Source organism: Winogradskya consettensis (assembly GCF_018332715.1).
Lineage (GTDB): Bacteria > Actinomycetota > Actinomycetes > Mycobacteriales > Micromonosporaceae > Actinoplanes > Actinoplanes consettensis.
In genome coordinates, this window is sequence record NZ_BOQP01000024.1 from 1 (window position 1) to 55,104 (window position 55,104).

55 protein-coding genes and 1 pseudogene (1 of these 56 only partly in view) are annotated in these 55,104 nt (G+C 69.9%); 29 read left to right on the forward strand and 27 right to left on the reverse strand.

From position 1 onward, the window contains the following. Positions 1 to 320: 320 nt before the first annotated feature. Positions 321 to 1,592 carry an HNH endonuclease signature motif containing protein gene (locus Aco04nite_RS22490; protein ID WP_212999227.1) on the reverse strand — a complete coding sequence of 424 codons (1,272 nt, stop codon included), beginning with the start codon at positions 1,590 to 1,592 and terminating at the stop codon, positions 321 to 323. Between the two features lie 457 nt (positions 1,593 to 2,049). Here Aco04nite_RS22490 and Aco04nite_RS22495 point away from each other — a divergent pair, with 457 nt between their 5' ends. Then, positions 2,050 to 2,526, forward strand: a complete 477-nt coding sequence (locus Aco04nite_RS22495) for a hypothetical protein (protein ID WP_212999228.1) — start codon at positions 2,050 to 2,052, stop codon at positions 2,524 to 2,526. A 114-nt stretch (positions 2,527 to 2,640) separates the two neighbouring features. Continuing rightward, a complete protein-coding gene (locus tag Aco04nite_RS22500; RefSeq protein WP_212999229.1) occupies positions 2,641 to 3,510 on the forward strand; it encodes a bifunctional 5,10-methylenetetrahydrofolate dehydrogenase/5,10-methenyltetrahydrofolate cyclohydrolase in 870 nt (289 codons plus the stop codon). A gap of 147 nt (positions 3,511 to 3,657) precedes the next feature. Here the strand turns inward: Aco04nite_RS22500 and Aco04nite_RS22505 are convergent, their stop codons facing one another. From Aco04nite_RS22505 to Aco04nite_RS22515, 3 genes are read right to left on the reverse strand one after another with little or no spacing between them, the layout of a single operon-like run. Then, a complete protein-coding gene (locus Aco04nite_RS22505) occupies positions 3,658 to 5,280 on the reverse strand; it encodes a tetratricopeptide repeat-containing diguanylate cyclase (RefSeq protein ID WP_212999230.1) in 1,623 nt (540 codons plus the stop codon). A gap of 38 nt (positions 5,281 to 5,318) precedes the next feature. Next, a complete protein-coding gene (locus Aco04nite_RS22510) occupies positions 5,319 to 6,383 on the reverse strand; it encodes a glycoside hydrolase family 26 protein (RefSeq protein ID WP_212999231.1) in 1,065 nt (354 codons plus the stop codon). A 12-nt stretch (positions 6,384 to 6,395) separates the two neighbouring features. Beyond that, the gene (locus Aco04nite_RS22515) at positions 6,396 to 7,208 is read right to left on the reverse strand and encodes a polysaccharide deacetylase family protein (protein ID WP_212999232.1); all 813 of its coding nucleotides are present in this window, start codon (positions 7,206 to 7,208) and stop codon (positions 6,396 to 6,398) included. 294 nt (positions 7,209 to 7,502) lie between these two features. Here Aco04nite_RS22515 and Aco04nite_RS22520 point away from each other — a divergent pair, with 294 nt between their 5' ends. Then, positions 7,503 to 7,745: a hypothetical protein gene (locus Aco04nite_RS22520; protein ID WP_212999233.1), complete on the forward strand. Its 243-nt coding sequence runs from the start codon at positions 7,503 to 7,505 to the stop codon at positions 7,743 to 7,745. A gap of 66 nt (positions 7,746 to 7,811) precedes the next feature. Then, positions 7,812 to 8,462 (forward strand): hypothetical protein, encoded by a 651-nt coding sequence (locus tag Aco04nite_RS22525; protein WP_212999234.1) that lies wholly within the window; start codon positions 7,812 to 7,814, stop codon positions 8,460 to 8,462. Between the two features lie 43 nt (positions 8,463 to 8,505). Here Aco04nite_RS22525 and Aco04nite_RS22530 read toward each other — a convergent pair whose 3' ends face one another. Beyond that, positions 8,506 to 9,633 (reverse strand): ScyD/ScyE family protein, encoded by a 1,128-nt coding sequence (locus Aco04nite_RS22530; protein ID WP_244876202.1) that lies wholly within the window; start codon positions 9,631 to 9,633, stop codon positions 8,506 to 8,508. A gap of 93 nt (positions 9,634 to 9,726) precedes the next feature. Here Aco04nite_RS22530 and Aco04nite_RS22535 point away from each other — a divergent pair, with 93 nt between their 5' ends. Then, positions 9,727 to 10,386: a nucleoside/nucleotide kinase family protein gene (locus tag Aco04nite_RS22535; RefSeq protein ID WP_212999235.1), complete on the forward strand. Its 660-nt coding sequence runs from the start codon at positions 9,727 to 9,729 to the stop codon at positions 10,384 to 10,386. Here Aco04nite_RS22535 and Aco04nite_RS22540 read toward each other — a convergent pair. The 3 genes from Aco04nite_RS22540 to Aco04nite_RS22550 form a co-directional block, all read right to left on the reverse strand. Next, positions 10,376 to 11,503, reverse strand: a complete 1,128-nt coding sequence (locus tag Aco04nite_RS22540; RefSeq protein ID WP_212999236.1) for a hypothetical protein — start codon at positions 11,501 to 11,503, stop codon at positions 10,376 to 10,378. The two genes, Aco04nite_RS22535 and Aco04nite_RS22540, sit on opposite strands and share 11 nt — an antisense overlap. Beyond that, positions 11,500 to 11,994: a sigma-70 family RNA polymerase sigma factor gene (locus Aco04nite_RS22545; RefSeq protein WP_212999237.1), complete on the reverse strand. Its 495-nt coding sequence runs from the start codon at positions 11,992 to 11,994 to the stop codon at positions 11,500 to 11,502. The genes Aco04nite_RS22540 and Aco04nite_RS22545 overlap by 4 nt, the downstream gene beginning before the upstream one ends. A gap of 477 nt (positions 11,995 to 12,471) precedes the next feature. Further along, on the reverse strand, positions 12,472 to 12,681 hold the full coding sequence (locus Aco04nite_RS22550; protein WP_212999238.1) for a hypothetical protein: 210 nt from the start codon (positions 12,679 to 12,681) through the stop codon (positions 12,472 to 12,474). Positions 12,682 to 12,782: 101 nt separating this feature from the next. Here Aco04nite_RS22550 and Aco04nite_RS22555 point away from each other — a divergent pair, with 101 nt between their 5' ends. Then, entirely contained in the window at positions 12,783 to 13,964 is a 1,182-nt protein-coding gene (locus tag Aco04nite_RS22555) for a metallophosphoesterase (RefSeq protein ID WP_212999239.1), read from the forward strand. A 10-nt stretch (positions 13,965 to 13,974) separates the two neighbouring features. Here the strand turns inward: Aco04nite_RS22555 and Aco04nite_RS22560 are convergent, their stop codons facing one another. Next, positions 13,975 to 14,538: an acetoacetate decarboxylase family protein gene (locus Aco04nite_RS22560; protein ID WP_212999240.1), complete on the reverse strand. Its 564-nt coding sequence runs from the start codon at positions 14,536 to 14,538 to the stop codon at positions 13,975 to 13,977. A 59-nt stretch (positions 14,539 to 14,597) separates the two neighbouring features. On the opposite strand from Aco04nite_RS22560, the gene Aco04nite_RS50250 reads away from it, so the two are divergent. Continuing rightward, positions 14,598 to 16,619 (forward strand): M1 family metallopeptidase, encoded by a 2,022-nt coding sequence (locus Aco04nite_RS50250; protein ID WP_212999241.1) that lies wholly within the window; start codon positions 14,598 to 14,600, stop codon positions 16,617 to 16,619. An 82-nt stretch (positions 16,620 to 16,701) separates the two neighbouring features. Further along, positions 16,702 to 17,427: a PP2C family protein-serine/threonine phosphatase gene (locus Aco04nite_RS22570; protein ID WP_244876203.1), complete on the forward strand. Its 726-nt coding sequence runs from the start codon at positions 16,702 to 16,704 to the stop codon at positions 17,425 to 17,427. A 22-nt stretch (positions 17,428 to 17,449) separates the two neighbouring features. On the opposite strand, the gene Aco04nite_RS22575 is transcribed toward Aco04nite_RS22570, so the two are convergent. Further along, positions 17,450 to 17,737: a peptidoglycan-binding protein gene (locus tag Aco04nite_RS22575; RefSeq protein WP_212999242.1), complete on the reverse strand. Its 288-nt coding sequence runs from the start codon at positions 17,735 to 17,737 to the stop codon at positions 17,450 to 17,452. Between the two features lie 234 nt (positions 17,738 to 17,971). Here Aco04nite_RS22575 and Aco04nite_RS22580 point away from each other — a divergent pair, with 234 nt between their 5' ends. Beyond that, entirely contained in the window at positions 17,972 to 18,898 is a 927-nt protein-coding gene (locus Aco04nite_RS22580; protein ID WP_212999243.1) for a S1C family serine protease, read from the forward strand. Between the two features lie 11 nt (positions 18,899 to 18,909). Here the strand turns inward: Aco04nite_RS22580 and Aco04nite_RS22585 are convergent, their stop codons facing one another. Beyond that, the gene (locus Aco04nite_RS22585) at positions 18,910 to 22,371 is read right to left on the reverse strand and encodes an ATP-binding cassette domain-containing protein (protein WP_212999244.1); all 3,462 of its coding nucleotides are present in this window, start codon (positions 22,369 to 22,371) and stop codon (positions 18,910 to 18,912) included. 492 nt (positions 22,372 to 22,863) lie between these two features. Between Aco04nite_RS22585 and Aco04nite_RS22590 the strand changes: the two genes are divergently transcribed. The 5 genes from Aco04nite_RS22590 to Aco04nite_RS22610 all read left to right on the forward strand — a co-directional run bounded on the left by Aco04nite_RS22590 (position 22,864) and on the right by Aco04nite_RS22610 (position 28,866). Then, a complete protein-coding gene (locus Aco04nite_RS22590) occupies positions 22,864 to 23,886 on the forward strand; it encodes an ABC transporter permease (protein WP_244876204.1) in 1,023 nt (340 codons plus the stop codon). Between the two features lie 61 nt (positions 23,887 to 23,947). Then, positions 23,948 to 25,693 (forward strand): ABC transporter substrate-binding protein, encoded by a 1,746-nt coding sequence (locus Aco04nite_RS22595; protein ID WP_212999245.1) that lies wholly within the window; start codon positions 23,948 to 23,950, stop codon positions 25,691 to 25,693. A 62-nt stretch (positions 25,694 to 25,755) separates the two neighbouring features. Continuing rightward, on the forward strand, positions 25,756 to 26,733 hold the full coding sequence (locus tag Aco04nite_RS22600; RefSeq protein WP_239159395.1) for an ABC transporter permease: 978 nt from the start codon (positions 25,756 to 25,758) through the stop codon (positions 26,731 to 26,733). A 28-nt stretch (positions 26,734 to 26,761) separates the two neighbouring features. Continuing rightward, positions 26,762 to 27,847: an ABC transporter ATP-binding protein gene (locus tag Aco04nite_RS22605; RefSeq protein ID WP_212999246.1), complete on the forward strand. Its 1,086-nt coding sequence runs from the start codon at positions 26,762 to 26,764 to the stop codon at positions 27,845 to 27,847. Positions 27,848 to 27,858: 11 nt separating this feature from the next. After that, positions 27,859 to 28,866 (forward strand): ABC transporter ATP-binding protein, encoded by a 1,008-nt coding sequence (locus tag Aco04nite_RS22610; protein ID WP_212999247.1) that lies wholly within the window; start codon positions 27,859 to 27,861, stop codon positions 28,864 to 28,866. Here the strand turns inward: Aco04nite_RS22610 and Aco04nite_RS22615 are convergent. Next, on the reverse strand, positions 28,856 to 30,391 hold the full coding sequence (locus tag Aco04nite_RS22615) for a multicopper oxidase family protein (RefSeq protein ID WP_244876205.1): 1,536 nt from the start codon (positions 30,389 to 30,391) through the stop codon (positions 28,856 to 28,858). The genes Aco04nite_RS22610 and Aco04nite_RS22615 overlap by 11 nt on opposite strands. Positions 30,392 to 30,503: 112 nt before the next feature. Between Aco04nite_RS22615 and Aco04nite_RS22620 the strand changes: the two genes are divergently transcribed. From Aco04nite_RS22620 to Aco04nite_RS22635, 5 genes and pseudogenes are all read left to right on the forward strand, one after another. Next, positions 30,504 to 31,658, forward strand: a complete 1,155-nt coding sequence (locus tag Aco04nite_RS22620) for a sensor histidine kinase (RefSeq protein WP_212999248.1) — start codon at positions 30,504 to 30,506, stop codon at positions 31,656 to 31,658. Next, positions 31,655 to 32,347, forward strand: a complete 693-nt coding sequence (locus Aco04nite_RS22625; protein WP_212999249.1) for a response regulator — start codon at positions 31,655 to 31,657, stop codon at positions 32,345 to 32,347. Before Aco04nite_RS22620 ends, Aco04nite_RS22625 begins: the two co-directional genes overlap by 4 nt. Positions 32,348 to 32,398: 51 nt before the next feature. After that, positions 32,399 to 33,295, forward strand: a complete 897-nt coding sequence (locus Aco04nite_RS22630) for an aminoglycoside phosphotransferase family protein (protein WP_212999250.1) — start codon at positions 32,399 to 32,401, stop codon at positions 33,293 to 33,295. A 163-nt stretch (positions 33,296 to 33,458) separates the two neighbouring features. Next, positions 33,459 to 33,584, forward strand: a pseudogene (locus tag Aco04nite_RS50020) (DUF4236 domain-containing protein); the annotation flags it as partial. 111 nt (positions 33,585 to 33,695) lie between these two features. After that, a complete protein-coding gene (locus Aco04nite_RS22635) occupies positions 33,696 to 34,505 on the forward strand; it encodes a hypothetical protein (protein ID WP_244876206.1) in 810 nt (269 codons plus the stop codon). Between the two features lie 52 nt (positions 34,506 to 34,557). Here the strand turns inward: Aco04nite_RS22635 and mraY are convergent, their stop codons facing one another. Further along, complete coding sequence (gene mraY, locus Aco04nite_RS22640; RefSeq protein WP_203841140.1) at positions 34,558 to 35,661, reverse strand: phospho-N-acetylmuramoyl-pentapeptide-transferase; 1,104 nt, start codon at positions 35,659 to 35,661, stop codon at positions 34,558 to 34,560. An 88-nt stretch (positions 35,662 to 35,749) separates the two neighbouring features. After that, positions 35,750 to 36,226: an Lrp/AsnC family transcriptional regulator gene (locus Aco04nite_RS22645; protein WP_212999252.1), complete on the reverse strand. Its 477-nt coding sequence runs from the start codon at positions 36,224 to 36,226 to the stop codon at positions 35,750 to 35,752. 63 nt (positions 36,227 to 36,289) lie between these two features. On the opposite strand from Aco04nite_RS22645, the gene Aco04nite_RS22650 reads away from it, so the two are divergent. Then, positions 36,290 to 37,213 carry an EamA family transporter gene (locus Aco04nite_RS22650; protein WP_212999253.1) on the forward strand — a complete coding sequence of 308 codons (924 nt, stop codon included), beginning with the start codon at positions 36,290 to 36,292 and terminating at the stop codon, positions 37,211 to 37,213. On the opposite strand, the gene Aco04nite_RS22655 is transcribed toward Aco04nite_RS22650, so the two are convergent. The 3 genes from Aco04nite_RS22655 to Aco04nite_RS22665 form a co-directional block, all read right to left on the reverse strand. Then, on the reverse strand, positions 37,148 to 37,852 hold the full coding sequence (locus Aco04nite_RS22655; RefSeq protein WP_212999328.1) for an alpha/beta fold hydrolase: 705 nt from the start codon (positions 37,850 to 37,852) through the stop codon (positions 37,148 to 37,150). The genes Aco04nite_RS22650 and Aco04nite_RS22655 overlap by 66 nt on opposite strands. Before the next feature lie 175 nt (positions 37,853 to 38,027). Then, positions 38,028 to 38,435, reverse strand: a complete 408-nt coding sequence (locus tag Aco04nite_RS22660) for a hypothetical protein (protein ID WP_212999334.1) — start codon at positions 38,433 to 38,435, stop codon at positions 38,028 to 38,030. Next, positions 38,350 to 39,237, reverse strand: coding sequence for an MBL fold metallo-hydrolase (locus Aco04nite_RS22665; RefSeq protein ID WP_212999254.1), 888 nt, complete (start codon positions 39,235 to 39,237; stop codon positions 38,350 to 38,352). Before Aco04nite_RS22665 ends, Aco04nite_RS22660 begins: the two co-directional genes overlap by 86 nt. Before the next feature lie 306 nt (positions 39,238 to 39,543). On the opposite strand from Aco04nite_RS22665, the gene Aco04nite_RS22675 reads away from it, so the two are divergent. Further along, positions 39,544 to 40,452: a TIGR03619 family F420-dependent LLM class oxidoreductase gene (locus Aco04nite_RS22675; RefSeq protein WP_212999256.1), complete on the forward strand. Its 909-nt coding sequence runs from the start codon at positions 39,544 to 39,546 to the stop codon at positions 40,450 to 40,452. An 83-nt stretch (positions 40,453 to 40,535) separates the two neighbouring features. After that, positions 40,536 to 42,110 (forward strand): LPXTG cell wall anchor domain-containing protein, encoded by a 1,575-nt coding sequence (locus Aco04nite_RS22680; protein WP_212999257.1) that lies wholly within the window; start codon positions 40,536 to 40,538, stop codon positions 42,108 to 42,110. A gap of 68 nt (positions 42,111 to 42,178) precedes the next feature. On the opposite strand, the gene Aco04nite_RS22685 is transcribed toward Aco04nite_RS22680, so the two are convergent. Beyond that, positions 42,179 to 43,093: a lytic polysaccharide monooxygenase gene (locus tag Aco04nite_RS22685; protein ID WP_244876207.1), complete on the reverse strand. Its 915-nt coding sequence runs from the start codon at positions 43,091 to 43,093 to the stop codon at positions 42,179 to 42,181. A 117-nt stretch (positions 43,094 to 43,210) separates the two neighbouring features. On the opposite strand from Aco04nite_RS22685, the gene Aco04nite_RS22690 reads away from it, so the two are divergent. After that, on the forward strand, positions 43,211 to 43,579 hold the full coding sequence (locus Aco04nite_RS22690; protein WP_203841151.1) for an FKBP-type peptidyl-prolyl cis-trans isomerase: 369 nt from the start codon (positions 43,211 to 43,213) through the stop codon (positions 43,577 to 43,579). A 96-nt stretch (positions 43,580 to 43,675) separates the two neighbouring features. On the opposite strand, the gene Aco04nite_RS22695 is transcribed toward Aco04nite_RS22690, so the two are convergent. The 5 genes from Aco04nite_RS22695 to Aco04nite_RS22715 all read right to left on the reverse strand — a co-directional run bounded on the left by Aco04nite_RS22695 (position 43,676) and on the right by Aco04nite_RS22715 (position 48,166). Next, the gene (locus Aco04nite_RS22695; RefSeq protein ID WP_212999259.1) at positions 43,676 to 44,554 is read right to left on the reverse strand and encodes a hypothetical protein; all 879 of its coding nucleotides are present in this window, start codon (positions 44,552 to 44,554) and stop codon (positions 43,676 to 43,678) included. A gap of 146 nt (positions 44,555 to 44,700) precedes the next feature. Continuing rightward, a complete protein-coding gene (locus tag Aco04nite_RS22700; RefSeq protein ID WP_212999260.1) occupies positions 44,701 to 45,555 on the reverse strand; it encodes a carbohydrate ABC transporter permease in 855 nt (284 codons plus the stop codon). Then, positions 45,552 to 46,514, reverse strand: coding sequence for a carbohydrate ABC transporter permease (locus Aco04nite_RS22705; protein ID WP_212999261.1), 963 nt, complete (start codon positions 46,512 to 46,514; stop codon positions 45,552 to 45,554). Before Aco04nite_RS22705 ends, Aco04nite_RS22700 begins: the two co-directional genes overlap by 4 nt. A 4-nt stretch (positions 46,515 to 46,518) precedes the next feature. Next, entirely contained in the window at positions 46,519 to 47,871 is a 1,353-nt protein-coding gene (locus tag Aco04nite_RS22710; RefSeq protein WP_212999262.1) for an ABC transporter substrate-binding protein, read from the reverse strand. Between the two features lie 85 nt (positions 47,872 to 47,956). Then, positions 47,957 to 48,166 (reverse strand): RNA-binding S4 domain-containing protein, encoded by a 210-nt coding sequence (locus tag Aco04nite_RS22715; RefSeq protein ID WP_212999263.1) that lies wholly within the window; start codon positions 48,164 to 48,166, stop codon positions 47,957 to 47,959. Positions 48,167 to 48,246: 80 nt separating this feature from the next. Between Aco04nite_RS22715 and Aco04nite_RS22720 the strand changes: the two genes are divergently transcribed. Continuing rightward, positions 48,247 to 49,059: a DUF1775 domain-containing protein gene (locus tag Aco04nite_RS22720; RefSeq protein WP_212999264.1), complete on the forward strand. Its 813-nt coding sequence runs from the start codon at positions 48,247 to 48,249 to the stop codon at positions 49,057 to 49,059. A gap of 152 nt (positions 49,060 to 49,211) precedes the next feature. Here Aco04nite_RS22720 and Aco04nite_RS22725 read toward each other — a convergent pair whose 3' ends face one another. Then, positions 49,212 to 50,150 (reverse strand): DHH family phosphoesterase, encoded by a 939-nt coding sequence (locus Aco04nite_RS22725; RefSeq protein ID WP_212999265.1) that lies wholly within the window; start codon positions 50,148 to 50,150, stop codon positions 49,212 to 49,214. Between the two features lie 155 nt (positions 50,151 to 50,305). Here Aco04nite_RS22725 and zwf point away from each other — a divergent pair, with 155 nt between their 5' ends. Further along, on the forward strand, positions 50,306 to 51,793 hold the full coding sequence (gene zwf / locus Aco04nite_RS22730; RefSeq protein ID WP_212999266.1) for a glucose-6-phosphate dehydrogenase: 1,488 nt from the start codon (positions 50,306 to 50,308) through the stop codon (positions 51,791 to 51,793). 6 nt (positions 51,794 to 51,799) lie between these two features. Here zwf and Aco04nite_RS22735 read toward each other — a convergent pair whose 3' ends face one another. Continuing rightward, positions 51,800 to 52,273 (reverse strand): peroxiredoxin, encoded by a 474-nt coding sequence (locus Aco04nite_RS22735; RefSeq protein ID WP_244876208.1) that lies wholly within the window; start codon positions 52,271 to 52,273, stop codon positions 51,800 to 51,802. Positions 52,274 to 52,413: 140 nt separating this feature from the next. Between Aco04nite_RS22735 and Aco04nite_RS22740 the strand changes: the two genes are divergently transcribed. After that, the gene (locus Aco04nite_RS22740; protein WP_212999268.1) at positions 52,414 to 52,746 is read left to right on the forward strand and encodes an STAS domain-containing protein; all 333 of its coding nucleotides are present in this window, start codon (positions 52,414 to 52,416) and stop codon (positions 52,744 to 52,746) included. Beyond that, entirely contained in the window at positions 52,743 to 53,624 is an 882-nt protein-coding gene (locus Aco04nite_RS22745; protein ID WP_212999269.1) for a serine hydrolase domain-containing protein, read from the forward strand. The genes Aco04nite_RS22740 and Aco04nite_RS22745 overlap by 4 nt, the downstream gene beginning before the upstream one ends. Here Aco04nite_RS22745 and map read toward each other — a convergent pair. Beyond that, positions 53,621 to 54,394, reverse strand: a complete 774-nt coding sequence (gene map / locus Aco04nite_RS22750) for a type I methionyl aminopeptidase (RefSeq protein ID WP_212999270.1) — start codon at positions 54,392 to 54,394, stop codon at positions 53,621 to 53,623. The genes Aco04nite_RS22745 and map overlap by 4 nt on opposite strands. Positions 54,395 to 54,461: 67 nt before the next feature. Between map and Aco04nite_RS22755 the strand changes: the two genes are divergently transcribed. Next, positions 54,462 to 54,731, forward strand: a complete 270-nt coding sequence (locus Aco04nite_RS22755) for a helix-turn-helix domain-containing protein (RefSeq protein WP_203841163.1) — start codon at positions 54,462 to 54,464, stop codon at positions 54,729 to 54,731. On the opposite strand, the gene Aco04nite_RS22760 is transcribed toward Aco04nite_RS22755, so the two are convergent. After that, positions 54,705 to 55,010, reverse strand: coding sequence for a hypothetical protein (locus Aco04nite_RS22760; protein ID WP_212999271.1), 306 nt, complete (start codon positions 55,008 to 55,010; stop codon positions 54,705 to 54,707). The genes Aco04nite_RS22755 and Aco04nite_RS22760 overlap by 27 nt on opposite strands. A 25-nt stretch (positions 55,011 to 55,035) precedes the next feature. Here Aco04nite_RS22760 and Aco04nite_RS22765 point away from each other — a divergent pair, with 25 nt between their 5' ends. Beyond that, on the forward strand, positions 55,036 to 55,104 hold the beginning of the coding sequence (locus Aco04nite_RS22765; RefSeq protein ID WP_212999272.1) for a hypothetical protein. Its footprint extends 876 nt past the window's final position; the window shows 69 of its 945 coding nt (coding positions 1–69); its start codon is at positions 55,036 to 55,038; its stop codon lies off the right edge, out of view.

The following is a 55,104-nucleotide window of genomic DNA, read 5'->3' on the forward strand; positions in this document are numbered from 1 at the left end:
GGCTCGGGCCGCCGGCTCGGGTTGGGTTGGTTCAAGCAGCAGTGCTTGGGCTGCGCCGGATGGCTACTACGCCGGTGTGGCCGACGGCATGGACGAGAGCGGCACCGTCGCCGGTGGCTTGGGGCCGGCTGGGCCTACGCCTGCCACCCTGGACTTGCTGGACTTACGCCCGCCAGCTTGGGCCCGCTGAGTTGGACCGGCCGAGCTGGGCCGACTGAGCTGGGCCGACTGAGCTGGGCCGACTGAGCTGGGTTGTCTGAGCTGGGTTGTCTGAGCTGGGCCGACTGAGCTGGGTTGTCTGAGCTGGGTTGTCTTACGGCTTATTGGCGTTGGTGGTATTGGTTGCGGCAGGGTTTCTGGTAGGGGTCGACGTCGGGTGGCGGGATGAAGTCCGGACGCCGGTCAGGTCCGAACCGGATCCGCCAGCCCGCCCCCGGATCATGCAGAACCTTATGGTGCCGCACACACAACAGCACCATATTGTCCACATTCGAAGGACCACCATCCGCCCAGAACCAGACATGATGCGCCTCCGTCCACCGCGGCGGCCGATCACACCCCGGAAACCCACAACCACGATCACGCAAATACAGAACACGACGCAACGCCCCCGAAGCCAGACGCCGACGACGGCCCGCATTGAGGACCTGCCCCTGACCACCCAGAACCACAGGCAGAACCCGGGCATCACAGGCCAGGCGCCGCACCGTCTCAGGCGACACCCGCACCCCGGTATCGGTCGTCCCGACACCCAGCGTCTGAGCCAGCGGGTCATAGGCGACCGACACCGACACTTGTGGCGGCTCACCGCCATCGACGGGCAGCTCGGCAGTCCGCAACACCAACCGGCAAACCTCCGTCAGCGCATCCGCACGCTGCTGCGCCGGAGTCCGCTTGTCATCCGGACTCGGCACACACAACGGATGCAAAGCAGCCTGCACCACCGCGGCATCCTCCACACCGAGCGCACCGGACAACCGGACCATGCCATTGACCGGCAACGACATCGTGAACCCACGCCGGGGACGAACACGAGCCTCCTGCCGAGCCAGAGCAGCCGCCGCGGCCTGATCAGCAACCTCCGGCGCAACATGCTCGAGGATCCGCTCCCCCACACGACGCAACTGATAAGCAGGAAACTCCCCCGCCATATCCAGCAGAGCAGTCTCGGCCAGCTCCACAATCGCGTACGTATCCACCGCCCCATCAGTCTGAGCAAGATCATCCGGCAGAGCATCAAGAGTCTCCACGATCACCGCAGCCTGCCGCAGATCAACACGACCATCAAGAACAGCCTGCCCGATCACCGGACGCTGCAACACGTCGGCGTGAGCAACAAGCTCCCGAGCCGGCTGCGGATCAACCACCAACAGCGAACGCAACCAGCCCTTCGCCGAACGATGCCCCTGCACAGCAGGAATACCCCGACTGCAGGCCTGACGGACCAGCCGCGCCTGCAGCACCGTGGCGACCTGCGCAAGATGATGCGCGGCGTGCAGCATCCCCGTCACATCATGATCGGACAACGGCCACAAAGGAGCAGCGGCAAGCTCCGCCGCCCCCTTGCTCAACCGCTGCAACTCCGCCAACATGAGACCCACAATAGAACACACGTACGACAAAATTTCAGCCTCAGGGATCTCCTCCAGAGACCGGAATCTGACACTTTGAAACGAGATGCGACGGGCACTATGTAACGGTGGAGGTCGATTTTGTTCTTGTGCACAGCTTGCTGCTCGGGCCGCGAAGTTGGGCTCCAGTGGACGAAGATTAGGGGCCGTCGTGCCGTCGTTGGTGGGTGCCGTCAACGCGGGGCCGCCGTTCTGGCCGGGGATCGCTGCGACCGTCGCAGCCGCAGTACCGGCTGGCCGGCCCGCAGCGAGTGGGCGGCGCGAAACGGCTGGACGACCCGCAGCGAGTGGGCGGCGCGAAGCGGATGGACGGCGCGAAGCGGATAGGCAGCCGGCAGCAGGTAGGCAGCCGGCAGCGGGTAGGCGGCCAGCAGCGGGTGGGCGGCCAGCAGCGGGTGGGCGGCCGGTGGTGGTTGTGGTGCACAGCAATGCGGGGCGGTTCGTGCCGGTGATTGTTGACGCGATCGGGGAGCGCGTTGCTGGGTGTGTGTTCGTGGATGCGGCGTTGCCCGGGGATGGGGTGGGGCGGGAGCGGCTCGAGGGTTTGCGGGCGATGGCTGGTGCGGATGGGCGGGTGCCGCCGTGGACGTCGTGGTGGGGTGAGGATGCGGTGGCGGGGTTGTTCGGGGATGGGCGGATGCGGGCTGAGGTGTCGGGTGAGCAGCCGCGGGTGCCGGTGAGCTTTTTTGAGGAGGAGGTTCCTGTCGTCGCCGGGTGGGATGAGCGGGCGTGCGGTTACCTGTGGTTCAGCCAGGCTTATGAGGACAGGGCGCGGGAGGCGGAGCGGCGGGGGTGGGCCGTCGGGCATATTGCCGGTGGGCATCTGCATCAGGTGGTGGATCCTGGGGCTGTGGCGCGGGGCATCGTGGCGGTGACCAGTGCGGCGGGTGGGTGAGGGGCACGGCATACTTGGGGGTGTAGACGCGACTGGCGGCACCGAGGATGGGCAACCATCGGGGAGCTTGTTGTGGGGGCCGTCCGCCTGGGTGCCCACGTGTGGGAGGGCCTCATGTCAGCGGAGACTCAGGCGAAGCTGCTGCCCGGTAAGCCGGTGGCCGACGCGGTGCTCGCCGATGTGGCGCAGCGGGTCGCGAAGCTCAAGGAGGGTGGCGTTCAGCCGTCGCTGGCCACGATTCTGGTCGGGGACGACGATGCCAGCGCCGGGTACATCCGGATCAAGCAGCGGCAGGCCGGTGAGCTGGGGTTCGTGTCGCCGCACGAGCATCTGCCGAGTGATGCGACGCAGGACGACCTGCATCGGGTGATCGATCGGCTGAACGCCGACAAGTCCGTGCACGCGCTGCTGATCCAGTATCCGCCGCCCGCGCACATCGATTATGACGCCGCGCTGATGTCCGTCGACCCGGACAAGGATGTCGATGGCATGCATCCGCTGAACCTGGGGCGGCTGTCCGTGGGGCTGCCGGGGGCGCGGCCGTGCACGCCGGCGGGGATCGAGGCGCTGCTCGCGCACTACGAGATTCCGGTGGCCGGGCATGAGGTCGTCATTCTGGGGCGCGGTGCCACTATCGGGCGGCCGCTGGCAATGATGCTGTCGCAGAAGCGGCCGACTGCGAACGCCGCTGTGACCGTTGTGCACACCGGGGTGCCGGATTGGGAGCGGTACACGAAGCGCGCGGACATTTTGATCGCGGCTGTGGGCGTGCCGGGGATCATTCAGCCCGAGCATGTACGGCCGGGAGCTACCGTCATCGGGGCTGGTGTGCGGTATGAGGGGCGCCGGTTGCTGCCGGACGTGGCCGAAGAGGTCGCGGGTGTCGCGGGTGCGCTCACCCCGCGCGTCGGCGGCGTCGGCCCGACCACCGTCGCCATGCTGTTCCGCAACGCCGTCGAGGCCGCAGAAAAGGCCAGCCGCTGAGCAGAACGGCCCGCTGAGCAGAACGGCCCGCTGAGCAGAACGGCCCGCCAAGCAGGGCGGCCCGCCAAGCAGGGCGAGCCGCTGAGGAAGGCGAGCCGCTGGCGTGAAGCGGGCAGGCCGGCCAGAAATGGGTCTGTGGGGCGGGGCTCAGGCGACCACGCGGTTGCGGCCTGCGCGTTTGGCCTGGTAGAGGCGCTGGTCGGCGAGGGCCAGTGCCTCGGCGGCGGTGTTGGCGTCGGAGCCGGTGGCGATGCCGATGCCGATGCTGACGGTGACGGTGAGGCCGGTGGCTACGGCGTTCCAGTCGTATTGCTCGACGGCTAGGCGGACCCGTTCGGCGGTGGTGGGGACGCTTTCGTCTTCGGCTCGGTGGAGGAGGAGGGCGAATTCTTCGCCGCCGTAGCGGATGGCGACGTCGCCGGCTCGGCAGGAGGTGCGGAGGATCTGGCCCAGGTGGCGCAGGACGGCGTCGCCTACCGGGTGGGAGAACGTGTCGTTGACGTTCTTGAAGTGGTCGACGTCGATCATGGCGATGGCGCGGTCGCCGAGGCCGTGTTCGAGCAGGCGTTCCATGGCTCGGCGGTTGGCGAGGCCGGTGAGCGGGTCCTCGCGGCTCTGCTGGAGCAGGTCCTCGGTGCGGCGGCTGAGTTCGAGGTTGGTGCTGCTCAGGGCCTCGGCGCGGGCGCGTTCCTGTTCGGCGCGGGCGTGGGCCTGGGTGGTTTCCCAGCGTACGGCTGCCACGCGGGCGCCGCGCTGGGCGGACTCCGAGGCGACCTGGACGTACAGCGTGTGGAAGGCCTTGAACTGCATGAGGGCGCGGACGGGGTCGCCGTTGCGTTCGTGGGCCTCGGCGAGGTGCTCGTGGTAGACCATCGCCGATTTCTTGCCCTCGGCCAGCTCGAGTGCCGCCGCGAAGCATTCCACCGCCTGGTCGTAGCGGCCCAGGGCGAGGCAGATGGCGCCGCGGGTGTCGAGGTGGTGGGTGAGGGTGTACGCCGTGTCGAGCTCCGGGTCGGCCTGCCAGGACTCGAGCAGGCGCAGCGCCTTCTCCGGCTGGCCGAGCGCGGCCAGGCCCTCCGCGAGGTTGGCGAGCGCGCCGGCCTCGTAGCGGCGGTGGCCGTTGCGGCGGGCGACGAGCATCGCCTCGCGGGACAGTTTCACGGCCCGGCGGAACAGGGCGTTCGCCCCGGTGACGTCGCCGCTCTCCTGGGCGGCCACGGCCTGCTCGACGTACACGCAGCCCGCGGTGTCCATGAGCATGCCGCAGGCGATGTCGTCGCCGGTCATCCGGGCGATCTCCGAGGCCCGCTCGCAGTATTCCAGCGCGAGGTCGAACTGGCCGATCGCGAGGCAGACGTTGGTGAACGCGGTGAAGGCGATCATGCAGGAGGTCAGGTCGCCGCTCGACTCGGCGATGTCCAGCGCGGTGCGGCTCTCCAGGACGGCGTCGTCGGTCTCGCCGATGGTGAGCAGGATCCGGGCGACGACGGAGCGGGCGCGGGCCTCGGTCGCCAGGTCACCGGTCTGCTGGGCGAGCTCGATCGCGGCCTGTCCGGCGGCGACGCCCTCGGGGTAGCGGTCCTCCATGCGCTCGCAGAACGCCAGGATCGCCAGGGCCCGCGCGCGGACCTGGCGTGGATCGTCGCACGAATCGGCCCGGTCCATGGCACGGTTGGCCAGGTCACGGGCCGCGCGGGGGTTCCAGCGGTCGACGTGTTGCTGCGCCAGCACCAGCAGCGCCGGTGCTGCGGCTTCCACCCGCAGATCCACACCGCTGTGATCGGCCGGGGCGGCCATTACTTGAGCAACTACCCGCTGAAGCGGGCGCTCTTGGCCAGCGCGACGAACGCGGCGAGCGAGGTGCTGTCCGTGTCGAGGCGCCACTTCTCGTCGTACCCGGGATGGGTGTCGGTGTCGAACCAGACGACCGCGCCCACCGCGGGGTGGTTGCCGACCCACTGGGCGAGCAGGGCGATCCAGTCGGCCTTGGTACGCCCCCCGTTGTCGACGGCCCCCACCTCGGTGATCATCAGCGGCTTGTGGTTCGCGTACGAGCGGTAGATCGGCCCGAAGATCGTGTCCGGGGTCTCGTGGTGCAGGTTGTAGCCGGAGACGCCGACCCAGTCGACGTACTTGTCGCCGGGGTAGAGGGCCGCGAACGTGTTCCAGTCGGCGACCGGGGAGGAATTCCAGTTCGGGCTCCACACCCAGGAGACGTTGTCGGCGCCCTCGTCGGCGAAGATGCCGTGGAGCCGTTTCCAGGACTCGATGTAGCCGTCCGGGCTGTTGGCGTTGCGGGCCGGCGACCAGCCGTACCAGTCGCCGTTCATCTCCCAGCCCCAGCGCAGCAGGACCGGGCGTTTCTGGGCCTTGAGCCGGCGCGCGGCCCGTTTGATCAGGGCGTCGTGCGAGCCGTTGATGATGTCGGCGTAGCCCGTGCCGCGCCACGACACCATCGGGAACGCGTGGTCGGCGATGCCCGTGAGCTTGGTGGGCAGCTGGTCGTCCCAGTCGTAGAAGACGTGCAGGATCCGCTCTTCGCGGCCCATCTGCCGGCGGCGCAGGGCGAGGGCCTGGGCGGTGGTCTTGCCCGACAGATCCAGGTACGCGCCCAGCAGCGCCTTGCCGTTGCGGAAAGGCACCGTGCCGCCACCTTTGGCCACGCCGGCGGGCAGCGCGTCCGCGGACGGGTTCGCGGCGGGTGTCTCGGCGACCCTGCCGGGTGAGGTGGTCGCCTCGGCCGCCGTCTCGGGGCTGCGCAGCTGCTGAACCGTCGCGGCACCGGCCGGGACGGCGGCGAGCGCGGCGAGGCCCAGGAAGTACCGGCGGCTCAGCGTGCGACGGGGAGCGCGGTGAATGCCCTGCCTGCTCATATCAGGGCCGGCTCATGTGAGGTTGCGGCCGGCGACCCGGGCGGCCCGCCGGACCGTACGCCAGCCGGGCTGGGCGAGCTGTTTGAGTTTCGGGACCAGCGCGGAACCGCCCCCGGCGACCAGGGCGACGAGGTCGTCACCGGTCAGGTCGGGGGTGGGCTGGAGCCGGGGCACGGCGAAGCGCTTCTCCCCCGGGGTGTGCAGGCGCCGGCCGACCTCGGTGGCGTTGTCGTGCCCCGCGGCGAGCACGGCGGCGCGGACCTTGGTGCCGTTGTAACCATGGGGGTACGCGAACCCGCGCACCCGCCGTCCGAGCCGCTGCTCCAGCTCGTCCTTGCTACGGGTGACCTCCTCGCGCAACTGCGCGGCGGGCAGCACGTCGAGCGGGTGGTGCACGAGGCTGTGGTTCGCGATCTCCACCCCGGCGTCGGCGACCTCGGCGAGCTCGTCCCAGGTGAGCAGCTTGCCGAAGTCGGGCGCCCAGCGGCCGAGCCACTGCGCGGGCCGCCCGAGGTGCCCGACGGAGGTGTACAGGGTCGCGGAGGCCCCGGTCCTCGCGAGCACGGGCACGCCCGCGGTGAGGAAGTTGCGGTAGCCGTCGTCGAAGGTGACAGCGAGCAGTTTGTCGGTGCAGCCCTCGTCGAGCAGGTCGAGGGCCTCGGTGAGCCCGACGAGCCGGTATCCGGCCATGGTGAGGGCGCTCAGCTGCTCCTCGAGCCGGCCGGGTGGGACGGCGAGATCACGCAGGGGACCGGCCACCGCGGAGACCGAGTGATACATCAGCGCGGGCAGGCTCTGCCAGGCCGATGATGCTACGACGGTCACCGCTTACCTCCCCCACGCTCACGAACATGACCACTATCGGTCAGAATCCCGGCGAGCTTCGTGGTTCGGCGCACTGGTTCCTTTTCCGCTCGCTGCGGCGCGTTTCCGCCGCTCAGGCCACGTTACGACGCGGTACCGAACGTGTCCAGCGCGTGTCCGGCAGCGGTTGGGAACATATCGATGACGGTCAGCGTGCTCCCGGCGTACCCGTCGAGGGCCTCTGCCGAAAGTCATAGACCGCCTCGGGCTGCGGAGGGAAGCGCGACCACCCACGGCCTTGGCAGGGTCGTGACCATGAATGCAGACCGTGCGCGCCGCCTCGCCGAGGCCGCCGCCGAGGCCGGGATCCTGCTGGCCGTCTCCGCGCTGCCGACCGCGTGGTATGCCCTCGACGCCCAGCTCGGAGTCGTGCTCGCGGGCATGTTCGCCCTGCTGACCGCCGCAACGTATGCATTACACACAGTGACATTTGACTGTCTGCGGTTGACAGCTGACCGAGGAAAGGGCAGATTTTCTTATACCCAGCGTAAGGAATGAACCAAGCGGCGCCTCGACCCGTACCCCGGGATGCACCCGTTCTTCAACACCCCGGGAGTGACCAGGATGTTCCGTCTCATCCAGCTCCACGCGCAGCACGGCGTACCCCGCATCGGCGTCGACCCCGATGGCTACGGCAGCGAGCGCGCGGCGATAGCCCGTTACCGCGAGACGCCCGCGACCTATTTCGGCGTGGGCCGCTTCGATGAGTCCGGCCGGCTCGCGGAGATCATCATGGATATCGAGTGCAACCCGGCGAACGGGTGCCCGAATCTCGCGGTGGTCGTGCACGCCGAGACGTTCCAGCCGCTCTGCGACACCTGCTCGTTCGGTCTCGAGGTGCTCAGCGTCGCCGAGCTCTCCGACCGGCTCGGCGTCGCGGTACGGCTCGCGCCGGTGATGGCTTCCTCCGGGCGCCACGCCGCGCCGGACGACAGCTGCAGCGTCACCAACCGCATCGCCCGGGAGCTGGCCACCGGCATCGAGAACCCGGTCTGGCGCATGGAGCTCTGCGCGGAGCTCGCGCGTACGCCCGCCGCGGTCAACGGCCTGCTCATCGGCGTCGGCGCGCTCAGCCACCGCGACGTGCTGGACCTCTACCCGGCGCTGTGCGCCCTCGGCAGCCAGCTGCCCGGGCTCGTGCACGGCGACCTGACCCGCGCCACCGCCCGGCCGCTCAGCCCCGCGGGAGTCGCGGGGCTGAGACTGGGCCTCTGAGATCGGGCCTCTGAGATCGGGCCTCTGAGATCGGGCTCGGGCTCTAAAGCCGGATCTTGACGACCGAGCCGGCGCCGGCACAGACACCGCAGTTGGTGACGTACGCGTCCTTGCCGCGGATCGCGATGCCACCCGGCGCCGTCAGGCCCTCCGACGCGACGACCCTGTGCTCGCCCTGAGGATCGACCTGGATCAGCGCGCCGGTGCGGTCTCCGCTGAGCAGGCCGTTCCTGGCGATCTCCAGGGCGTAGAGGCTGCCCTTCGGCCCGAACGCCAGGTCGATGACGTTGGTCAGCCCGGTCGCGTAGACGACCGGCGCGTGACCGGGCACGACCCGGTAGATGCGGGCGCCCCCGGCCGGGAACGGGAATCCGGTCAGCTCCGAGACGTAGAACGCGCCGTCCGGGCCCTTGACCACCGAGGTGGGCACGGACTGCATCGGGAGCGGGGTGCCCTCGGGCAGGTCCGGGTTACCCGCCGGGGCGGGCACGGTGCGCTTGCCGAAGACCGCGACCGTGCTGACCTTGCCGCGGGCGCTCGCCTTCAGCAGGGTGTTCGCGCCCGCGTCGACCACGTACCGGGTACCGCCGACGACCGTGAGGCCGGCCGGGTTCGTGTCCGCGGCCGCCTTGTCCGGGTTCGCCTTCTTCTCGTACGCGCCCAGGTCGGCGATCAGGCGCGGGCCGCTGCGCCCCGAGGCGTACAGCTTCGCCATGCCGGTGAGCTTCTTCGTCGTGACCCGGACGTCCGGGTCGGCGGCCAGGCCGACGGTGAACGACAGCAGGCCGAAGCCGTCCACGGCGACGTCCGCCGGGCCGATCGCCTGGCTGCCGTCGTGACCGGCGAGCGACGGCAGGCCCGCGCGCACGCGTTGCTGCTGCCCGAGGCGTACCCGGGTGATCGATCCGGTGGTGCCGAAGCAGACCAGGCCCTCGGCGCCGTCGAGACACGGACCCGGGCCACCGGTGCCCGCCTCGGCGATGTACAGCGTGCCGTCCGGTGCGAACGTGAGCCCGCGCGGGTTGTTCAAGTTCGTCGCCACGACGGTGAGTGCCGGCGTGGTGGTGGTGGTGGCCGGTGTGGTGGCCGCCGCCGGTAGCGCCGGGACCAGGGACACGGTCAGCGCGCCGGCCGCTGCTGCGGCGGCGACTGCGGAACGTCCAGCAATCATGTTGTCTCCCTCAGTGGTGCATTCACCTGGGAAAACGAGTCGCCCGGCGGGCGAGTGGCGCCCGCACTCTTTCGGGGCCGCCATAATCGACCGGTGACGACGCGATTTGATGACCTGGTACGCCGGGCGCGGGCGCTGGTGGTGGACGGGCGACGCGCGGTGCTCGGGATCGTCGGGCCGCCCGCCGCGGGCAAGACGACGCTCGCCGAGGAACTGGTCGCGGCGCTCGCGGCGACCAGTCCGCCCGGCTGGGTCGCCCACGTCCCGATGGACGGCTTCCACCTGGCCGACGCCGAGCTCGACCGGCTCGGCAGCCGCGACCGCAAGGGCGCCCCGGACACGTTCGACGCGCTCGGCTACGCGGCGATGCTGCGCCGCCTGCACGACGACACCGACGAGATGATCTACGCGCCCGGTTTCGAGCGCACCATCGAGCAGCCGATCGCCGGTGCCATCCCCGTCCCGCACACCGCCCGGCTCATCGTCTCCGAGGGCAACTACCTGCTGGTCGACGACGACCGCTGGAACCGGGTCCGCCCGCTGCTCGCCGAGATCTGGTACGCCGACCTCGACCAGGACACCCGCCTCGCCCGGCTGATCGCCCGCCACGTCCGCTTCGGCAAGACGGAGCACGAGGCGGTCGCCTGGGCCACCGGCACCGACGAGCGCAATGCGGCCGTCATCGCGGCGACCCGGACCAGGGCGGACCTCATCGTCCCGTCCGCCCTGATCGGCACCACGCTCACCCCTTGACCGGGGGCTTCCAGCCTTTCGCGTCGGTGCAGCTGCCGACGGTCATCTCCGTGGCCATCCGCTTCAGGTCCTGCTCGCCGATGACGTCCCGTTCCGGGACGCTCAGGTAGACCAGGCAGTTGCCGGTCTCGACGACCAGATCGGCGCCCGTCGGGCTCCCGCTGCTGTTGAGCGGGCTCGGCCGCGGGACATACCAGACGTTGCGGCCGCCGATCGTCTCCGGTGCCCCGAGATCAGCCTTGACGGTAGGCCAGTCCCGATTCGTGTCCGGCGTCGCCGTCACCGACAGCGCCCACCCGCTCGCGAGATCCTGCATCGTCGGGTAGACGGACTTCCCGAAGCCGATCCGCGCGTCCGGGTCGATCCCGGGCAGGTCGCGGATGCTCACATAGCTGACCGGCAGCCCCTGCGGCACCCAGCCGAACTGGACCGGCGTCCCGACGTCCTGCACCCCGGGCAGCCGTACATCCCCGGCAACCTCGGACAGCTCCGCCTTCTTCTCGGCCTCGTGCCCCCACCACCCGTCGTCGCTGGTGTAGACGAGCACCCAGACACCGGAGCTCTCCTCCCAGCCGACGGCCGGATAGACACCCTCGGGAACCACGTTGCTCGCCGTGAACGTCAGCGCGGTCGAGAACCAGGCCGGATGACCCGCCACGGTCACCTGCTCACCCTGCTTCAACCTCGCCGGGTCGTACTCGCCGGGGTTGTAGGCCAGCAGTTCGGCGCCCCCGTTGAGGCCCGCCTCCCCCGGTCGCGGGGACCTGATGTCCCCCACGTTGCGGATCGTGGCGAACTGCCCCACCCCGTCCCCGCCCCGGTTCGTCAGCACGAACTGCGACCCGGCCACCATCGCCACACTCAACTGCGAAGCGTCACGGTAGTGCGGTTTCACGACCGACGCCGGCGGCGGCTCACTGCTTTTCCGGCCCACTGCCACGGGTACGCCCACAGCCGCGGCAACCACGAGAACGGCTGCGACGGCGGACCCCGCCACCCGGCGCCGGCGACGAATACTCCCCGCCCGGACCTCAGCGCCCTGCGCGATCCCCACACTGTCCTCAGGCCCGCCCGCGTGCCGCTCCAACGTCAGGCGCAGCTCCTCCAGAGTGTTCATGACAGGACTTCCTTCCGCTCGCCGGCCGGGGCCAGCTCCACCCGCAACGCCGACAGGGCCCGGCTCGCATAGGCCCGCACGGTCGCCGGCCGGCACCGCAGCACCTCCGCGATCTCCGGATCGGTGAGCCCCTCGTAGTACCGCAGCACGATCACCGCCCGCTGCTGGCGGGGCAACGTCCCCAGCACCTGCCACATCTCGTCATCAGCCTCGGGCCGGGCCTCCACGGTCAGCCGCTGCTCCCCCGCCCACTCCAGCGGCACGGTCACCACCCGCCTGCGCCGGCGCAGCAACGACAGAAACTCATTCGTCACCATCCGCCGCACATACCCGTACGGCTCCTCCATCGCCCCGATCCGATGCCACTTCAACATCGCCCGAGCCAGCACCTCCTGCACAATGTCCCGCGCATACTCCCGCTCCCCACTCAGCAGAACGGCATACCGCATCAACGCCGCCAACCGCGCCGACACGAACTCCTCGAACCGCATGAACCCCTCCCCGCTCGGCATTCCGCATAAGGAACGCCCGCCCGCGGCGAGGTGCTGCCCGGCCCGAGGTGAACAATCGGCGAGTGCCAGGAAGCGTCCAGGTGTCGAATGACGCGACTGCTCGATGCGGCGGGGGCCCCGGTGGCGATCACGGCGGGACCGGCTCGGGCCCGGTGGCGATCACGGCTGGTAGGCGTCGTGGATGACGGCGAGGGTTGCTTGTTCGGGGGTGAGGAGGAGCGCGTCGGAGGACGGGTCCAAGGATGTTTTGCGTAGATCGTCGGGCTGCCGGGGAGGGTGGGAAGCGCCGTGATCACGTCGAGCAGGGTTGGCACGGTGCGGGGTTTCTGCGGGGAGGGAGTCGCAGGGTGTCCCAGATGATGGGGACGAGCGGGGCAGGGGGTTCGGTGGGGGTGGGGGGTTCGGGCTTGAGGGTTCGCATGTGGATCACGGTAGGGGGCGGTGGGGGGCGGGGGATCACGGATTCGTGCCGCCTGCGGGGCCGGTGGTTCGCCAGTCGAACTCGCCGGCGTCGATCCAGACGTCCTCGCCGGAGGGCGGGGGTGCGGGGGCGTCGGTGACGGTGGGGTGTCGCTGGTGGGCGGTGAGGAGCGTGGGCGCCGCGGTGCCGGTCACGGCGAAGGCTGCGGTGGCGAGGGCGGCGATCAGCGCGATCCTGCGACGCATGGGTGTCCTTCCGGTGGAGTGTCGGTGGACAACGTAACCAGCGTCCGCATCGGCGGGCCGGGCGGGCGTGGCAGACTTGCCCCGTGCCTGGGGAAGAGACCGTGTCTGTGGGAGAAGCCGTCGAGACCGAGCCGCGGCGCGGGCCCGGCCGGGCTGCGCGCTTCGCGCTGATCGTGACCGCCGTGCTGGTGCTGCTGTTCGGCGTACCCTGGTGGACGTTGATCTGGTCCGGCAATGAGTGGCCGGGTGCGGTTTTCGTGGGCGGGACGGTCGTCTTCGTGGTCGCCGCCGCCGCCTTCCCGGGGCTGATGTTCTCCGGGCACGGCCAGCATCACCGGGATCTGCCCGCGCGGATCGCCGACACCCTGCTCGGCATCGTCTGGGTGTTCTTCGTCTGGTCGGTGCTCGGTAACGTGCTGCGCCTCGTGCTCGCCGTCGCCGGGGTCGCCGATCCCGCCCGCTCCCGCATCGTCACGGCGGTGGTGGCGGTGGTGGCGATCGTGCTGCTCGTCTGGGGGAACATCGAGGCGATGCGCGTCTCCCGCGTACGCCGCATCGACGTGGTTATCCCGCGGCTCGGCGCGGGGCTGGACGGGTTGCGGGTCGTGTTGCTGACCGACACGCACTACGGGCCGATCAACCGGGCGAAGTGGTCGCGGGGCGTGGTCGACGTGGTGAATTCCCTCGATCCGGACGTCGTCGCGCACACCGGCGACATCGCCGACGGTGAGGTGGCGCAGCGTCGCGAGCAGGCAGCACCGCTCGGGGATGTCCGCGCCGGGCTGGCCCGGGTCTACGTGACCGGCAACCACGAGTACTTCTCCGGCGCCCAGCGCTGGGTGGAGCACATGGCGTCGCTGGGCTGGGAGGCCCTGCACAACCGGCACGTCGTCGTCGAGCGCGGCGGCAGCAGCCTGGTCATCGCCGGGGTCGACGACCGCACGGCGGCCGGCTCGGGAGTGCCGGGGCACCACATGGACCACGAGGCGGCGCTGCTCGGCGCCGACCCGGAGCTGCCGGTGCTGCTGCTGGCGCATCAGCCGCAGCAGATCACCGGGGCGGTCGCGCACGGCGTCGACCTGCAGATCTCCGGGCACACCCACGGCGGGCAGATCTGGCCGTTCCACTATCTCGTGCGCATCGACCAGCCGGTGCTGCAGGGGCTGAGCAGGCACGGCGAGCGCACCCAGCTCTACACGTCGCGGGGCACCGGTTTCTGGGGGCCGCCGTTCCGCGTCTTCGCGCCGAGCGAGATCACCCTGCTGACGCTGCGTTCCGCGTAGGAGGACACGCTCAGCCGCCGAACCTCAGCCGGAAGTCGGCGAGGGTCAGCGAGAACAGGGGACGGCGCCCGGCCAGCCAGGACAGCGGGCCGGTCCCGTCGACGTCCCAGGTGATGCGGGTCGCGCGAACGGCTGCTCTGCCGCGTACCCGTGTGGTGATGTCTTTCTGAATCAGTGTGAGTGGGGTGGGCCACCGGCCCGGCACACGACGGCCCGGCCTGATCGTCGCCGAAGCGATCCCCGCCGCGACGGCGAGGGGCGGGCTGACCTCGAGCACTGCCAGGTCTTTCGGGATGGCCCACAGCGCGCGGCCCCCGTCGCGGGAGGCCGGGCTGTCGACCCAGATGTGCGTGATCGTCTGCCGGCGCCCGCGGAGCAGGACCGCGGTGAGCAGTTCGCGGTAGTCGAGGACGCCACCGGGCTCGTAGTCGACCCAGGCGGCACCGACCGGGACACGCCCGGCGACGGTGACCGGTCGCAGCCCCGGGTCCAGGGTGGGCAGGCTGCGGACGGGCAGGAGGAAGACGGACAGGTAGAGCTGTCCCCGAAGGTTCCACGGCGCGGGTGGATACATGCGTCCACAGTAGGGTGTCGCAGCGCTCTGAGCAGGGGCGAGTTCGCTACCGTCACTTTATGTTATTACGTGCATACTTATCGTGCCTGCTCGTCGCGGGCCTCCTTGTCGCCGGTGCGACCCCCGCACCGGCCGCCGAGTTCCGGCCCGGAGCGGCAGGCCTGGGTGATCCCTACTTCCCGCTCGCGGGCAACGGCGGGTACGACGTCCAGCACTACGGGCTCGACATCACGTACACGCCGAAGTCCGGGCAGCTCGCCGGCGTGGCGACGATCGAGGCGGTCGCCACCCAGGGCCTCTCGTCGTTCAACCTCGACTTCGACGCCCTGACGCTGCGGTCGCTGACGGTGAACGGGCAGCCCGCCCGGTGGCGCCGCGCGAACGGCGAGCTGACCGTGACACCGGGCGCCGGGCTGCGCAGGGGGCGTACGTTCACCGTCGTGGCGCGCTACGACGGCGTACCGCAGATCATCGAGGACTCCAACCTCGGCGCGTCGGGGGTGTTCCGCACCGACGACGGCATGGTGATCGCCGGTCAGCCCGAGGTCGCGTCGAGCTGGTTCCCGGTCAACGACCACCCGCTCGACAAGGCCTCCTACACGATCCGGGTGACCGCGCCGCAGGGCCTCCAGGCGATCGCCAACGGGGTGCTCAAGAACCATCTCACCCGCCACGGCTGGACGACGTGGACGTGGGACGCGCGCGAGCCGATGGCGTCCTACCTGGCCACGGCGACGGTCGGCGAGTACCGCGTCACCGCGTACCGCAAGAACGGGATCCGGTTCCTGGACGCCCTCGACCCGAAGCTGTTCACCCCGGCCGCCACGCCCCGCACCGGCACGCACATGGCGCTCAGCCGGACGGGCGAACCGGCCTACAAACGGCTCACCCGGACCATCACCGTCCCCCGGGCCGGCGCGACCGTCAGCTTCTGGGCCGACCGCGACACCGAGTATCCGGACTACTTCTTCGTCGAGGCGCGCCCCGCCGGCACCGGCGACTGGACGACTCTGCCCGACACCAACGGTCACACCTCGAACGACACGGACGGCATCTGTGAGTACGGCGAGCGGCTGCACCCGTTCCTCCTGCACTACGTGACCGTCAAGGGCTGCGAGCCGTCCGGCACCACCGGCGACTGGAACGCGGCAACGGGCGAGAGCGACGGGTACGAGCACTGGTCGGTCGACCTGGATCCGTACGCGTCGAAGAAGGTAGAAATCTCCCTGACCACCGTGAACGACGACGCCTTCACCCTGGCCGGCGCGGCAGTCGACGACGTGGTCGTGTCCACCGGGGACGGCAGCACGTCCTTCGAGGCCGGCCTCGGCGGCTGGAAAGCCGCGAAAGCCCCTGCCGGCAGCAGCACCGGTGCCACGACCTGGATCGCGGGCACGGTCGCCGACCTCCCGCCGACCACCGGCGACTTCGCCGCCGGCTCCCTGGCCCGCGAACCCGAGATCCTCGACTTCCTCGGCAGCGTCTTCGGCCGTTACCCGTTCTCCGCCGCCGGGGGCATCGTCGACGCCGACGACGGGCTCGGCTTCGCCCTGGAGAACCAGACCCGCCCGATCTACGCGCAGGCCTTCTTCACCTCACCGGCGGACGGCGACTCCGTCGTGGTGCACGAACTCGCCCATCAGTGGTACGGCGACAGCCTCGCCGTCGCCCGCTGGCAGGACATCTGGCTCAACGAGGGCTTCGCAACGTACGCGGAATGGCTGTGGGCCGAGCACGAAGGACTCAGCACCGCCCAGGAGGAGTTCGACTCCTACGCCGGCTCCTACGACGGCGACGAGTCGTTCTGGGAGCTGCCGATCGGAGACCCCGGACCCGAACACCTCTTCGACAGGCAGGTGTACACCCGCGGCGCCATGACTCTGCACGCCCTGCGCCTCGCCGTGGGCGACAAGGCGTTCTTCCGCATCCTGAAGAAGTGGGTCACCAGCCACGCCGGCGGGAACGTCACCACGCCGGATTTCATCACCCTCGCCGAGAAGGTCTCCGGCAAGCAGCTGGACGCACTCTTCGACACGTGGCTCTACTCCCCTGTCCAGCCCGCCTCGTCGGTCCCGTCCTAGGCCGATCCGGCCGCGGTGCGGCTGAGCGTGACCGGGCGTGACCCGGATCCGGTCCTCCTGCACGACGCTGCATGCTGACATGGTGCGAGAGCTGAGAGCTACCTGGGACTTCGCGGGCCACACCCTGACGGCGACCGCGGGCAGCGTGACGGGGAACCGGTACGACGACAACTACGACGTGCTGCACCTGGACGGCGGGCGGGTGCTCGCCGTGATCGCGGACGGGATGGGGGACGGGGCGGGGAGCCGCGCTGCCGGGCGTGCGGCGGCGGATGTCTTTGTGGAAGTGACGGCGACCACGCACGGGCCGGACGCGCTGCGGGCTGCCGTCGCCGAGGTGCAGCTCGCGGTCCGGGAGGCAGGCCGGGGCATCGCCGGGCTGACCGGGTGCACGCTCACCGCGTTCGTGGGTGACGGGTCCGGGGCATGGCTGGTGCAGCTCGGTGATTCGCGGGCGTACCGACTGCGGGACGGGCTGCTCGAGCTGCTCACTGTCGATCACACCGCGGCATGGCTGGGCCTGCTGCATGGCTGGTACGCCGCGGGCTCGGCCGAGGCGCACGCGGCCGGCTACCAGCTGACCCGGTACGCGGGCCACCCCGGGATGCCCGAACCGGACCTGCTCAACGTCGGGCTGCGCGCCGGCGACGTGTTCCTGCTCTGCACCGACGGGGTCAGCGACCAGATCCCCTACGAACGGCTGGCCGCGCTCCTGTCGGCCGGCACCGTCACCGAGCTGCTCGAGGAGACGTTGCGGGCCGGCGGTAAGGACAACGCCACCGCGGTGATCATCCGGGTGAAACGGTGATCAGGTGTCCTCGTCGTGGCTGTCAGGCGGCCTGTTCGAAGCGGCGGATCTCGCGGGCTTCCTTGGCGTAGCGGGTGAGCAGGTGGACCGTGCGGGGGCCGGCCACGCCGTCCGGGTCCAGGCCGACGTGGGACTGGAAGTGGCGGACGGCGGTGGTCAGGTTCTCGTCGGTGGGGCCGACGGGTATGCGCAGGGCGGTGAAGTGTTCGCGCAGGGACCCGGGGTCCGCGGTGGGGGCGGGCTCGTCGCTCCAGCCGATCAGGCCTCCGACGGCCGTTCCGACCACGCTGAGCATTCCTCGTGCCGACATCGCGACCTCCTTGTTTCGTCGTACTCACATCATGCGGAGTTCGCCTGTGCCGGGCCTCTGCCGACGGGCCCGACCTGCTTTGAATCAGCTATGACTTTCGGCCGACCGGCGGCACACCTAAGGGTTTTCCCTGGTCGCGGTGGTTTACAGCAAACCCACAGACGCTTCACCGGGAGCTGACAACCGGGCGGGCAACAGTAGTGACATCACCGCTGAATCGAAGGCAGGCGCGTCATGACCGATCTGTTGACCCGGCCCCCGTACTCCGACCCGTACGGCGACGGCTCCCACGGCGACAACTCCTACGGCGACGGCACGTCCTCCCACAACGCGCCGCCGCCGCTGCCGCCGAACGTCTACAGCCACCGCAGGGGTGGGAACGGCCGCTGGCCTCGCCGGATCGCCGGGGGTGCCGCGCTGCTGGCGCTGGTCGCCGGTGGGGGTGCGAGCGGGGCCGTGATCGCCGAGCACTACGCGAACGACGGTACGACGACCGCGGCGGCCGGGACCACGACCACCGCGACGAACGCGAGTGCCGCCACCACCGAGAGCAACAGCCTCGCCGCCGTGGCCGCGAAGGTGTCGCCGAGCATCGTCACCGTGCTGATCGACGGGCAGAACGAGTCGGCGCTCGGGTCGGGGGTCGTGCTGCGCTCCGACGGGCTGGTGCTGACCAACAACCACGTCATCTCGTCCGGGGGGACCGTGAGTGTGCGGCTCTCGGATGGGCGTACGGTCCCGGCCGAGGTTGTCGCGACCGACACCACGCACGACCTGGCGCTGGTGCAGGCGACCGGGATCACCGGGCTGACCCCGGCGACGTTCGGCACCGACGACTCGGTAGCGGTCGGTGACACCGTGCTGGCGTTCGGCGCGCCGCTGGGCCTGGAGGGGACCGTGACGTCGGGCATCGTGTCGGCGCTCGACCGGGAGGTGAGCACCGGCACCGAGAAGCTGAGCGGGCTGCTGCAGACCGACGCCGCCATCAACGAGGGCAACTCCGGTGGCGCGCTGGTCGACACGTCCGGCAACGTGATCGGCATCAACGTGGCGATCGCGACCGCCGACACGTCGAGCACCGGCAGTGTCGGCCTGGGATTCGCGATCCCGGCCGACACCGTCACCCAGGTGGTCAAGCAGCTGGAGACGAAGGCCAGCTGAGTTTTCGGGGCTCAGCCGGCCAGGTGGCCGTAGGTGTTCTCCAGCTCCTGCCACGTGCCCTGGGCCACCGCGCGGCCGCCGATCAGCACGACCACCCGGTCGGCGCCCGACAGCGCCGCCCGTTTCGAGGTCGAGCCGACCACCGTCACGCCGTGCCCGCGCAGCGCGCGCCACAGCTCCAGCTCGGTGGTGACGTCCAGCGCCGAGGAGACGTCATCCGCGACCAGCAGCTCGGTGCGCGGCGCGAGGGCCCGGGCCAGGGCCAGCCGTTGCAGCTGGCCGCCGGAGAGCCGGGTGCCCTTGTGCCCGATCAGCAGCTGCAGCCCGCCACCGGCGACCGCGAGGTCGTGCTCCAGCTGGGCGGTCGTCACCGCGTCGGCGGCGTCGACCTCGTGGCCGAGCGCGATGTTGTCGGCGACCGTGCCCGACAGCACCCGGGGCAGCTGCGCGACATAGCCGACCTGGTTGGGCCGCAGGAACGTCTCGGGTTCGTCGACGTCGCGGCCGTTCCAGGTCAGGGAGCCGGTGTGGTGCACGATCCCGGCGAGGGCCCGCAGCAGCGAGGACTTGCCCGCCCCGACGGGCCCGACGACCAGCACCAGCTCGCCGCGGTTGACCGTCAGGTCGATGTCCTTCGCGCCGACCGTGCCGTTCTCGTGGACGGCGCTGAACCCGGTCAGCCGCAGCTGACGCAGCGGGTCACGCGGCGCCACCGGCGGTGCCTCCGCGGTGCCGGCGTTGATGTCGACCCCCGGGACCGTGGACGAATACGCCGCGGCCCCGGCCATCGCCACCGTGCGCCGGGTCCAGACCCGGGCCGACGGGAAGTGCGACACCAGCGACGCGGTGGTCCAGGCGAACCATCGGGCCGAGCCGAGCGTCGCCACCGCGATCAGCGTCGCCGCCGCCGACAGGTTGCCGGACAGATACATCGCCCAGGCCGCGATCGGGAGCAGGCCGCTGAGCACCGACGGCGTCGAGCGGGCCCACACCTGGATCGCGATCTCGCGGCGCTGCCGCTCGCTGCGGAGCTCGTCGAGCCCGGCCAGGTGGTTGAGCACCGGCACGGTCGCGCCGGCCAGTTTCACCGTGCGCGCGGCTGACAGCGAAGACACCAGGGCGGTGGCGAAGGAAGCTCGAGCGGCAACCGTACGCCGGGCCGCGCGCTCCAGCCGCGGCCCGAACAGCGTCGCCATCAGCCCGGAGACCACCATCGTGCCGACGAAGAACATCGCGGGCACGAACGACTGCGACGCCAGCGTCATCGCCACGATCATCAGCAGGCTGATCGAGGTGTCGACGAGGTTGTCGGCGAGCATGACGACCCGCTCGGTGTCACCGCCCTGGGCGACGACCTCGGCCGGGGTGAACTTGGTGATCCGGCGCGGCCCGATCTGGCCGTGCACGAGCCGCTGGCTGATCCGCAACATCTGGCGCACCCACCACTCGGGGAACCAGGTGCCCGTGTAGTAGAGCGTCGGGATCGCCACGATCAGCGACGCCGCGATGCCGACGGCGGGCCACAGCGGGTCGCCGAGGCCGTCCACCACGTGGGCCCAGAACAGCGGCAGAATCGCGCCGTCGAGGCCGAGCAGCACCAGGATCGCGAAGAGCCCGACCGCCGCGAGACCGTAGCGCGGGTCGTTGGTGGTGAGCCGGAAGATCTCCCGGAACGTATGGGCGGGCGGCGGCTCGGGCAGCGGCGGCGGCTCCTCCAGCGGCAGCGTGTTGCCGAGCTCGGTGCGCAGCGGCTCCTCCGGCTCGCGTTCCAGCAGCGCCACCCCGCCACCGGCGCGGGCCGGGGCGACCATGTTGCTGCTGGCGAGCAGCTCGGCGAAGCGACGCGACTGCGCCATCGGCCCCGCCTCGAGCACCGCGCCGTCGGCGAGCACCACGACCTCGTCGCAGCGCTGCACCGAGGAGAGCCGGTGCGCCACGATGACGCCGATGCGCCCGCGCAGCAGCCGGTCGGTGGCGCGCTGCACCCAGGCCTCGGTGACCGGGTCCATCCGCGCGGTGGCCTCGTCGAGGATCACGACCTTGGGGTCACGGACCAGGATCCGGGCGAACGCGACGAGCTGTTCCTGCCCGGCGGAGAGCACGTAGCCGCCCTCGCCGAGCTTGGTGTCGATGCCGTCGGGCAGGGTGCCCGACCACGTCGTCAGGCCGAGCTCCTCCAGCGCGGCACCGGCACCGGCGAGCAGCTCCGGGTCGAACAGGGCGATGTTCTCGGCGAGCGTGCCGGCGAGGATCTCGGTGCGCTGCGGGACGATCGCCGTCCACCGGCGCAGCCCCTCGACGTCGAGATCGACCATGTCCGTGCCGCCGAGGAAGACCGTGCCGCGGGGCACGTCGACGGCCCGGGTCAGCACCTTGGCGAGGGTGGACTTGCCCGATCCGGTGCGGCCGATCAGGGCGTACGACCGGCCGGGCGCGAACGTCAGGGTCACATCGCGCAACGCCGCCGGGCGCTCCGAGTCGTCCTCGCCGTAGCGGAACGTCAGGTCGCGGACCTCGAGCAGGCCGTCGGTGGGGTCCTCGCCGCCGCTCGGCTCCTGCGGGACGTCGCGCAGCAGCAGCACGCGGCCCCAGGCTCCGAGCGCGTTCTGCAGCTCGGGAACCATCCGGGTGACCTGTTCGAGGGTGCCGCCGAAGCCCAGCGCGAGCAGCCAGACCGCGGTCAGCCGGGCACCGTCGATGTGCCCGGCGGTCAGCGCCCAGGCGCCGGCCAGGACGAGCCCCGCGATCAGCACCCGGGTGATGGCACCGGCGGTCATCGTGATGCGCGACGACATCCGCCAGACGATCCGGCCCCGGCGCAGCACCTCGCGGGCGCGCCTGGCGTAGAGGCCGCGCACGTAGGGCGCGGCGAGGCTGGTGCGCACGTCGTCCTGGCCGTGGATGGCCTCTTCCATCACCGCGGCCAGGTCGGACCAGGCCTCCTCCTCGCTGATCCGCACGGGCGAGATCCGCTGGATCGGCTTGTTCATCAGCAGGACCAGCACGATCGACACCAGCACCATGCCGATGCCGGCCGGCCACCAGGCGAAGAACGCGGTGACGATCGACAGCACCGCGACCGCGAGGGACTGGGCCAGCCGCACGCCGCTGCCGCGCAGCTCGGAGCCGACCTGGTAGACGTCGCTGTCGATCCGGTCGAGCAGCTCGCCGACCGGCGTGTTCTCCAGCGTGGGCACGTCCTGGCCGAACGCCACCCGGCACAGCCCGCGGCGGGCGGACGCGGCCCAGTCGGCGGTCAGCCGGGCAGCGGCCAGGCTGACCATGACGTCGCTGAGCACGGCGATGACCAGCGCACCCGACAGCACCCCGAACAGCGGCATCGACCGGTGCACAAGCACGGCCCCCGCGAGGCCCAGTGACGCGGCCTGTCCCGCGGCGCCGAGCACGATGAGGACGACGATGAAGGCGGTGCGACGGGGCGAAGTCCCCCATAAGTCGCGAAGCAGACGCATCAGAGGTCCTCAAGCAGCAGGGAAGGCGGTACCCCCCATCCTGCGTGCCGGGCCGGGTCCGGCTCAACGCATTTACGGCGATCCGGACGTCACGTACGTCACTTCACGCGGATCCCCCACCCTCGGCACCGCCTGGCGTCCTTTTAGGATTGGGCGAACAATAGCGATGCATCTCTATTAACTTTCCTTGCACCTTGGCAAGCATGCCCACGGGGTGGGCGTAATTCATCCCGCCCGAACGCAGAATCACAGGATTTTCTCCTGCTGGAGCCGATCGATGTAAAGATTGTCCGTATTTCTGCCCATCTGGCTGCACCATGCAGCAACTCGTAACGGGCGCGATAGTGGCGAAAACAAAAAGGAAACGTGAACGAAATGGCGACCCCGTGCCGTTATCCGTTCGATATGTCAAACCATTTCTCATGACGATCTTGCGGACTACGTTTCCGTCGCGGCATCGAGGAACCGGCACGCAGGGCGCGTGGCGGTGGCATGCCGACGGAGGTGATCCACCGCGTGGAACCGCTGATCGAGGGGGCCCGGCCCGCCGAGCCGGCCGCGAGCTCGCCGAGCCGGCCGGTGCGCACCCGGGGCAAGTCCCCGACGGCCATCGCGTTCGCCCGGCTCCGCACGGACCGGGTCGCGGTGATCTGCGGCGCCATCTTCCTGTTCTTCGTGCTGATCGCGATCTTCGCGCCGCTGCTGGCGAAGCTGGAGGGCCAGTCCCCCACCGCGTACCACCAGGAGCTCGTCGACGACTACGGCTTCCCGACGATCGGCCCGACGAGCGAGCACTGGTTCGGCGTCGAGCCCCGCCTCGGCCGGGACCTGTTCGCCCGGTGGGTCTACGGGTCGCGCCCGTCGCTGATCGTCGCCACGTCGGTCACGATCATCACGTCGCTGCTCGGGGTCGTCGTCGGGCTCGTCGCCGGGTTCGCGGGCGGCTGGACCGACCGGATCCTCTCCTGGGTCATCGACTTCGTGCTGAGCCTGCCGTACCTGCTCTTCGCGATCGCGGTGCCGGCGGTGCTGCTGTCGATCTTCGTCGGGCCGGCGGACGGCGCCTCGGTCGACCAGGTGTCACGGGTGCGGTTCATCTCGCTGATCCTGGTGCTGTCGCTGTTCGGCTGGGCGGGGCTGGCGCGGCTGATCCGCGGTGAGGTGCTGTCGTTGCGGGAGCGGGAGTTCATCGCGGCGGCCCGCGTGCTCGGCGTACCGACCAGCAAGGTGCTCTTCAAGGAACTGCTGCCCAACCTCGTCGCGCCGATCGTGGTGTCGACGTCCATGGCGCTGCCCTCGTACATCGTCGTCGAGGCCGGTCTGACGTACCTCGGTGTCGGGCTGACCGAGCCGACACCCTCCTGGGGCGTGACGATCTCCGCCGCCCAGAGCTTCTACCGGGCCGACCCGCTCTACCTGTGGTTGCCCGTGCTCGGCATCACCGTGCTCGTCGTGGCGCTCAGCCTGCTCGGCGACTCGGTCCGCGATGCCTTCGATCCCCGCACCCGACGGTGACGGTAGCCCGACGGTGACGGTAGCTACGCCCTTCCTGGTGACAGTGTTGAGAAGAGGAACAATGGCGAGGCGTTACAAAGCGGCTGTGGCGGCGACCGCCGTCGTGGCCCTGGGGCTCACGGGCTGCGGCAGCCCGTCGTCCAACAACGGCAACAAGCCGGATTCCGGCAACGGCGCGATCACCACGCAGACCTCGTCGATCGACGCGGCCGCGAAGGGCCCCGCCGCCGCCGTGCCGGGTGCGAAGAACGGCGGCACGCTGACCGTCTACTCCGCGAGCACGCCGAACACGTTCGACCCGACCGACACCTACTACTCCGACTCGCTGGCCATCGGGCGGCTGCTCTACCGCACCCCGACGCAGTTCGTGGTCCGCGACGGCAAGTCGGTGCTCGTGCCCGACCTCACCGACGTCGGCAGCGTCTCGGACGACAAGCTGACCTGGACGTTCAAGATGCAGCCGGGCATCAAGTACCAGGACGGCAGCGAGGTCAAGGTCGAGGATCTCGCGTACGCGATCAAGCGGTCCTTCGCCCGTGACCTGTACCCCAACGGCCCCGCGTACCAGATGCAGTACTTCAAGGGCGGCGACACCTACAAGGGACCGTACGTCGCAGGCGGCGACAAGTTCGACGGCGTCGAGACGCAGGGCACCGACACGCTGGTCATCCACCTGACCCGCGCGTTCGCCGACCTGCCGTTCTTCATGACGTTCCCGCTGTTCTCGCCGATCCCGCAGGCGAAGGACACCAAGGCCGACTACAAGAACAAGCCGATCTCGACCGGACCGTACGAGTTCGACACGTACACCCCGGGCGTCGAGCTGAAGCTGAAGAAGAACCCCAACTGGGACGCGAACACCGACGCGGCGCGGCACAACTACGTCGACGGCTACGACTTCAAGTGGGGTGGCGAGGACGTCAAGACCCAGCAGCAGGTCCTCAACAGCAACGGCCCCGACGCGAGCGCGCTGAACTACGCCGACGTGGACAGCACGCTCGTACCGCAGGTGACCGGCGACAAGAAGGCCCAGCTCGTGTCGGGCGAGAGCCCCTGCACCTACGTGTGGCAGATGGACACGACGAAGATCCCGCTCGAGGTCCGCAAGGCGATCGCGAAGGCGTGGCCGTACGACCAGACCTGGAAGGCCGCCGGGGTCAGCGATCTCATCGGCCAGAAGGCCAGCACGTTCATGCCGCCCGGCGTCCCCGGCTACCAGGCGTACCCGGCGGTGACCGACCTGTCCGGCACCGGCACCGGTGACGCCGCGGGTGCGAAGGCGCTGCTGGCGGCCGCCGGCAAGACCGGCTTCGAGGTGAGCTGGTACTACGACAACACCAAGCCGATCTCGCAGCAGGTCAGCCAGGTCCGCGCCGACGCGCTCACCGCGGCGGGCTTCAAGGTCAAGGCGATCGGTGTCACGACCGCCGACCTGCGTACCAAGATCTCGGACTACTCCGCGCCGGTCAACATGGCGCAGGGCCCGCGTGGCTGGTGCTCCGACTGGCCGAGCGGTGGCTCCTGGCTGCCGGTCATGTTCGAGTCGCACAGCGTCGCCGACCAGACCAGCTGGGGCATGCAGCAGGACAAGACCGTGGACGCACAGATCGACGCGGTGGCGAACATGCCGGCCGACCAGGCCGTCTCGAAGTGGGCCGGGCTCGACCAGGCGATGATGGAGAAGTACCTCGCGATCCCGTTCTACTACACCAAGATGGGCATCGTCGTCGGGACGAACGTCGGTGGCGCCCAGGGCGACCCCGGTGCCGGTATGCCGGCGTTCTACGACATCTACCTGAAGAGCTGACAACCCCGTGGCGGCCCGGTCCCCACCGGGCCGCCACGGCTCTTTCACCTGGAGTCCCCGCGGTGCTGCTCTACATCCTGAAACGCGTAGTGAGCGCGATCTCCGTCGTCGTCGTCACGCTGGTGGCCAGCTTCGCGCTGTTCTTCCTCGCCCCGACCGACCCGGCCGGCACGATCTGCGGCACCCGCTGCAACGCGGACCGCCTCGCCGAGATCCGCTCCAGCCTCGGCCTCGACGAGCCCCCGATCGAGCAGATCGGCGGCTACATGAAGGGCATCCTGGTCGGGCGGGACTACACGACCAGCGGCGTCGTGCAGCACTGCGACGCTCCGTGCCTCGGCTACTCGTACACGCTGGGTCAGCCCGTCACCAAGCTGCTGGCGCAGGCGCTGCCCGTGACGGTGTCCATCGTGCTCGGCGGCGCCGTCGTCTACCTCTTCTTCGGCGTGCTGTTCGGGACGCTGTCCGCGCAGCGCCGCGGCGGCACCCTCGACCGGGCGCTGATCGGCTCCTCCATCGTGATCAACTCGATCCCGTACTTCGTGGTCGCGGTCCTGGTCGCGCTCTACGTCACGGTCCTGCCGCACTCGGAGTACCACCCGCTGCTCAGCAATCCGCTGCTGTGGGCGAGCGGGCTGGTCGCCGCGTGGCTGACCCTGGGCCTGACCAACGCGGCCGCGTACACGCGGTACTCGCGGGCGTCGATGATCGAGTCGCTGGGGCAGGACTTCGTGCGCACCGCCCGGTCCAAGGGCATCAGCGAACGCCGGGTGGTCTACCGGCACGGGCTGCGCGCCGCCCTGACCCCGGTGGTGACGATCTTCGGCATCGACCTGGCCGGGCAGCTCACCGGCGCGATCTTCACCGAGCAGATCTTCGGCCTGCCCGGCATCGGCGTGCTCACCCTGCGCGCCTTCAACCAGTACGACCTGCCGGTGCTGATGGGCTGCGTCCTGCTCGGCTCCGTGGTGCTGGTCGTCATGAACCTCGTCGTGGACATCGTCTACACGGTCCTCGACCCCCGGGTGCGGCTCGGATGACCCCCCTTACCGATCGCGAGGCGTCACGATGAGCGACCAGACCCTGCGGGGACCCGACACGGTGGTACGCACACCGCGCGCGGCGGCGACCGGGGAGGCGTACCTGGAGGTCTCCGATCTGCGGGTGCAGTTCCCCACCGCGGACGGAACGGTCGACGCCGTCCAGGGCCTCAGCTACTCGCTGCCGCTGGGCCGGACCCTGGCGATCGTCGGGGAGTCCGGCTCCGGCAAGAGCGTGTCCAGCATGGCGGTGCTGGGGCTGCACGACCCGCGCGGCACCCGGATCACCGGCTCGATCAAGGTCGGCGGCAAGCAGGTGGTCGGGATGTCCGCCGACGAGCTGCGCCGTTACCGGGGTGCCGACGCGGCGATGATCTTCCAGGACCCGCAGTCGTCGCTGCACCCGTACTTCACGATCGGTGACCAGATCATGGAGTCGTACCGGGCGCACCACAAGGTGTCGAAACGCGTGGCCAAGGCGCAGGCGATCGACATGCTCGGCCGGGTCGGCATCCCCAACCCGCAACGGCGGATCAGCAGCTACCCGCACGAGTTCTCCGGCGGCATGCGCCAGCGCGCGATGATCGCGATGGCGCTGGTCAACGACCCGAAACTGCTCATCGCCGACGAGCCGACCACCGCGCTCGACGTCACCGTCCAGGCGCAGATCCTCGACCTCATCGGCGATCTGCAACGCGACTTCGGCTCCGCGGTCGTGTTCATCACGCACGACCTCGGCGTGGTGGCCGAGGTCGCCGATGACGTCCTGGTCATGTACGCCGGCAACGCGGTCGAGCACGGCCCGGTCGGCAAGGTGCTCGGCGCGCCGCTCCACCCGTACACATGGGGCCTGCTGGAAAGCCTTCCCGCTCTTTCCGGGGAACCCGCGCCGCTGCACCCGATCCCGGGCAGCCCGCCGAGCCTCCTCGACGTCCCGAGCGGATGCCCGTTCCACCCGCGCTGCGAGTTCCGCGACCGGGTCGGCGGCGAGCGCTGCACCACGGTGCACCCCGACCTGGTCCCGCGCACGGCCGACACCGGCCGGCTGTCGCGCTGCCATCTGGTGGACCCGGACCGGGTGTATCAGATCGAGATCCTGCCCCGGCTGCCGTGAGGGACGACGCGATGACCACCGACACGACCGGCACGCCGCTGCTGCGGCTCGACGGCCTCCAGATGCACTTCCCGATCAAGGGCGACGGCCTGCTGGCACGGCGCAAGCAGTGGGTACGCGCAGTCGACGGCGTCGACCTCACGCTCGCCCCCGGTGAGACACTCGGGCTGGTCGGCGAGTCCGGCTGCGGCAAGTCGACGACGGCCCGGCTGATCACGCGGCTGCTGGAACCGACCGCGGGACGGATCCTCTACGAAGGCACCGACATCGCGCACCTGTCCCAGCGCCGGCTGCGGCCCTACCGGCGTGAGATCCAGCTGATCTTCCAGGATCCATACTCGTCTCTGAACCCGCGGCACACCGTCGGGACGATCGTCGGCACGGCGCTGCGTACCCATGACATGGTCCCCCGCAGCGGTGAGCTCAAGCGGGTGCAGGAGCTCCTCGAACTCGTCGGGCTGAACCCCGAGCACTACAACCGCTATCCGCACGAATTCTCCGGCGGGCAGCGCCAGCGCATCGGCATCGCCCGGGCGCTGGCCGCGCGCCCGAAGGTCATCGTCGCCGACGAGCCGGTCAGCGCGCTGGACGTGTCGATCCAGGCGCAGGTCATGAACCTGCTCGAGAACCTGCGCAAGGAACTCGGCATCGCGTTCGTCTTCATCGCCCACGACCTCGGGGTGGTCCGGCACTTCTGCGACCGGGTCGCCGTCATGTACCTGGGACGGGTCGTCGAGGAGGGGCCCCGGGACGCGCTGTACGAGGCGCCGCAGCATCCGTACACCCAGGCCCTGCTCTCCGCCGTGCCCGACATCGGCGTGGTCCGGGGCATCCCGCCGCGCCGGCGGATCCGGCTCAGCGGGGACGTCCCCAGCCCGGTCGACCCGCCGTCGGGCTGCCGGTTCCGCACCCGGTGCTGGAAGGCCCAGGACATCTGCGCGATCCAGGAGCCACAGCTCGACGAGCGGGCCCCGGGTCAGCAGGTGGCGTGCCACTTCGCGGCCCAGCTCACCGGCTGACTCTGAACGTCGCCATCATCGCCATGTCCTCGTGCTCCAGGTTGTGGCAGTGCACGAGGTAGCGGCCGTCGTAGTCGTCGAAGCGGATCGCCACCTCGACCAGTTCGTGCGGGCTCAGGTCGACGGTGTCCTTCCAGCCGTGGTCGCCCGGCCCGGGCGGGCCGCCGTTGCGGGAGATCACCTGGAACGGCGACAGGTGGACGTGCACGGGGTGGTGCCCGTCGGAGCCGAAGCGCCAGATCTCCACGTCGCCGAGGCGCGGGGTCGCGTCCATCCGCTGCGGGTCGAACTCGCGGCCGTTGATGATCCAGCCGTCCGTCTCCTCCCCCATGCTCGTGACCTTGCCCTGGCGGAACATCCACGGACGCGTCGTCGCGGCACTGCGCGGCAGCGGTTCGATCGAGCTGAGCCGCGCCGGGATCGCGCTGTCGTCGGTGGCCGCGCGCCCCACCACGAACCGCATGACGTTCCCGTCCCCGTTCTTCAGAACAACCTTCGAGCCTGATGGGTACGCCGAGAAGTCGACGATCACGTCATAGCGCTCGGCCGGCGCGACCGTGATCGTGCTGTGCTCGACCGGCGCCGCCAGGAGGCCCTGGTCCGAGCCGATCTGCGTGAGCGGGGCCGGCGGGTCGAGGGTCAGCTCGTAGCGGCGAGCGTTGGACGCGTTCAGGATCCGGAACCGGTAGCGGACCGCCTCGACCTCGAGCTGCGGCCACGGCGCCCCGTTGACCAGGATGACGTCGCCGATCGCACCGTTCATGTGCGCCGCGTCGATCCCCGGCATGCTGACCAGGTGCGGGTCCATCGCCGGATACCTCAGCGCGCCGTCCGCCTCGAACGCCCGGTCGGTGATCATCAGCGGGACGTCCCGGTCGCCGCGCGGCAGCGGGAGCTCGTCCTCCTCGTCATCGGTGATCAGGAAGAACCCGGCCAGCCCACGCCACACCTGCGGGCCGGTGAACCCCATCCGGTGGTCGTGGTACCAGAGCGTGGCCGCGCGCTGGTTCACCGGATACGTGTAGTCACGGGTGCCCGCGCTGGTCGTGCCGCCCACGGCCTGGTCCGCGTAGCCGGAACCGCCGGCCACCGGGAGCACCAGGTCGGTGGGGAACCCGTCGCTGTCCGCCGGGGTGTGCCCGCCGTGCAGGTGCATGACGGTCGGCACGCCGAGCTGGTTGCGGTAGTGCACCACGGTCCGGCGGCCCTTGCGGGCCTTGATCGTCGGTCCGGGGAAGATGCCGTCATAACCCATGATGGGGGTACGCAGTCCGGGCAGGATCTCCATGCTCGCCTCGCGGGCGGTGAGCTCGTAATGGTCGGTGTCGCCGGTGCTGCGGGACGGGCGTTTGACCGGCGGGATCGGCAGCTTCGCGGTGAACGGCTCGGGGAGTTTCGCGGCCGAGGTGAGCATGTCGGTCTTCGCGCTCTTGCTGGTGCTGTCACAGCCGGCCGCCGATATCAGCGCCACCGTGCCCCCGGCCTGGAGCACGCGCCGCCGGGTGAGTCCACGTAGGTCTGTCATGGCGACGACGATCGCGGGCGGGTTCGGTAATCCGCGTCATCCCTCGGCAGTAGATCCCTTGTACTACTGATGGACGACGCGGCCCAGGGTCTCCTTCGATAGCGTTCCGTCCATGGCAGAACAAGGGCTCCTCCGCCCTTTCTTCATGGACGCGGCACTGGGCCTCGCCGTGGTCGCCGTCGTCCTGCTCGCCCACCGGTTCGGGCCCGCCCACTCCCTCGACGTGGAGGACCTGGTGACCGCAGTGCTGGCAGTGCTGCTGATCACCGCCCGCCGCCGGTGGACGCTGCCGGTCTTCGGCGGGATCACGGTCGCCTCCGCGGCGTTCAATCTGCACGCGGCGCTGGCCGGCCCGCTGCTCGCGGCGAGCGTCATCGGCACCTACACGGTGGCGTCGCGCACCAGCCGGCGCATCGCCGTCGCAGCCGGGACCGTCACGGTGGTGACCGTCTACGTCGCGGTGGTCATCGGTGCCGGGCGCAGCTGGACGGATCCGCTCAACGCCACGATCGTCGCCTGGGGTGTCGCCGCGGCCGCCGTCGGGGACGCGGTCCGCAGCCGCCGCGCCCAGCTGCGGGTCAGCGAGGAGCGGGCCCGGCAGGCCGAGCACGGCCGCGAGGAGGAGGCCCTGCGCCGGGTCGTGGAGGAACGCCTGCGCATCGCCCGCGACCTGCACGACGTCGTCGCCCATCACATCGCCGTCATCAACGTCCAGGTCGGTGTCGCCGTGCACCTGCTCCGCGAGCAGCCCGACCAGGCCGAGCAGGCCCTCACCCACGTCCGGCAGTCGGCGCGCACGGTGCTGGCCGAGCTCGGCACGGTTCTCGCCGTGCTGCGCTCCACGTCGCCGGACGGGTTCGACGAGACCGCCCCGCCGCCCGGGCTGAGCCGCCTCCCGCACCTGCTGGAGTCGTTCACCGCCGCCGGGCTCCACGTCGAACGGCGGCACGACGGCGAGCCCCGGCCGCTCCCGTCGGCGATGGATCTCGCGGCCTACCGGATCATCCAGGAAGCCCTGACCAACGCGCACAAGCACGGGAGCACGGCCACGGCGCGGCTGCTGCTGGCGTATTCCCCGCAGGGTCTGGCCATCGAGGTGGTCAACGCGTCCGGTGCGACGCGGGCTCCGGTCAGCGGGACCGGCCACGGCCTGATCGGCCTGCGCGAGCGGGTCAGCTCCATCGGCGGCACGGTCCGCGCGGGCCCGGACCCCGGCGGCACGTTCACGGTCGACGCCCACCTCCCGTTCCCGAAGGACACCGCATGACGATCAGAGTCCTGCTCGCCGATGACCAGACCCTGATCCGCGCGGGCTTCCGGGTCCTGGTCGACAGCGCCCCCGACCTCGAGGTCGTCGGGGAGGCGACCACCGGCCGCGAGGCGGTCGACCTGGCCGCCACCACCCGCGCCGACGTGATCCTGATGGACATCCGCATGCCCGAGATGGACGGCATCGAAGCCACCCGCGCCATCACCGCTGACGAGGACCTGGCCGGCGTGCGGGTCCTGATCCTGACCACGTTCGAGCTCGACGAGAACGTCCTGCGGGCCCTGCGCGCGGGGGCCAGCGGCTTCCTCAGCAAGAGCGTCGAGCCGGCCGACCTGCAGGACGCCATCCGCCTCGTCGCCCGCGGTGAGGCCCTGCTCTCCCCCAGGGCCGTCCGCACCCTCATCACCCGCTTCCTGGCCCAGCCCGGCCCCGGCCCGCTGGCCGCCCCGGCGCAGCTCACCGCCCTCACGGAACGCGAACGCGAGATCATGGCCCTGGTCGCGGCGGGCCTGTCCAACGACGAGATCGCCGAACAGCTCTACGTGTCCCCGCTGACCGTGAAGACCCACATCAACCGCGCGATGATGAAACTCGGCGCCCGCGACCGGGCCCAGCTCGTCGTGATCGCCTACCAGAGCGGCCTGGTCCGCCCGGGCGACCCCCTCATGCCACCATCGACCTCATGATGATCCCCGAGGTGACTCTCTCTTGATGATCCCCCAGGTGGTGACCTCTTGATGATCCCCGAGGTGGTAACAGCCAAGGCGCGGGGCGCCGGCGCGACCGCGTGGCTCACCGGCCTGCCGTCGCTGGTCGCGTCGCTGAGCGCCGAGTGGGACTTCAGCGTGGGCCCGGCCTACGAGGACGCGACCGAGGCGTTCGTAGCACCCGTCACTCTCGGCGACGGGACACGGGCGGTGCTGAAACTGCTCGTGCCGCGCCAGAGGGCCGCGCAGGACGAGATCACGGTGCTGCGGCTGGCCGGAGGTTCGGGCCTCGCGCGGCTGCTGCGCTCCGACGTCGATCGCTCGGCGCTGCTGCTCGAACGGTTGGGGCCCTCGATGGCCTCCACGTCGCTGCCGCTGACCACGCGGCTCGCCATCCTCACCGACCTGGCCCAGCAGGTGTGGCGCCCGGCCTCGGGATTACGGACCGGCGCGGAGAAAGGGGCCTGGCTGCGGGACCACATCGCCCGGCGATGGGAGGAGCTGGGGCGGCCGTGCTCCGTGCGTACGGTCAACCACGCCCTGGCCTGCGCCGACCGCAGAATCGCCGCCCACGACGACGCCCGCGCGGTCCTGGTCCACGGCGACGTCCACCAGTGGAACGCCCTGCGGGCCGGAGCCGGCTGGAAACTGGTCGACCCGGACGGCCTCCTCGCCGAACCCGAATACGACCTGGGCATCCTCATGCGCGAGGACCCCGTCGAACTCCTCCAGGCCAACCCCTGGGACCGCGCCCACTGGCTGGCCGCCCGAACAGGCCTCAACCCCACAGCCATCTGGGAATGGGGCGTGGTCGAACGCGTATCAACGGGCCTTCTCGCCGTCGGCATCGGACTCCAGCCGATCGGCACCCAGATGCTCGCAGCAGCCGACGCCATCAGCGCTCTCGGACAGACCCGCCTACCGTAAGGAGATGCGCCCCTCTACATCGTCACGAGACAGACCGCAGTAGACCTTCAGTAGTGGTTACGGCCTGTTCAGAGCGAGTGCCTTATCCAGGAAGCCGATTCTCGCGATCCGAGCGAATACATATCGTGACACGGCACATTCAGTGACGACACGAGGATGCTCCGTGGGCTTCTATCTGCGAACCAGTCTGAAGGCGGGACCCTTCCGGTTCAACCTCTCGCCATCCGGCCTCGGCGTATCTGCCGGCATTCCGGGATTCCGTGTCGGCACCGGCCCTCGCGGCAATTACATCCGGGTCGCGGGCCTCGGGACCACCTACTTCGGCAGCCAAGCACCTGTCCCGTCATCGCGCGGTTGGCAGCCCTCCGCACCGCCATCGGTTCGTCCCGACGGGGTGATCATGCGGGAGCTGTCCGGCACGCCTGTGCAGCACCTTGTCGCGGTCCACCCGTCCGACCTGGTCAACCAGATCCGGACGGCAGCTCAGCGGCGATGGATGTGGCCTTGGCTAACGGCTGCCATCGCCCTGCTGGCCTTGGTCACCGCGCCGTACGGGCTCATACTCGCCGTGGCCGGCGTGCCCGCGGTGTTGTGGCTCCGGCAGCGAGATCTTGCGCGGCGGTCAGTCGTGGTTTTCTATCAGGTCGACGACACACCGGCGGCGAACTACGAGCGATTCACGGGGAGCGGCGGCTTTGTCAGCCGGGTCCAGCGAGTGTGGCACGCTGAGGCGGAAGGCGCGCTGCACACTCCGTACCAGCAGAAAGTGAATGCTGGTGCCGGATCGCTGATCCGCCGAAGCCTGGGCTCCCTGGACCTGGCCGGGCCACCCGTTCTGGTCACGAACATCGCCGTGCCCAGCCTGCACGGCACCGGCCGTTCCGTGTACTTCCTCCCCGACAGAGTGCTCATTCGCCACGGTCGCCACTACGCCGACCTGCCCTACGCCGCGATCAACGCCCACGTGCAGCCTCAGCGTTTCATCGAGACCGAGACTCCGCCCACGGACGCGCCCTGCGTGGGAACGACCTGGCAGTACGCCAACAAGTCCGGTGGTCCGGACCGCCGGTTCAAGAACAACAGGCAACTGCCGATCATGTTGTACGGTCGCCTGACCCTCACCGGTCCGCAGGGGCTCCTCATGGTCTGGGACTTCTCGCGGGCCGACGTCGCGGCGTCGCTCGCCGAATCGCTCAACCGGATGCGCTGACGCCCCCACAAACAGGAGGACGACACAGGATGCCCCTGCCTGTGGCGTGGCGCTATCCGACGGTTGCCAGGAAGTCCGAGTAGAAGAGGCCCAGGCCGACCGCTACGCAGACGCCGGAGATGATCCAGAAGCGGATCACGATGTTGACCTCGCTCCAGCCGGCGAGCTCGAAGTGGTGGTGCAGGGGCACCATGCGGAAGACGCGTTTGCCGGTGGTCTTGAACGAGACGATCTGGATGATCCAGGTCACCGTGATGATGACGAAGAGCCCGCCGATCAGGATCGAGAGCAGCGTGGTGCGGGTGGCGATCGCGAGACCGCCGATCAGGGCGCCGAGGCCGAGCGCGCCGACGTCGCCCATGAAGATCCGGGCCGGGGATGTGTTCCACCACAGGAAGCCCACGCAGGCGCAGGCCGCCGCGGCTGCGATCATGGCGATCTCGAGGGGGTCGCGGACCTGGTAGCAGTAGTCGGTGGCGCGGGCGTACGTCTCGTCGGCGCACCAGTGCCTGTACTGCCAGTAGCCGATCAACGCGTAGGCGCCGAGGACCAGGGTCGACACGCCGGTGGCCAGGCCGTCGAGGCCGTCGGTGAGGTTCACGCCGTTCGACATCGCGGTGATGACGAAGACGAAGACCATCACCGAGCCGACCTTGCCGACGTCGAGCCAGCTGATGTCCTGGATGAACGAGATGTGCTCGCTGGCCACGGTCTGGCCGTTGGTGCTCGTCACGTAGAGGGCGGCGATGCCGAACCCGGTGGCGACGATCGCCTGGCCGAGCAGTTTGCCCTTGGCGGACAGGCCGTCGGAGTTGCGCTTGCGGACCTTGAGCAGGTCGTCGACGAAGCCGATCGCTCCGCAGAAGACGAACAGGCCGAGCAGGACGACGGCCGTCATGGTCGGCTGCTCCTGCGCGATCTGCCGCTCGGGCAGCGTGGTCAGCGCCAGGTGCCCGGCGACATAGGCGAGCAGGGTCGCCACGATGAACACGACACCGCCCATCGGCGGGGTGCCCTTCTTGCCCTCGTTCGAGGCGAGCCCGAGGGAGCGGATCGGCTGCCCGGCCTTGAGCGCGCCGAAGACCCGGATCGCCACCGGTGTCAGGAACAGGGAGACGATGAACGCGACTCCCGCCGCGACGATGACCGCTCTCACGGGCGGGCCTCCACGCGGCAATGCGTGCCGGACAGGTCAGCATCAACGGTCATGGGGCACGATCTTGCCATCCGGCCGGTTCGCCCCGTCAGGGGGCGGCAGGGGTACGGGGTGGGACCGGGGTGGAGACCACGAACGAGCTGTGGGTCTGGCCGTGCAGCAGGAACTGGTCGAGGACCGGTTCGAGGTCCTCGATGGCCGGGACGTGGACCTTGATCAGGAAGCAGTCCTCGCCGGAGACGCGGTGGCATTCGCTGACCTGCGGGGTCCGGGCGGCCAGTTCGGCGATCCTGGTGAGCTGGCCGGGCCCGGGGCGGATACGGACCCAGACGGCGACGGGGAGGCCGAGCGCGGCGGGGTCGATGTCGAGGCGGTAGCCGCGGATGACGCCGGTCTCCTCGAGCCGGGCGAGGCGTTCACGGACGGCGGGAGCGGACATACCCACCCGGCGGGCCAGCTCGGCGGCGGTGGCCCGAGGGTCGGCGCCGAGCTCGGTGAGCAGGCGGGTGTTGGTCTCGTCGAGAAGAGGAAAGCCGTTCGCCGTTCTGGTTTCTCGTGAGGTCATTTTTCGCGCTCCCACCTTCGAATGTCTCTGGTGCAACGCTGCCGGCCTTTCGAGAATAGACGCATGGCGATAATTGCTCAGCGGTTGCCGCCGCACGTGTATTTCGTGGTGAGCGCGGTGTTCCATTATCTCGGCCCGGCACTGGCCGTCCTGTTGTTCGCCCGCATCGACGTGCTGGGCGTGGCGTGGCTGCGCATCGCGAGCGCCGCGCTGGTGTTCGCGGTGTGGCGCCGGCCGTGGCGGTTGTGGGGACGGCTCGACCGCCCCGGGCGCCGGCTGCTGATCCGGTGGGCGGCTGTGCTCGCGGTCATGAACAGCGTGTTCTACCTGGCGATCGACCGCCTTCCCCTGGGTACGGTCGCCGCGATCGAGTTCCTGCCGGTCATCGCCCTCGCCGCCCTGGCCGCCCGGACCCGCCGCAACGCCCTCGCCCTGGTCGTCGCGGCGGCAGGGGTGTACCTTCTCACCGACGTACGCCTGGTCGCCGAGCCGCTGGGTCTCGCCTTCGCCGCCGCCAACGCCGTACTGTTCGCGCTCTACATCGTGCTCGGGCACCGCGTCGCGCGCAGCCCGCGCATGTCAGGCATCGACGGTCTCGGGCTCTCGATGCTGATCGCCGCGGTCATCGCCCTGCCCGTCGGAGCCTGGCAGGCGGCGCCCGCGTTCCTGGACCCGGTCGCGCTGGCCGCTGCCGCCGGGGTGGGCATCTGCTCCTCCGTCATCCCGTACGTCAGCGACCAGCTCGCCATGGCCCGGCTCCCCCGCGCCACCTACTCCCTGATGGTCTCCCTGCTCCCGGCGACAGCCACCGTCGTCGGCATCATCGTCCTGACCCAGATCCCGGCACTCGCGGAGACGGTCGGCGTCGTCCTGGTCATCGCCGGCGTGGCGCTGCACCAGGAGAAACAGGAGCACGCACCGTCAGGTCGTCCGGATCAGGTGCCTGGCGAGGAAGCGGACCGCGCTGTCCGCCTCGAACCGGGGTAGGTCCTTGTGCCTGCCCGCGTTGGCGTGCAACGTCTTCTCCTCCGAGCCGAAAGCGTCGAACAACGCCAGCCCGGCCTCGCGCGGAATGTGCTCGTCGTCCCATTGCAGGTCGAATTCGATCGGGACGGTGATCTGTTTCGCCGCCTCGGCCAGGGCGTCGGGCCAGTGCTGACCGAAGACCGCGGCGACAATCCTGGGTTCAACCGCTACGAGGGGTACGCCGACAGCAGTGCCCATGTTCAGCCCGAAGTACCCGACCGGCCCGTAATCGCCGAGTGCCAGCAGAGCGTCCAATGTCATCCGCCATTCAGGCACTGCCAGTGAAGCGAGATATGCGTTGTAACGGACGACGATCGGGCCTTCCGGCTCGCCCGCCGCCCTGGTCCGGAACAGTTCGGCGATCTCTTTCTCGTCGTGTGCCGTCCGCGGCCGGTCGCCGTGACCCGGGGCGTCGATGACGGCGACGTGGAAACCGAAGCCGGCCACGAGGAGCTGGGCCCGGCCGGTCATCGACGGGTGCTTGCAGTGGGTGCCGCCGCCGTGGCCCATCAGCACCAACGGTGTGTGGTCGACCGTGGTGACAGCCGGCGACCAGAGCACGCCGGGGACGTCACCCACGGTGAAGTCGCGGGACAGCATGCCGTTCACGGAGGACTCGGCGGTGAATTGCAGAGAATGCACGGGTGATGCCTTTCGGGAGTGCCCACAGGTCGGGGTGCTCCCGGCGACACCTACATCGGTCGCCCGGCCGTGACGGCAGGGAGGAGCACCCACTTCGCATTACCGGTCATGGGTCTCACCTCCTCAGGTGCGGTCACGGACACCGCACGTTATCACCCAGCTGGGCGAGGTAGCGCTCGGCGACACGTTGCTGCCGCCGCTCGTTGCGCACCGTCAGCCAGGCCACGAGCGGCCAGAACACGAGGCCGAACCAGCCCCACGGCGTCACCGTGATCGCCACGTAGACCGACAGCACCAGGAAGAACCCGAAGGCGAGGATCTGGTGCACGGGACGCGTCCGCGATGTGGCCCACCCGGTCGCCAGACGCACCGCGGCAGCACCGAGCCGCGTGTCCTCCGGCGGCCGCGCCGCACGGACGGCCTCGACCGCCGCCGTGCGCTCGCGTTCGCTCAGATCACCGAACAGGCGCCGCTCCTGCGACCGGGCCAGCCCCCATATCGCAAGGGCGAAAGCCAGGCCACCGGCCAGGAACCGAGGCATATCCGCGCCGCACCGCGGTCAGCGACGCCTCGGCCCCGAAGGGTGAGCGGGCCGCCACGTCCAGGACGCCGGCGCCGTCGGCGTGGCCCTCGCGGATCAGCCGTTCCAGCTCGCCGAGTTGCTCGTGCTGTGCGCGCACGAACGCGCGGTCCACCGGTGCGCCGTGCCCCGGCACCACGATGCCGTCCGGCGGGACCAGGCGGAGCATCGCGGCCACGGTGTCCGGCCACTCCAGCGGGTACGAGTCGTCGCCGTACGACGGTGGTGCGCCCTGCTCCACCAGGTCACCGGCGAGCGTCACCCCGGCGTCGGGCACGTGGACCACCAGGTCGCCCCCGGTGTGCCCGCGCCCGAGATGGTGCAGCGCCACGGCACGCCCGGCCACGTCGACGGTCGCGCGGGCACCCACGAGCCGATCGGGCACCCGTACGGTGACCTCGGCAAGCCCCGCCGCCAGTTCCGGCTCGCTCGGCAGCCACCGCTCGTACAGGTCCTGTGGCAGGCTCCCCGCCCGTTCGCGCAACTCCCGCACGGCGTCCTCGTGCGCCCAGATCGGCACGCCGGCCCCGGCCAGCGTCGCGTTGCCGAAACAGTGATCGAAGTGATGGTGCGTGTTCACGATGATCAACGGATCGCGCGTGATCCCGCGGATCGCATCGGCCAGCTCACCGGCCTGCGCCGCGGTGGACAGCGTGTCGACGACCAGCGCCGCCCCGGGCGAGGTCACCAGCGTGACGTTGACGTCCAGCACCGGGTACCGCATGACGTACACGCGGTCGGCGATCTCCCGGAAGCCGGTCATGAGCCGATGCGGCGTCGCTCGGCGTCGCGCAGTTCCCGGTAACGCTCCTGGCGATTCGAGGCGAGCAGGACCTTCGCCCGGCGGACCGCGTCGGCTTCCATCACCCGCCCAAGATCTCATCATCGGTGTTGTCGTGTCACGCCCATAAGTGCCTGACCCCGCAGGAGCCAGGGGTTCAGTGCCAGGCGTACGCGCCGAGGCCGTCGCCTTCTCAGGTGTTCGAGCAGCCTCAGCCAGGTGTTCTGCACGGCGTCCTCGGCGTAACCACTAGGGTGTCGGTCCACAGTGCTGCGCGAAGGGACGCCCATGCGGATCGGCATCAACCTGCCCCACTACGGCGCGCTGACCGGCCCCGGCGACATCACCGAGGTCAGCCGTGCCGCGGAGGCGATGGGCTACGACAGCCTGTGGACCGGGGACCGGCTGCTGTCACCGGTCGACCCCAGCGACCGCTACCCCGGCGGCGACGGGACGATGCCCGCGGAGATGGACGTCTACCTCGACCCGCTGACCGCGCTGACGTTCGCGGCGGCGGCGACGACCCGGCTGCGGCTCGGCACGAGCACGCTCAACGCCCCCTGGTACCCGCCGGTGCTGCTGGCCCGGACGCTGACCACGCTCGACGTGCTCAGCGAGGGACGCCTCGAGGTGGGGCTCGGGCTGGGCTGGCTCAGCGACGAGTACACCGCGGCCGGGGTCCCGTGGACGGACCGGGGCGAACGGCTCGACGAGATTCTCGACCTGCTGGGGAAGATCTGGGGCGGTGATGTCGTCGCGCACGAGGGGGCCCGTTACCGCGTACCCGAGAGCTCGATCCGGCCGAAACCGGTGCAGCGACCGCGACCGCCGATCCTGCTCGGGGGCTTCACCGGACCGGCCCTGTCCCGCGTCGCCCGCCGGGCCGACGGCTGGCTCGCGGTGGGCATGCCCCTGCCCTACCTGCACGGTCTCTGGGAAAAGATCAAGGGCGAGGCCGAGGAGTACGGCCGGGAGCCCGGCACGCTCCGGATGGTCCAGCGCCTCAACCCGCGCCTCACCGCCGAGCCCGTCGACCCCGCGCAGGTCCCGGCCCGCGGCACCCTCGAGCAGATCGCCGCGTACGCGCTGGAGGCCCGGGCGGACGAGGTGTTCATCGACCTGACCCTCACCGTCCGCACGCGCTCGGAGATGCTCGACATCGCCGGTAGGTTCCTCGACCTCATGCGCGCCGGTTAGAGCCGTTTTGATCACCCAGGGCGCCCTGGCACCCTGGGTTTTCCTATGATCGCCCGGCATCGATAGACCGGGAGGACCACCCAGTGATCCGCAAACTCGCCGCAGGAGTGGCCGGGCTCGTCCTGGCCGCTCTCGCAGCACCGCTTCCGGCGTTCGCCGCGCCACCGCCCGACGGGGTCACGGTGGACTTCGACCACCTGTCGCTCGTGCCGGAGGTGCGGGGCAGCCTGCAGGCCGCCGGGCTGGACCTGGGTCGCAAGCCGCGCCTGCTGCACGACCTCACGGCGACCATCGACACCTCCGGGCTCGCCGGTGTCGCCACGGTCCGGCGTGCCTTCGCGGACGACCAGGACGGCTGCACGTTCACCGATGCCCTGATCACCTGCGCCGAGGGCACCGTCACCACCGTGTGGACCAACTTCGTGACGCTGTCCTACCAACCCGTGCCCGGTGCTGTCGCCGGCGCCGAGGGGTCGGCCACGCTGCGGATCACGTCGCGCGAGCTGGGCACGCTCACCAAGACCGCGAAGGTCGTGCTGACGCAGGAGGCCGAGCTCGCCGTCCCCGGCGAGCAGGGCCAGGCGTTCGACGTCGAGCCGGGTGACACCGTCGCCATGGCGATGAGCATCAGCAACCCCGGAACGGTCCCCGTGACGGGTGTCGACGCGTTCTTCGACATCGACGCGCGGCTCGCGGCGGTGAAGAAGTACTCGAACTGCTGGTACGGCACCAGGCGGGCGTACTGCCATTTCGATCAGACGCTGGAGCCCGGCAGGACGTACGACGCCGCCGAGAAGCCGGTGCTGCGGATCTCCCCGGAGATCCCCGCGCCCTACGTGTTCGAATCCTTCCTCGCGTGGCAGACGCCGGCCGACAGCCGCGACTACGTCGACATCGTCATGGCGCAGGACGCGAAGAAGGGTGACGCCGGCACCCTGAAACTGGTGGCACGAGCCGCCACCGCCAAGGCCGCGCTGCCACAGACGGCCGGCCCCGCCGGGGAACGGGTGTTCTTCGAGGTCCACGGCAAGCAGACCGCGAACGTCACCGCCGTGGGCGCCGAGCTGACCGGCGAGGTCGGCGACACCGTGACCGCCCGGCTGGGGCTCAAGAACCTCGGGCCGTCGATGCTCATCAGCTACAACCCCGCCGCCGAGGCCGCCGTCATCATTCCGGCGGGCACCACCGTCACGAAGTCACCCGAGGAGTGCGAGGGCTCCGGCTCGTACTACGTCTGCCGGATCCCGACCTGGCGCGCGGAGACGTTCACCGACAAGGGCGAGAGCGTCACCTGGCCGTTCACGCTGCGCATCGACAGGGCGGGTCCGCTCACCGGCTGGGTGACCGTCAAGGAGAACCTGATCTACCTCGCCCAGCCCCCGGAGACGAACACCACCGACAACACCGCGGACATCCTGATCGGCCGGCCGGTGCGGAACACGGCCACGCCCGGCGGGACCACGCCCGGCGGGACCACGCCCGGCGGCACCACACCGGACGGTGACGGCGGCGGGTCCGGCGGCGAGGGAGGTGGCGGCACGCTGCCCATCACCGGGGCGAACGCCGCGGTCATCGGGGTGGCCGGGGCGCTGCTGATCGCCGGCGGGGTGGTGGCGTTCCTGGTCACCCGCCGCCGGAAGTCCCGCTTCGAGGCCTGACCGCCGCCAAGCGGGAAGGCTCGGCGGCTGCCCAGACGGGTGGCTCGGCGGCTGCGCAGACGGGTGGCTCAGCGGCTGCGCAGGCGGGTGGTGAGGGCTGCGGCGCCGGCCAGGGCGATCGCGAGCAGGGCGCCCGCGATGATCAGGTGGCCGAGCTGGGCCCGGCCGTCGTCCACCGAGTCGGCGGCGACCGGGTTCAGCTGCGGGGCCGGGGCGGTGGTGGCCGACGGGGCGGTGGTCCTGCCCGTCAGCTTGGCCGGGGCCGCACTCGGCGACGCGGTCGCCTTCTTCTTGCTGGGAGAAGGCGACGGGGTGGGGGTTCTGGAGGTCGCCACGACGGCGGCGGGCTTGGCCTTCACCACGAGGTCGGAGCAGGAGTAGTACGTGTCCGGGGTGCTGGAGGTCTCCCAGACCACGTAGAGCAGCTGCGCGCCGGAGCGGTCCTTGGGGATCTTGACGCTCATGCGGTACGAGCCGTCGCTGAACGTGGGGTCCTTGAACGTGGCGACCGGGGAGCTGGTCAGGTCGTCCCAGGTCAGCGCCTTGGTCGGGTCGTAGCCCTGCTTGGTCAGGTAGAGCCGGAAGCTGCCCTTGTGCGGGATCGTCCCCTGGTACTTCACGGCGAGCGTGGCCCCGGCGGTGACCTTGGTCGACGGCCAGTCGTCGCGGGCCAGGTCGAGGCCCTTGTAGTTGGGCAGGCCGCCGCTGCACAGGTGCCCGTCGGGGACGACCGACTTGTCCTTGCCGTTCACGTTCGCGATGCGCAGGTTGTCGAACGAGCCGATGTTCGCGCCGTTCGCCTTCGCGGCCGCCTTGCACGCTGCCGCGCCGGGCTCCTCGCCGTTCGGGGCGCACGCCGCCGTCCGGCTGATCGGGGTGGTCGGGGCGCCGTGGGCCAGCGCGGGGACCGCCGGGAGCAGGGCCGTCACCGCGACGACCCCACCGGCGGCGGCGATGGCGGCGAGACTGCGGGCTGACTTCACGACGACCTCCTGGCGGGCTTGCATGCGCTCGCAGGGGGTACGGATGGCGTACCCGAATCGTTCACCACGGGGTGCTGTGGTTGCATGGTTTGGCAGGAACTCGACTCAGGAGGACACATGGAAAAGCCCGACGTCGGCCCCATCAGCGGTGAGCCGCCGGCCGAGCTGGTCGTGGAGGACCTCACCGTCGGTGACGGCGAGGAGGCGAAGCCCGGGCACCAGGTGGACGTCCACTACGTGGGTGTGGCGTTCTCCTCGGGCAAGGAGTTCGACGCGTCGTACAACCGGGGTGGCTCGTTCCAGTTCGGTCTCGGCGCCGGCCAGGTCATCAGCGGCTGGGACCAGGGGGTGGCCGGCATGAAGGTCGGTGGCCGCCGCAAGCTGACCATCCCCCCGCACCTGGGTTACGGCGCGCGTGGCGCCGGTGGCGTCATCAAGCCCAATGAGACGCTCATCTTCGTGGTGGACCTGCTCGGCGTGAGCTGACACAGGGACGGCATACCGGCTGGGCCGGGACAGGGGTTTCCTGTCCCGGCCCGTTCGTTTCCTGCTCCGGGCCGTCGCCGGGGTATTCGAACGGGCTCACTGCCCGGCCTTGAGGTCGGCGCAGCCCGTCTCGTCGGGCAGCAGCGGCCGGAAGCGGATCGACCAGGTGTTGCCGCCGTGGCCCCACGCGGTGTTTGTCTTGGCCTTCGCCGCGGCGGCGAGGACGGTGTCGCCCTGCTCGCCGGTGGCGGTGACACAGGTCAGCTCGGCACCCTCCGCGAGCGGCTCACCGGGCAGTGCCGCGCCGGGCCACTCGATCGTCTCCGGGCGGACCGCGTCATCGGTGGCCACGTAGGGCGTGACGACGGCGGCGATGATCTCCGGCTTGTACTGCACGGGCGCGATCTTCGTCAGGGTGATCTTGTTGACGTCGTCGAGGTAGGCCTTCAGCTTCGTGCGGGCCGCCTGCTGCGCCGCGGTGAGCGCGGAGTCGTTCGCCCGGGCCTCGTTGAGCGCCTCGGCCGCCACGGTGTGCCGGCCCGCCGCGGTGACGGCGGTGACCTGGGTGCTGGGGACGTCGGCGACGCCCGGCTGGCCGAAGTCGGTGCCCTCGGTGACACCGGCCGCGGCCGACTTCTCGGCCAGCGCCCGCGCCTGCTCCGGGTCGATCATCACGACCTGCAGGTTGGGCAGCGCGGGACCGGGATAGATCGCCGGCACCGGGCCCTCGGTGATGACCCGGCCGTCCGCGTAGATGCTGATCTGGGGCAGCCGGCCGGAACGCATGCTGGGGGCCACGAAGCCGCCGACCTGTTCGACGCGCAGCAGCAGATCGTCCGCGCTCCCGGCGGCGGGAGGCGCGGACGAGGAAGGTGCAGAACCGGCTATGGGGGACGTGCCGGCGTTGGCACACGCGCTGATCAGGAACAACGTGGCGGCGGCAGCGGCCGTCGGGAAACCGCGAAATGTCGTCATACCGCCTCAGACGTGCTCCCCCGGCGACGGGTTCCCGGCCGATCCGATCAAAATGCGGTGGCCGGCCCCCGGCAACAGGACCGGCCACCTTCCTTACACGGGGCGGGATAAGGCTTCAAGAGGGCTTACACGGGGCGGGAAAGGGCTTACTTGACCGAGCCGAGGGAGAGGCCCTGCACGAGCTTGTCCTGGGCGGCGAAACCGGCGGCGAGCACCGGCAGTGAGACCACGAACGCGGCCGCGCAGAGCTGGGCGAGGAAGAGGCCCTGGCTGGTCACGAAGCTGGTGAGGAACACCGGCGCGGTCTCGGCGACGGTGGCGGTGAGGACCCGGGCGAAGAGCAGCTCGTTCCAGCTGAAGATGAAGCAGATCAGCGCGGTGGCGGCGATGCCCGGCATGACGACCGGCGCGATCACCGAGCGCAGGGTCCGGGTCAGGCTCGCGCCGTCCATGGACGCTGCCTCGAGCATCTCGACGGGGACCTCGGACAGGAACGAGCGCATCATCCAGACGGCGATCGGCAGGTTCATCGCGGTGTAGAAGACGATCAGCAGCCAGATGTTGTCGAGCAGGCCGGTGTTCTGCGCGAACAGGTACAGCGGGAGCAGACCGGCGACGACCGGCAGCATCTTGGTGGACAGGAAGAAGAACAGCACGTCGGTCCACTTGCGGACGGGCTTGATGCTCAGGGCGTACGCGGCCGGGAACGCCAGCAGGAGCACCAGCGCGGTCGACAGGAGGCTGGCGGTCAGCGAGTTGAGCAGCGGCGGCCACGGGCTGGCGCCGCCGGTGAAGAACTCGCGGTAGCCCTCCAGTGTCAGCGGGGCGAGGACGGCGGGCGGGTTCGTGGCGGCGTCGGCCTCGCTGTGCAGGGAGGTGAGCACCATCCAGACGACGGGCAGGACGAAGAGGATCCCCACGACCCAGGCGAGCAGGGTCAGCCAGATGCCGCCGCGTTCTTTCTTCTTGGGTACGGCGGGTGCCGCGGTGAGCGTACTCATCGGCCCGGGTCCTCCTTGAACAGCGACGAGACGGTACGCAGCGCGAACGTCGCGATGACGATGGTGCCGACGACCACGATCACGGCCGCGGCGGAGGCCCGTCCGTAGTCGTGGGCCTGGTAGAAGATCTGGTAGATCGTGTACGGCAGGTTCGCCGTGCCGAGGCCACCGGACGTGATCGTGAAGACCGCGTCGAAGTTCTGCACGATGTAGATGGAGCCGAGCAGCGCGCCGAGCTCGAGGTACTGACGCAGGTGCGGCAGCGTCATCGAGCGGAAGATCTGCCAGCTGCTCGCGCCGTCGATGCGGGCGGCCTCGACCACGTCGAGCGGGCGTCCCTGCAGCCCGGCCAGCAGGATCAGCATCATGAACGGCGTCCACTGCCAGACCAGCGCGAAGATCACCGACCAGAGCGGCATGTTGCTGATCCAGTCGGGCTGCGGCGGGTTGTCCGAGCCGAACAGCGACCAGACCCAGGTGAGCGCTCCGTTGAACAGGCCGTACTCGGGGTTGTAGAGCGCGTGCTTCCAGAGCAGTGCGGCGGCGACCGGCACGACCAGGAACGGCGCGATCATCATCGTGCGGACCGCGCCGCGGCCCCGGAACTTGCGGTCCAGCAGCAGCGCGATGCCCAGCCCGAGCAGCAGGCTGATCAGGACGACACCGACGGTGAGCAGGATCGTCGTCCAGACCGCGTCGCGCATGTTGACGTCGGTGAACACCCGCCGGAAGTTGTCGACACCCGCGAAGCCGACCTCGTCGGGGTAGTACGCGTTCCAGTCCATGAAGGAGATCACCAGCGTCGCCACGAACGGCAGCTGCGTCACCACGATCATGAAGATCAGCGCGGGCAGCAGCGGCGCCCGGCGTACCCATCCGGCCGCCCTGCTCGCCCCGCCGGACGGTTTCGGCTGCACCTCGCCGGTGCGGCCGGTGCTCTTCTCCGCCACGGATGTCATGACCTCACCCCTCCCGGGAGCGGTAGCGTTCGGCCACGTCGTCGGCGAGGCGCTGGCCGCGTTTCAGGGCTTCGTCGACGCTCATCTGCCCGGCTATCGCGGAGCTCACGTACTGCGAGACCTGGGTGCCGAGATCGGTGAACTCGGGGATGTCCACGAACTGGATGCCGATCGCGGGGCGGGGCTGCACTCCCGGGTTGCGCGGGTCGGCGCCGGAGATGGCCTGCTCGGTGGGGCCGGCGAACGCCGACGCCTCCTTGAGGTAGTCCGGGTTGGCGTACGTGGAGGCGCGCTTGCCTGCGGGGACCTTCGACCAGCCGAGCTGACCGCCGACGAGCTCCTCGTACTGCTTGCTCGACGCCCAGGAGAGGAACTTCCAGGCGTTGTCCTTCTTCGTGCTGGCCTGCTGGATGCTCCACGACCACGCGTACAGCCAGCCGGCGCTCGGGGTCTTGACCACGGGGGCGGCGACGTAGCCGATCTTGCCCTTGACCGGGGAGTCGGCGGCCTCGAGGGAACCGGCCGCGCTCGTCGCGTCGTACCACATGGCGACGTTGCCCTGGATCAGGTTGTTCAGGCACTCCGTGAAGCCGGCCTGCGGGGCACCGACCTCGCCGTGCTCGCGGACGAGGTCGACGTAGAACTTCGTCGCTTCCGTGAACTCCGGCGAGTCGACCTGAGCGTTCCAGTCCTTGTCGAACCAGGTGCCGCCGAACGTGTTCACCACCGTGGTGAGCGGGGCGAAGATCTGGCCCCAGCCGGGCTGGCCGCGCAGGCAGATCCCGGCCATCCCCGGCTGTTTGCCGTCGACCCGCGCCGCGATGTCGGCGACCTGCTGCCACGTCGGCTTCGGCGGCATCGTGAGGCCCTGCGCGTCGAGGACGTCCTTGCGGTACATCAGGAACGAGGACTCGCCGTAGAAGGGCTCGCCGTAGAGCTTGCCGTCGTCGGCGGTGAGCGACTTGGTCATCGGGGGCAGGATGTCGCTCTGGTCGAACGTGGAGTCGGCCTTGACGTAGTCGTCGAGCGGCGCGATCCACTTCGACTTCGCGTAGATCGGGATCTCGAAGTTGCTCAGCGAGGCGACGTCGTACTGACCGGCCTGGCTGGAGAACTCCTGACTGATCTTGTCGCGGACGTCGTTCTCGGGCAGCACGGTGAAGTTGACCGAGATGCCGGTCTGCTTCGTGAAGTTCTGCGCGGTCAGCCGTTGCAGATCGATCATCTGCGGGTTGTTGACCATCAGCACGTCGATGCTGTTCGCCCCGCCGCCGCCGGCGCTGTCACCGCCCCAGCCCGCACAGCCGGAGACTCCCAGGAGACAGGCGGCTGCGGCGGCGAGAAATGCGCGGCTCATAGGGCCTCCCCATCGAGGCAGACATCGATAACAAGCACAGTAGATGCCTGTGATCGACACTGTGTCAACCGCGCATCACTTTCCGTTAAAGGACCACCTTGGCGCTGTTACCGTTCACCGCCACGACGTCGCCGGGGTGCAACTGCCGTCCCCGGCGGGTGTCGATCTCACCGTTGACCTTCACATCGCCGTCGGCGATCACCAGCTTGGCCTCGCCGCCCGTCTCGATGAGGTCGGCCAGTTTCAGGAACTGTCCGAGTCTGATCATGTCGCTGCCGATTGCTACTTCACGCATGCGTTCATTCTCCGGTACGGCCCGCGAAGAAATTTTCCGAGGCGTTGAACCATTCGGCGGTGTGAGACGAACTACCCCACGTGAGTCGACTCGAGAAGCACCGCCGGGCGGGCATCCTGGCTGCCACCGTCGCCACCGGCGTGCTCGGTTTCGCGGCCCCGGCCGCCGCCGACGTGACGGTCAACCCGCCGAGCGTCCCGCAGGGCAGCGGCCAGGACATCGCGTTCAAGGTCACCAACACGGCGCAGACCCCGATCACCAAGGTCAAGCTCGTGCTGCCCGCCGATCTCCCGGTGGCGGAGATCTACCCGCTGTCGGTCGAGAACTGGGCGCCGGTCATCGAGACGAAGCAGCTCGACACCCCGGTGACCTCCACGGACGGCAGCAAGCTCACCCAGATGACCGCCTCGATCACCTGGGTCGCCGCCGCCGGCAAGGAGCTCGCCCCCGGCGCGTCCACCGACCTGACCACGGCGATGGGCCCGATGCCGAGCACCTCGTCGATGGCGTTCAAGGTCGAGGCCACATATGCCGACCCCGCCAAGGGCGTGCCGCTGTCGCCGGTCTCGATCTCGCTGACCCCGGCGGTCGCAGGCCAGGAGTACGGCGGGCACGCCAGCCACACCGGTGCGGGAGCGGCCGAGACGGACAACAGCGAGCTGGACGCGTACGTTCAGCAGGCCCTGGCCGAGAATGCCGGCAGTGACGGACCCGGTTTCTGGACCGTCGCGGGTTGGGTCGTCGCCCTGCTGGCCGCCGCGGCCGCCGCGGTTTCGATCATGCGGTCCCGCAGGCAGCGCCCGGCGGCCGCCGAGGCGGACAGCCCGGAACCGGAGAAGAAGGAGCTCGTGGCCGCGTCCTCGTGGCGCTACCAGGAGCCCGACGAGAAGTAGGAAGACGTCCGCGCAGGTGGGCGCGGGCTTGTCGTGACGAAGCGCGTGGGGCGCGGGGCACGACATGCGGGTGGGGTCCAGGGCAAGACCCACGACCTGCGTCGGGCGGGGTGGAGAGGTTCGGCTCTCCACCCCGCCCGCAATACTCATCGCTAGACCGTGACGGTCCTGGGCGACTGCAGAGCGTCGATGATCTCGCGTTCGACCCGCTCGGAGTCCGCGTGCGGCACCTGGCAGGTGCCGGCGGCGAGGTGCCCGCCACCGCCGTAGTGCAGCATCACCGAGCCGATGTCGACCGGCGACGTGCGGTCGAGAATCGATTTGCCGCACGCGAAGACCGTGTTGAGCTTCGCCCGGCCCCAGATCACGTGGATCGAAACGCGGGCCTCGGGGTAGAGCGCGTAGACCATGAACCTGTTCCCGGCCATGATCGGGTCCTCGTCGCGCAGGTCGACGATCACCACGTCGCCCTCCACCCGGCTGACCCGGCGCAGCTGCTCGACGAACATCGCGGAGCAGTCCCGGTAGAGGTCGGCGCGCTCGGAGACGTCGTGCAGCTCGAGGATCTCGTCGACCGACGTCATCTGGATGCACGCGTCGATCAGCAACATCATCAGCTGGTAGTTGGAGATCCGGAACTCCCGGAACCGGCCCAGCCCGGTGCGGCTGTCCATGAGGAAGTTGAGTAGCGTCCAGCCCTGGGGGTCGAGGATGTCGTGCAGCTCGTACGCGGCGGAGTCCGCCTGGTCGACCGCCTCCATCAGGTCCACGGGCACCTCGGGGAAGCGCTCGGCCCCGCCGTAGTAGTCGTAGATGACCCGGGCCGCCGAGGGCGCGTCGGGGTCGATGATGTGGTTCTCCCGGTTGCCCGCGTTACGCAGCGTCTCCGAGTGGTGGTGGTCGAAGATCAGGTGAGCGCCGGGCGCGTACGGCAGGTTGGTCAAAATGTCACGCTCGGTAACCTCGGTGACACCGTCCTGCACGTCCTTCGGGTGCACGAAGGTGATGTCGTCGATCATGTCGAGGACACGCAGCAGGACGGCGCAGACGAGCCCGTCGAAGTCGCTGCGGGTCACGAGCCGATACTTCACGAGATCTCCCTCTGCCGGTTGGCGGCTTACCTGACAGTTTGCCACTTTTGCGGCTATGGACCTGGTCGCATCGGCGTACCGGTTTGATCCGATCAACGTCCCCACTGCGTAAAGTCAGACGCAAGTTCACGTACGCGGTGGAGGAAAAGCAGACGATGGACAACGTTCCGCAGCTCGCGCAGGACCGCAACGCCCCGCCCGCCACACTGGTGATCTTCGGTGCGTCCGGCGACCTGACCCGCCGCAAGTTGTTGCCGGCCGTGGAGAGCCTGGCCCGGCACAACCGCCTCCCGTCGGAGTTCGCCCTCGTGGGGGTGGCGCGCACGCCGATGGAGGACCAGACCTTCGCCGAGAGTTCCCTCGGCAGCCGGAGCCTCGCGGACAAACCGCAGCTCCAGGGCGGTATCAGGTACGTATCGGGCGGTTACGACGACCCCGCGACCTACAAACGGCTCGCCGAGACCCTCGACGAGCTCGACGCCACCCGTGGCACCGCGGGCAACCGGATCTTCTATCTCTCCACGCCCGCCGAGGCGTTCGAGCCGGTGATCAACGGCCTGGCCGGTGCCGGGCTCAACCACGCGGCAGACGGCTCCTTCGCCCGCCTGGTGATCGAGAAGCCGTACGGCAACGACCTGCGCACCGCCCGCGAGCTCGACGGCATCGTGCACGCCGCGTTCGAGGAGCCCCAGGTCTTCCGGATCGACCACTACCTGGGCAAGGACACCGTCCAGAACGTGCTCGCGCTGCGCTTCGCCAACGCGATCTTCCAGCCCATCTGGAACCGTTCCTGGGTCGACCACGTGCAGATCACCGTCGCCGAGACGCTCGGCGTCGGCACCCGCGGCGGCTTCTACGAGCACGCGGGCGCGATGCGCGACATCGTGCAGAACCACGTGCTGCAGGTCCTCGCCCTGGCCCTGATGGAGCCGCCCGCCTCGTTCGACGCGGAGGGGCTGCGCAACGAGAAGGTCAAGCTGCTCCAGGCGATCCGGCTGCCCACCGACCGCGACATCGCCGACCTGGCGGTGCGCGGCCAGTACACCCGCGGCGGCACCCGCGAGGACCTCATGGCCGGCTACCGCGAGGAGGTGGGCGTCGACCCGCTCTCGCGGACGGAGACGTATGCCGCCATGCGGCTCAACGTCGACAACTGGCGCTGGGCGGGCGTGCCGTTCTACGTCCGCACGGGCAAGCGCCTGCCGGCCCGCGTCACCGAGGTCGCGCTGCAGTTCCAGCGCCCGCCGCACCTGCCGATCCCGACCGCCCAGCTCACCGAGCTCGACGCGGACGCGCTGATCCTGCGCATCCAGCCCAACGAGGGCATCTCACTGCGCTTCGGTGCCAAGGTCCCCGGGCACTCGTTCCGGGTGCGCACGGCCAGCATGGACTTCTCGTACGAGCAGACGTTCCGCGAGGAGTCGCCGGAGGCCTACGAGCGGTTGCTGCTCGACGCCCTGCTCGGCGACCCCACGCTGTTCATCCGCACCGACGAGGTCGAGCAGTGCTGGCGCATCGTCGACCCGATCATCGAGCACTGGGCCAAGGACCAGAGCCCGATCCCGACGTACGAGGCGGCCTCCTGGGGCCCCACGGACGCCGACCGCCTCATCGGCCGCAGCGGCCGCAAGTGGCGTAACTAGGTTTTTCTAGGACGCCGGCCGTGCCTTGGTGACCGCTTCCAGGGCGCGGTCGGCGTGCTGGTTCATGTCCAGCTCACTGTGGATCACGTCGATGACCACACCGTCGGTGCCGATCACGAACGTCAGCCGCTTCGTGCTGAGCGGGCCGAGGGGAAGCCTGCGCTTCACGCCGTACGCCGCGGCGACCTTGCTCTCCGGGTCGGACAGCAACGGATAGTCGAAGCCGTTCACCTCGGCGAACTTCTTCTGCTTCTCGACGGTGTCCCGGCTGACGCCGACACGCTGGACGCCCGCCTCGCGGAACTCGCCGGCGAGGTCCCGGAAATTGCAGGCCTCCGCCGTGCAGCCGCTGCTGAGCGCGGCCGGATAGAAGAACATGACGACGGGTCCCGCGGTCAGCAGCTCACTGAGCCGCGTCGGCTTGCCGTCCTGGTCGGGCAGTTCAAATTCGGGCGCCACGTCGCCCTTGCCGATGCTCACGATGTCAACGGTACGCGGCCGAATTCGCCCACGCGTGTACCCCTCGCCTAGGGTGTAGTCACCACCGCGATACCGCACCATCACTCTCGGCTGACCCCTGCCCCCGTCCCCCGCACGCCCCCGCAGAAAGCGACATCTTCATGCAGGTCTCGGTCGCGCACCACCCCCCGAACACCGCCGTCCTGACCCTGCGAGGCTCCCTCGACATCGACACCGCCCCGGCCCTCAAGGCCAACCTGAGCCGCCTCGTCGAACGCCCCGCCCCGCACATCGTCGTCGACCTCTCCGGCCTCGACTTCTGCGACTCCATGGGCGTCGGCGTCCTGGTCACCGCCCACGGACGCGCCATGGAGAAGGGCGGCTGGGTCCGCCTCGCAGCCCCCTCCGGTTTCCTCAGCCGCCTGCTGGAAACCCTCGGCCTCACCGGCTACCTGTCCCTGCACGACGACGTGGAAACAGCCATCAAGTCATGACATTGCTCGACGACTTCATCCGGGCCGACCGCGAGCGCGAGCTCGGGACGTACGGCATCTGGGTGCACCGGGAGGGGCAGGAGCCGGTGACGCACCGGTTCCGCTCCGATGACCGGGTGAACTTGTACTCGGTGTCGAAGACGTTCACCTCGGTCGCGGCGGGGATCGCCGAGGCCGAGGGGCGGCTCGGGCTCGACGACCGGTTCCTCGACCATTTTCCCGAGCTGCGGGCGATGGCCGCGCCGGGGTTCGAGACGGTCACGCTGCGGCAGCTGCTGACCATGACGAGCGGGACCAGCCACAAGTGGTTCGCGCACATGCGGATCGATGCCCCGGATCTGCTGCACGAGATCGTCGCGGCGCCGGTGGGGGCGCCCGGGTTCGCGTACACCGGGTCGGGGCCCTATGCCGTCGGGCGGGTGATCGCTCGGGTGACGGGGGCCGATCTGCGGGCGTACCTCATGCCCCGGATCTTCGGTCCTCTTGATCTGCACAACCCTGCCTGGCACACGTGCCCGCTGGGGTTCCCGTTCGCGGAGAGCGACCTGTTCCTGCGCACCGGGGAGCTGGCCCGTTTCGCGCAGCTGCTGCTGCAGGAGGGTCGCTGGGAGGACCGCCAGCTCGTGCCCGCGTCCTACGTCAAGCGGATGACCACCGAGTCCGTCCCCGCGACCGCCAGTAACGGCCAATTCTCCTACGGGTACGGGCTGGGCCTCTGGCTCGACCGCGACGGCACCTCCCGCATGGACGGCCACTACGGCCAGTACGCCGTCCTGAGCCCCGCACGCCGCGCCGCGGTCACCGTCACCGCCCACTCCGACCGCGACGACGCACTCCTCGACGCGATCCACGACCTGGTCCTCGCCAAACTGGACTAACCCTTGGGCAGGGTCATGATCTCGGCGCCGTCGTCGGTGATGGCGATGGTGTGCTCGCTGTGGGAGGTACGGCAGCCGGTGGCGCTGCGCAGCGTCCAGCCGTCGGCGTCGGTGACGAGCTTGGCGGTGTCGGCCATGACCCAGGGCTCCAGGGCGAGCAGCAGGCCGGGGCGCAGCCGGTAGCCGCGGCCGGGGCGGCCGATGTTCGAGACGTGCGGGTCCTGGTGCATCGTCGAGCCGACGCCGTGCCCGCCGAACTCGGTGTTGACCTCGTAGCCCGCGGCGTTGAGGACCTTGCCGATGGCGTGGGAGAGGTCGCCGATGTGCACCCCGGGGCCGGCGGCGGCGATCGCGGCCCGCAGCGCGCGCTCGGTGGCGTCGATCAGCGCGACGCTCTCCGGCTGCGGCGAATCGCCCACGACGAAGCTGATGGCGGAGTCGGCGACGATCCCGCCGAGGGAGACGGCGAGGTCGAGGGAGAGCAGGTCACCGTCGGCGAGCTCGTAGTCGAACGGCAGCCCGTGCAGGACGGCGTCGTTGACGGACGTGCAGATGTAGTGGCCGAACGGCCCGCGGCCGAAGGACGGCGCGTAGTCGACGTAGCAGGACAGCGCCCCGGCCTCGGCGATCATGGCCTGGGCCTGCCGGTCGATGTCCAGCAGGTTCGTGCCGACCACGCTGCGGGCCTTCAGGGTCTGCAGGATGCCGGCCACCAGGGCGCCGGTCTCCCTCGCCAGGGGCAGCTCGGTGGGCTTCAGGATCTCGATCATGCGGCGCCGCTCCTCCGGTGAACCAATAACTATCCCGGCCATATTATCCCGGTACTATTATCGGGTCATGGTCAGGTTGCCGCTCACACCCGAAGAGGTCGAGCGCGGACAGCGCCTCGGTTCCCTGCTGCGTCTCGCCCGGGGCGAGCGCTCGATGCTCGAGACCGCGCTCCACGCGCGCGTCTCCCCCGAGACCCTCCGGAAGATCGAGACGGGCCGCGTGGCAACTCCCGCCTTCCCGACCATCGCCGCGATCGCCGACGTCCTCGGCCTGTCCCTCGACGCCGTCTGGGCCGAGATCAACGAGCCCTCAGTTCCAGAACATCGGGTCGCCTAGCTTCGGCACGTTCTTCCGGGCCACGTCGGTGTCGTTCGGGATCGTGGCCACGCGCAGCTCCCTGCACGACTCGACGGCATGGACCACCAGGGAGTCCGCCTCCAGGTCCCGGTCCAGATAGACGATCCCGGACGGCATCCCCGCACCGGCCTCGACCTGCGCGAGTACTGTGGCCCGCACCGCTTCCGGCGTCGGCGCGACGTAGTCCACGCCCCCGCCGAAGTCACACCCGCTGATCAACACCAAGCCGATGACGGCCGCAGCCCATGATCCCCGCACAGCCGCCCATACTAGGCTCCCGCAGGTGAAGAAGCTGCCCGTCGCCATAGCGCTGCTCCTCCCGCTGGCGGCCTGCGGCGGGCCCGACCCCGTC

Bases quoted from the DNA above. Each gene is read 5' to 3' on its own strand.
- Aco04nite_RS22490 (WP_212999227.1), bottom strand. From the start codon at position 1,592: ATGTTGGCGGAGTTGCAGCGGTTGAGCAAGGGGGCGGCGGAGCTTGCC.
- Aco04nite_RS22500 (WP_212999229.1), top strand. From the start codon at position 2,641: ATGTCAGCGGAGACTCAGGCGAAGCTGCTGCCCGGTAAGCCGGTGGCC.
- Aco04nite_RS22510 (WP_212999231.1), bottom strand. From the start codon at position 6,383: ATGAGCAGGCAGGGCATTCACCGCGCTCCCCGTCGCACGCTGAGCCGC.
- Aco04nite_RS22520 (WP_212999233.1), top strand. From the start codon at position 7,503: ATGAATGCAGACCGTGCGCGCCGCCTCGCCGAGGCCGCCGCCGAGGCC.
- Aco04nite_RS22525 (WP_212999234.1), top strand. From the start codon at position 7,812: ATGTTCCGTCTCATCCAGCTCCACGCGCAGCACGGCGTACCCCGCATC.
- Aco04nite_RS22530 (WP_244876202.1), bottom strand. From the start codon at position 9,633: ATGATTGCTGGACGTTCCGCAGTCGCCGCCGCAGCAGCGGCCGGCGCG.
- Aco04nite_RS22540 (WP_212999236.1), bottom strand. From the start codon at position 11,503: ATGAACACTCTGGAGGAGCTGCGCCTGACGTTGGAGCGGCACGCGGGC.
- Aco04nite_RS22545 (WP_212999237.1), bottom strand. From the start codon at position 11,994: ATGCGGTTCGAGGAGTTCGTGTCGGCGCGGTTGGCGGCGTTGATGCGG.
- Aco04nite_RS22550 (WP_212999238.1), bottom strand. From the start codon at position 12,681: ATGCGTCGCAGGATCGCGCTGATCGCCGCCCTCGCCACCGCAGCCTTC.
- Aco04nite_RS22560 (WP_212999240.1), bottom strand. From the start codon at position 14,538: ATGTATCCACCCGCGCCGTGGAACCTTCGGGGACAGCTCTACCTGTCC.
- Aco04nite_RS50250 (WP_212999241.1), top strand. From the start codon at position 14,598: ATGTTATTACGTGCATACTTATCGTGCCTGCTCGTCGCGGGCCTCCTT.
- Aco04nite_RS22575 (WP_212999242.1), bottom strand. From the start codon at position 17,737: ATGTCGGCACGAGGAATGCTCAGCGTGGTCGGAACGGCCGTCGGAGGC.
- Aco04nite_RS22580 (WP_212999243.1), top strand. From the start codon at position 17,972: ATGACCGATCTGTTGACCCGGCCCCCGTACTCCGACCCGTACGGCGAC.
- Aco04nite_RS22585 (WP_212999244.1), bottom strand. From the start codon at position 22,371: ATGCGTCTGCTTCGCGACTTATGGGGGACTTCGCCCCGTCGCACCGCC.
- Aco04nite_RS22590 (WP_244876204.1), top strand. From the start codon at position 22,864: ATGCCGACGGAGGTGATCCACCGCGTGGAACCGCTGATCGAGGGGGCC.
- Aco04nite_RS22595 (WP_212999245.1), top strand. From the start codon at position 23,948: ATGGCGAGGCGTTACAAAGCGGCTGTGGCGGCGACCGCCGTCGTGGCC.
- Aco04nite_RS22605 (WP_212999246.1), top strand. From the start codon at position 26,762: ATGAGCGACCAGACCCTGCGGGGACCCGACACGGTGGTACGCACACCG.
- Aco04nite_RS22610 (WP_212999247.1), top strand. From the start codon at position 27,859: ATGACCACCGACACGACCGGCACGCCGCTGCTGCGGCTCGACGGCCTC.
- Aco04nite_RS22615 (WP_244876205.1), bottom strand. From the start codon at position 30,391: ATGACAGACCTACGTGGACTCACCCGGCGGCGCGTGCTCCAGGCCGGG.
- Aco04nite_RS22620 (WP_212999248.1), top strand. From the start codon at position 30,504: ATGGCAGAACAAGGGCTCCTCCGCCCTTTCTTCATGGACGCGGCACTG.
- Aco04nite_RS22625 (WP_212999249.1), top strand. From the start codon at position 31,655: ATGACGATCAGAGTCCTGCTCGCCGATGACCAGACCCTGATCCGCGCG.
- Aco04nite_RS22630 (WP_212999250.1), top strand. From the start codon at position 32,399: ATGATCCCCGAGGTGGTAACAGCCAAGGCGCGGGGCGCCGGCGCGACC.
- Aco04nite_RS22635 (WP_244876206.1), top strand. From the start codon at position 33,696: ATGCGGGAGCTGTCCGGCACGCCTGTGCAGCACCTTGTCGCGGTCCAC.
- Aco04nite_RS22645 (WP_212999252.1), bottom strand. From the start codon at position 36,226: ATGACCTCACGAGAAACCAGAACGGCGAACGGCTTTCCTCTTCTCGAC.
- Aco04nite_RS22650 (WP_212999253.1), top strand. From the start codon at position 36,290: ATGGCGATAATTGCTCAGCGGTTGCCGCCGCACGTGTATTTCGTGGTG.
- Aco04nite_RS22655 (WP_212999328.1), bottom strand. From the start codon at position 37,852: ATGCTGTCCCGCGACTTCACCGTGGGTGACGTCCCCGGCGTGCTCTGG.
- Aco04nite_RS22660 (WP_212999334.1), bottom strand. From the start codon at position 38,435: ATGCCTCGGTTCCTGGCCGGTGGCCTGGCTTTCGCCCTTGCGATATGG.
- Aco04nite_RS22665 (WP_212999254.1), bottom strand. From the start codon at position 39,237: ATGACCGGCTTCCGGGAGATCGCCGACCGCGTGTACGTCATGCGGTAC.
- Aco04nite_RS22675 (WP_212999256.1), top strand. From the start codon at position 39,544: ATGCGGATCGGCATCAACCTGCCCCACTACGGCGCGCTGACCGGCCCC.
- Aco04nite_RS22690 (WP_203841151.1), top strand. From the start codon at position 43,211: ATGGAAAAGCCCGACGTCGGCCCCATCAGCGGTGAGCCGCCGGCCGAG.
- Aco04nite_RS22695 (WP_212999259.1), bottom strand. From the start codon at position 44,554: ATGACGACATTTCGCGGTTTCCCGACGGCCGCTGCCGCCGCCACGTTG.
- Aco04nite_RS22700 (WP_212999260.1), bottom strand. From the start codon at position 45,555: ATGAGTACGCTCACCGCGGCACCCGCCGTACCCAAGAAGAAAGAACGC.
- Aco04nite_RS22705 (WP_212999261.1), bottom strand. From the start codon at position 46,514: ATGACATCCGTGGCGGAGAAGAGCACCGGCCGCACCGGCGAGGTGCAG.
- Aco04nite_RS22710 (WP_212999262.1), bottom strand. From the start codon at position 47,871: ATGAGCCGCGCATTTCTCGCCGCCGCAGCCGCCTGTCTCCTGGGAGTC.
- Aco04nite_RS22715 (WP_212999263.1), bottom strand. From the start codon at position 48,166: ATGCGTGAAGTAGCAATCGGCAGCGACATGATCAGACTCGGACAGTTC.
- zwf (WP_212999266.1), top strand. From the start codon at position 50,306: ATGGACAACGTTCCGCAGCTCGCGCAGGACCGCAACGCCCCGCCCGCC.
- Aco04nite_RS22740 (WP_212999268.1), top strand. From the start codon at position 52,414: ATGCAGGTCTCGGTCGCGCACCACCCCCCGAACACCGCCGTCCTGACC.
- Aco04nite_RS22745 (WP_212999269.1), top strand. From the start codon at position 52,743: ATGACATTGCTCGACGACTTCATCCGGGCCGACCGCGAGCGCGAGCTC.
- map (WP_212999270.1), bottom strand. From the start codon at position 54,394: ATGATCGAGATCCTGAAGCCCACCGAGCTGCCCCTGGCGAGGGAGACC.
- Aco04nite_RS22755 (WP_203841163.1), top strand. From the start codon at position 54,462: ATGGTCAGGTTGCCGCTCACACCCGAAGAGGTCGAGCGCGGACAGCGC.